The organism is Haloarchaeobius iranensis (assembly GCF_900103505.1).
Classification (GTDB): domain Archaea; phylum Halobacteriota; class Halobacteria; order Halobacteriales; family Natrialbaceae; genus Haloarchaeobius; species Haloarchaeobius iranensis.
The window spans coordinates 1-57,671 of sequence record NZ_FNIA01000019.1 but is presented as its reverse complement, the minus strand read 5'-3'; the positions used below and the strand labels follow the sequence as shown (position 1 = coordinate 57,671).

Sequence of the window (57,671 nt, the reverse complement as noted above, 5' to 3'; positions counted from 1 at the left end):
CGACCGGTTGCAGACCTACGCAGAGGAGCGGAACGTCGCCACGGACGCGGGGAACTGGCACTTCCTGCGACCCGAGTCGGCGGAGCGCGCCAGGGTGGTCGTCGAGGAGGAGTTCGGCGTCGCGTTCCGGCGGACACACCCCGACGACATGGACGGGTACATGTTCACCCACACGTCCCTGACGCTGCTCGTGAACGCCGACGGCTACGTCGAGCGCGCCTATCGCGACCAGTCCCCGGACGTGAACGCTATCCTGGCGGACCTCGAACGAGTGCGACAGGCCTGACCGGACACCGGTCCCCCGCGCTCTGGAGGGTGGCGGACTCACCAGTGGATAGAGCTTGCGGGCGATGTGCTGACAGCGGGCTGGCGGTCGTCGCGGCGGATTCTGTCTCACCCGGCTGCTTCTCGGACTGTTCGGTAGCTCCCCGACCGACATGGAATCCGAGTACCGGCGCGCGCTGTCCGGGCTGTACTGGTCGTGGAGACCGCCACCAGTGGTGCCTAATCCAAAATTTAGCGCAGTGAAAAACGGCCTGTGGTTGAGCCCGGGAGAACCGACGCCTCGTGGAAACCGATGTTCGTTTCTCGAGAGGTGAAACCGACCCACTGCATATGTTTTAGACTAGTCTAATTCTCTGATTAGATGAGAACCATTATATGTTTTCGAGTGCAACCGTCGGGTGAGTATGAACGAAACGAATGGAATCTCCTCTCTCTCCCGCCGGCAGGCGCTCGCCGCCGGCTCCGGGGCGCTGTTGAGCGGTATCGCTGGCTGTTTCGGTGGCGTGAGCGCGGACGACAGTGACGGACCGACCGCCGTGGCATCCTTCTTCAGCTTCTACGACTTCGCACGGAAGATCGCCGACGGCACGAGCATCACGGTCGAGAACCTCGTGCCTGTCGGGATGCACGGCCACGGCTGGCAACCGAACGCACAGGTGACGCGGGACATCATCGAGGCCGAGGCGTTCATCCACGTCGGCCCGGGCTTCCAGCCGTGGGCGGACCGGGCTATCCAGACGCTGGAGGACGACGACGTCGACACGCAGCTGATCAACGTCCGTGAAGGGGTCGAACTGGTCGACCTCGCCGCGAGTCTCGACCGCGAGGAGGAGGGCGTCGGCGAGCAGCAGGGGAAGGACCCCCACTTCTGGCTCGACCCCCACCGCGCGAGGACCTCCGTCGAAAACATCACCGAAGGGCTCGTCGAACTCTCCCCTGACGAGGAGTCGACACTCCGTGAGAACGCCGAGACGTACAAGTCCGAGCGACTGGCCCAGATCGACGCGGAGTACGAGGCGATCTTCGACGCGGCCGAACGGGACGTCGTCCAGCTCGCCGCACACAACGCGTTCCAGTACATCGGCGTCCGGTACGGCGTCGAGATGCGGCCACTGGTGACGAACCTGGCGGCCAGCGGCGACGTGACTCCACAGGACATGCGCCAGGCCCAGGAGACCATCCGCGAGCACGACATCCGGTACATCGCGAACGGCGTGTTCGAGGCACGACGACCGGCCGTCCAGCTGATGGAGGAGACCGACGTCGAGGCCTACTTCCCGGTGACGCCGTACGCCGGCGTCCGGGAGGAGTGGGTCGAGGAGAACTGGGGGTACGAGGACATCGCCTACAAGATCAACATGCCGACCTTCGAGGTCGTCCTCGGAACGAAGAGCCCCGGGGAAGCTGGGCCCGAGGGCTGGGCGAACGAGTGGAGGAACTTCCAATGAGTTCGCAGCCCTCAGCGACCGCCGACGAGACTGCGGTCTCGGGCGCCCGAGAACCAGTCATCGAGCTTCGCGACGTGGCGTTCGGCTACACGGCGACGCCCGTCGTCGAGGATGTCTCGCTCTCGGTTCAGAACGGCGAGTACGTCGCTGTCGTCGGCCCGAACGGCTCCGGCAAGTCGACGCTCATGCAGCTGATGCTGGGACTGCTGGAACCGGACACCGGCGCGGCCAGGCTCTTCGGCGAACCCGCCCACAGCTTCGACGACGGCGGGCGGCTCGGCTACGTCGCCCAGCACGCCAGCGCGTCCAAGGAGATGCCCATCACGGTCCGCGAAGTGGTGAAGATGGGCCGGTTCCCGCACGTGGGGTTCGGCCGACTCTCCAGCCGAGACTGGGCGATCGTGGACGATGCGCTGGATACGGTCGGGATGTCGGCCTTCGCCGGCCGTCGGATCACGCAGCTCTCGGGCGGCCAGCGCCAGCGAGCGTTCATCGCGCGCGCGCTCGCCAGCGAAGCGGAGCTCCTCGTCCTGGACGAGCCGACCGTCGGGGTCGACGTCGAATCCGTCCAGGCGTTCTACGGGCTGCTCGAGTCCCTGAACGAGCGGGGCATCACCGTGCTGCTCATCGAGCACGACCTCGGTGCGGTCACGGACAACGCCGACCGCGTCGTCTGTCTCAATCGGGAGGTGTACTTCGACGGCCCGACCGCGGAGTTCGTCGAGAGCGACGCGCTGGCCCACGCCTTCGGGACGGCTGCCAACTTCCTGGGTGGTTCGGAATGACCGGCGTACTTGCACCGGTCCTCCTCCAGTCGCAGTCGAACGAGACGCTCGACACCCTCCTCGGACCGATGTACTGGCTCCTCGAACAGTGGGCCGGGCTGCTGGGCTGGGTCGCACGGGAGGCGGGCATCGGGATGTTGAGCTACGGCTTCATGCAACGGGGCATCCTCGTCGGGCTCTGTATCGGTGTCATGGCCCCGCTCATCGGCACTTTCCTCGTGCACAGACAGCTGGCGCTCATCGGGGACGCACTCGCCCACACCGCATTCGCCGGCGTCGCCGTCGGGCTGTTCCTGAACGCGGTCATCGACCTCGGGGTGACGCCGTACCTGACGGCGGTCGTCGTGGCGATGATCGCAGCGCTGTTCATCGAACTCATCTCGGAGGTGACCGACGCCTACAACGACGTCTCGATGGCCATCGTGCTCTCGACGGGGTTCGCACTCGGGACGACGCTCATCACGATCAACGCCGGTGGCATGACCGTCAGCGTCGAACAGTACCTGTTCGGGAACCTCTCCACGGTGACCTCCCAGAGCGCCGCCATCCTCCTCGTGCTGTTCGGCATCATCGTCGGGATGGTCGCGCTGACGCGCAATCAGCTCCTCTACGTCACCTTCGACGAGACGGCAGCACGGGTGTCGGGCATCCCGGTGAACTGGTACAACCGAATCATGGTGATGCTGACCGCGCTCGTGGTCGTCGGCGCGATGCAGATCATGGGTGTCATCCTCGTCGCGGCTATGCTCGTGGTGCCCGTCGCCGGAGCGTCACAGGTCGCGCGGAGCTTCAACGAGTCCCTGCTCGTCTCCATCGTCCTCGCCGAGCTCTCCGTCCTCCTCGGCATCGCGATCTCCTACCAGATCGGCGCGACGGCGGGCGGTGTCATCGTCCTCTGTGGAGTCGGTATCTACACGGTCGCGGTCGCGTTCGGGAAGCTCAAGACGAAGTACGGGGACCAGGAGGTGCCGGAGATGGGGAGCATCGACGTCACCGACGACGACACGACCGCCACGGTGTGGACCGACGAGGCCGACGGCCGGGACGCCGCGACGGACGACTGAGCATCCGAGCCTCGGTCCGCCAGCGCTGCTGTTGGCCGGCGATACAGACCCCCGTGCTCGCCATCAGCCCCTACAGCTTCCGCAATCGCTGGAACGACACCGTACGCGACGGCCCTCGAAGACGTGCACGGGGGATGGACGAACGGGTTCTCGGCGACCACTACTGGGACGGTGGCAAGCAGGTCTCCGAGCGTAGCGACGGATGAGGCGGAATATCGGCGGTCGCCGTCCCGTTTCGCCTCGGTATCCGTATCGGGAGTACGAGCGAGGGTCCTGTCTCCTCTGGAGGGCTCTCAGTCCCCGCCCGACGCGGGCACCCACTCCTCCAGCACGTAGCCGTCGAACTGGGTCTCGGCGACCAGCTCCCACTCGTCACCGTCGAACTCGGGGAAGTGTGCGTCGCCCTCGAACTCGCCCTCGATACGACTGAGGAGCATCCGGTCGTACTCCGACAGGAACGCCTCGTAGATGGCGCTCCCCCCGAGGACGTACAGGACCGGTGCCCCCTGCTCGCTGGCGATGGATACCGCCTGACGGACGCCCCCGGCGTGCGTGACCGATGGGTCGGCGTACTCACGGTCACTCCGGCTGAGGACGAGCTGGTGTGCGCCGGGCGGGTCGTCGAACATCTCGAACGTCCTGCGCCCGATGACGACGACGTCGTCGGCGACGCGCTCCCTGTAGCGGCGGACCTCGGCCGGTAGACTCCAGGGGAGTGTCGGCCCGTCCCCGATGACACCGTTCTCGCTGACAGCCGCGACCGCGATGACGTCCATACGCTCGGTTTCTGGCTCCAAGGAGTAAGCCCCATCGCTCGCGGACGAACGGGACGGCTGATTCTCACGGCGAGGGAGTCAGCTATCGGGGTTAAGCGCACAGCCGACGTTTATGTACCTATGAACTCCACACTCCGGACCTACGGTGCTGGAATCGGCCTCCCGCTCGGCGCGGGCATCGGCGGAACTGCCGCCGTAGTGACGGGGCAGTCCGGCGAGCTCGCACTCCTCGCGGGCTACGGGGTCTCGGGCGGCCTGCTCGCCGGGGCGTTCGTCGGCCAGTTCGCCGAGAACTACAGCGGCGCGGGCGACTGGGCCAGCCGGGTCTTCGGCGTCGCCGTGCTGGTCAGCCTGCTCGTCGGCACCGCGCTCGGCCTGCTGGCCGCCTGGTCGCTCGACGCCGCGTTCGCGAACGGTGCTGCAGCCGGTGCGTCAGCAGGGGTCTCGCTCGGTGTCCTGCTCGGCGGCATCCTCCTGACCTCCGCCCGGAGCGGCGAGCGGTCGGGTCGGGAACGCCCAGACAGCGCCGAGCAGTGAGCCCCGACCGCCACGCAGGCTCGCCGAACAACAAAAACCTGACACTTTACACTACACGAGCTTTCAAGCTCTGAAACGGAGGGGCGCCGATTATAAGTCTGCCGTCAGTTGGTCGGTGTATGAATGCCATCGATGCGACGAACGTGTCGAAACACTACGGGTCGACCACGGCGCTCGACCGCGTCGACCTCACGGTCGAGGAGGGCGAGACGTTCGGCTTCCTCGGCCCGAACGGGGCCGGGAAATCGACGTTCATCAACATCCTGCTGGACTTCGCGAAACCGAGCGACGGCCAGGTAGAAATCTTCGGCACGGACTGCCAGCGCGACGGCGTCGACGCGCGCGAACGAGTCGGCGTGCTCCCGGAGGGCTACTCGGTCATCGAACGCCTAACAGGGCGACAACATATCGAGTACGCGATCCGGTCGAAGGACGCCCACGACACGAACCCGCTCGACATCCTCGACCGGGTGGGTATCCGCGACGCAGCGGGCCGCAAAGCGAGTGGCTACTCGAAGGGGATGGCACAGCGACTCGTCCTCGGGATGGCACTCGTCGGCGAGCCGGACCTCCTGCTGCTCGACGAGCCGAGCACCGGACTCGACCCCAACGGTGCGGCGGAGATGCGCCGGATACTGCGCGAGGAGAACGAGCGCGGGGCGACCATCTTCTTCTCCTCGCACATCCTAGAGCAGGTCGAGGCCGTCTGTGACCGCGTCGGAATCCTCCAGAACGGCGAACTCGTCGCCGTCGACACCATCGAGGGGCTGCGGGAGTCCATGGGTGGCGGCACGAAGTTGGTGCTCACGCTGGACGAGCTCCGCGACAGCACGCTCGCGGAGATCGAAACCATCGATGGCGTCGAGACAGTCGCCTCGGTGGGCGACTCGACCATCGAGGTGACATGTACGAACGACGCGAAGATGGACATCGTCGTGGCTCTCCACCAGGCCGGCATCGAGGTGATGAACTTCAAGACCGAGGAGGCGTCGCTCGAGGACATGTTCATCGAGTACACCGGGTCCAGAGGCCGATGAGCTGGCAACTCATCGCCCGGCAGGATGTCTCCGACACCGCGACCCAGCGGTCGACGAGAGTCCTGCTCGCGCTGGTGGCCATGGCGACGCTGCTGGCCGGATACATCTACCCGCTCACGGTCCCCGAAGAAGCAGCCACCACGACCGCGACGTTCAGCACGTACGCGGTGGGCTGGCTCACGACGCTCGTCCCCCTGGTCGGCGTCCTGCTCGGGTACGGCTCCGTCGTCAGCGAGCGCGAGTCCGGCTCGCTCCTGCTGTCGCTTTCGCTCCCAATCAGCCGTGAGGACGTCCTGCTCGGCAAGTACGTCTCACGAACGGGGCTGCTTGCAGCCACCATCGTCGGGTCGCTGGCCATCGCGGGGTGGCTCGTCGTCTACCCGTTCGGGACGCTCGACCTGCTCCCGTACCTCGGCTTCGTCGTGTTGACGGCGCTCTTCGGCGCTATCTGGACCGGCATCGGAATCGCCGTCTCGCTCCTCGTCTCCACGAAGCGCCGCGCACTCGTCCTCGGGGTGACGGTGTTCTTCCTGCTCGTCATCGTCTGGGACACCGTCGTGCAGGCCCTTTCGCTCGCCCTCGAAGAACTCGGAATCACGGACGGTGAACTGCCGGACCCGCTCCAGTTCGTGGCCGGACTGGAGCCCGGGCGACTCTTCCGGCGCATCACGGAGGGGTTCATCGACCCGAACGCGGCCGTCGACGGCGCGTGGTATCTCAGTGAGTGGATCGCGCTCGTACTGTTCGTCGTCTGGCTCGTCGGGCCACTCGGACTCGCCTATCTCCGGTTCTCGGGGGTGGACCTCTCATGACGTGGCGTGACATCGCCCACAAGGACATCAACGACGCGGGCCGCTCCAAGAGCATCTGGCTCCTCGTCGGCATCCTGCTGGCGCTCTCGCTGGGGTACGCCTACGCGCACCAGTATCTCGGGGAGGAGACGTTCGCCGGCTTCGTCAACGGACTGGCCGGCGTCATCGCGCTGGTCCTCCCGCTGCTCGCGATCATGCTCGGCTACAAGGCCGTCGTCCACGAACGGACCAGCGGAAGCCTCCTGCTCACCCTGTCGCTCCCCCACAACCGTCGCGACCTGGCCGTCGGCACGTTCGTCGGTCGAGCGGTCGTGCTGCTCGTCCCCACCCTCGTCGCCCTCGTGCTCGCCGGTGGACTCGGCGCGATACTGTACGGGACCGAGGGCGTCGCGCGGTACCCCTGGTTCCTGTTCGCGACCGCGCTGTTCGGCCTCTCCTTCGTCGGCATCGCGGTCGGGCTCTCGATGTCGACCACCCGGGACCGCTGGATCACCTTCGGCGCACTCGGAGGATACCTGCTCCTCGTCAACTTCTGGGGACTCCTCCACACGGTGACGCTGCTCATCCTGCACCGCTTCGACACCTCCGTGCTGCTGCCACAGAACCTGCCCGAGTGGTCGTACCTCTACCGGCTCCTCGAACCGGGCCAGGCGTACTACCGGCTGGTGGAGCTGGGGTTCGACGGCCAGCGCGCCAGCCTGTACCTCCGCGAGAGCGCACCGTTCTACGTCGACTGGTGGATGGCGGGCCTGCTGCTGGTGCTCTGGGCGGGCATCCCCATGCTCGTCGGGTATCGACGGTTCGTCGCGGGGGACCTGTAGGGCGCGCGACGCCCAGCCCGTGCCCCAGTACCGGTTGAATCGGTAACAACAGGTCGTCCCGTTCTGAGTACGGGTGTCGGGCCCGAACTGATATAGTCACAGCGTAACAAGGTGACGGTAATTGGCACAAATGTCAGATAGCCAGACTCCCGTGCTCGCGATACCGCCACGGGAGACAGCCGGTGTTGTCGCGGATATTCTGGCTGGTGCAGGCGCCCCCGTCGTCCGAGTCCCGAACGAGACCAGACTGGACGCGACGGCGGTCCTCGCACGGCTTCGACAAGGTGAGTTCCGCGGGCTTGTCTGTGCCCAGCCCCGTGTCCACGATATCGTCCAGACGGTCGAGACGGTCCGAATCCGGTATCCCGAGCTCCCGGTCATCGTGCTCGTCGATGGGCCGGAATCGGCGGCTACCGTTCTCGAAGCCGGAGCGACGGTGGCCGTTCGGACTGACTCCGAACCCGACCAGTGGCAGCGAATCCTGCGTCAGATGGTCGACACCGAACTCGGTGGGAGCACAGCAACGAGTAGCGAGTCCACGGAGGCTGACACGCAATCGACCATCGACGATGACGTCCAACGACTCCACGAGGTCGCGTCCGCTCTCGACGAACGGCGGACCGAGTGGTCGGTGAGCGAGCTCGCGGTCGAGGGGGCATCAGAGCTGTTCCAGTTCGATGCCTGCGTCGTCGCCGAGGCACGAAACGACGAGTTCACCCCGTTGGCCGCGACGGCGGCGGCTCCGACACCGGGGCGGTCTCGGCTCCGGCTCGACGAGGGTATCGCAGGTGAGACGTATCGGACCGGAGAGCCCGTCCTGACGGGAGACGTTGCTGAATCAGCCGTTGCCGCCGGCGGTTGCCTCCCGTACCGGTCGGTACTCTCGCTTCCACTCGGCGATATCGGGGTGTTCCAGCTGCTCTCCGAGCGCGTCGGCGCCTACGACCAGCGTGACCTCGACTTCGGTGAGCTCCTGGTCGCCCATGTCGCTCACGCCTACGGCCGAGTTCGGTACGAGCGGGAACTCACGAAGGAGCGGGACAGGGCGACGGAACTGTTCCAGAACGTCCCCGACCCGGCCGTGAGGTACGTCTTCGAGGACGGGACGCCGCGTATCGACGCTGTGAACTCCGCGTTCGTGCGACACTTCGGCTACGAGCCGTCAGTAGCAGTCGGTGAGCGCACGCTCGACCTGCTCGTCCCGACGGACCAGCGTTCGGAGGCCGTCGAACTGTACGACGCGATCATGGACGGGGAGCACACGGACAGGGAGGTCGAGCGCCGAACGACGGAGGGAACGGCTCCGTTCCTGCTCCGGAGCGTTCCTGTCTCCAGCGAGGACGGCTCCAGGATGGGCTACATCATCTACACCGACATCGGGGAACTCGTCGAGCGCGAGCAGGCCCTCGAACGACAGAACGAACAGCTGGACACGTTCGCGTCGATGGTCAGTCACGACCTCAGGAACCCGCTCTCCTCCGCGATGGGCTACCTGGAACTGGCACGCGAGAGCGGCGACGGGTCGCACCTCGACATCGTCGAGGAGGAACACGACAGGATGCTCTCCATGATAGACGACCTGCTGACGCTTGCCCGACATGGAGACAGCATCGGGTCGGTCGAGCCACTCGACCTCGAGACTGCCGCCCAAGACGCCTGGGAGACCGTCGACACCGAGGATGCTCGGCTCGGAGCCGGTGCCCTGCCGCGTGTCGAGGGTGACCCCGAACGCGTCCAGCAGGTGTTCGAGAACCTGTTCCGGAACGCCGTAGAGCACGGCGGCGGCGACGTGACGGTCACGGTCGACACGCTCGCGGACGGGAGCGGCTTCTACGTCGCCGACGACGGCCCCGGGGTTCCGGCCTCGATAGCGGATGACATCTTCGAGATGGGGATGACCACTGCAGGTGGCTCGGGTGGGACCGCGTCGGACTCGCCATCGTCCGGGAGGTCACGGAGGGACACGGCTGGACCGTCTCGCTGACCGAAAACGAGGCCGGCGGCGCACGGTTCGAGTTCGAGGTCCGCGGCGACGAAGCGCGAGGCGACCCGGTGAACGAAGCCGTGCCGACCGACGGGAGCGAGGTGAGCGACCCGTGAGCGAGCAGCCGGTCGCCGGATCGTCGACCGACGATGTCGAGCTGGTGACCGTCGAGATCGCCGACGGAACCATCCACGCGGTCGACCGGATGGACAACGCGGTGGACGTCGAGACGACCGGGTGGGACGAAATCGATCCACGGCTCGGCTTGCGAACACAGCAGGACGCGGTCGTCGGTGGACGGGTCTCCGAGCTGTCGGTACAGGCGCAGTATCCGACGCTGACTCGACTGGACGAGGCGGAGGGTGAGTCCGTAGAGCAGGTCGATATCTGTGATAGCTGCGTCTTGGACAGTGGCCAGTTCGAACTGGGTGTCGACACACCGGTCCAGACCGTCGTCAGGTTCGCCGGCCCCGCGACTGTCGAGCGGACCGAGTCCGACGACATCGTGCTCTCGTTCGACCAGCCGAGCCCCGTCTCCATCGGGTTCGCGAGCATGCTGCGGTATCCGCGCCACACGGTCACGGTCCCCCGGACGAACGAGGGACTGGCAACGGCGATGTCGCAGTTCCCAGCAGCGCTGAAGACCACCAGCCCGATGCGCTCGACCACCGACGGCCGGCAGCACCCGCCAGCCATCGAGTTCGGCGAGACGCTGGACATTCCGGACGCAGTGCGTGAACTCGTCCCAGATTCGGACTTCGTCCTCAAAATCCCGGACCGGCGAGACCTCCTCTTCCAGAGCGCACCACTGGCGTACTACCTCGGTGCGAGCGTCACTGTCCACGACGGTTCCCCGGTACTGGCGGCTACGGACGGGAGCTTCGAGTACCGGTTCGATGGACCGCCGCGGTTCCAGTACGAGGCGATGGCACTGCTCAGACGCGTCTACCTGCTCGACAACGTCCTCTGGAACGGAACGGAGGGGGACGAGTCCCTGCGCGAGCGGCACGTGATCGAAGCGCTCGGACTGGACGAGGACCGGCTTCTGGAGGCCAGTCTCCCGGAGCGTCTCCGGACCTACATGGCAGCGCCGTTCGATCGCGTCAGTTCGACGTTGCCGGAGTGGCACACCGTGAGCTACGTCGAGCCGACGTTCGAGAACGCGAAGGCGCTCCCCGGCCTCATGCGCTACCTCTCAGCCGTCTTCGACCCCGACACCTACCCGACCGGCGGGGCCGCCTCGATTCCAGCCGAGTTCCACGATACCGTGCCCGACAGGCTGCTCGAAGCGTCCTGTCACGGGAGTGCCGTGGTCTGGCTCGCCGACGCACCCAGACCGGACGCCAGGCCGTTCGTCGCCTGCCCCAGGACCTTCACGAGCGCGCCGCGGTACCTGGACCGCGACGAGGGTGCGGATGCCGTCGTGGTGGCCTGCAACGACACGTCCCGCCGGGCCGAGGCGACCGCACTGGCCGACCGGTACCGGACGTACACGCCCGACACCGTGGCGATCCACGAGCACACCGAACTGTCACGGGCGGAACTGAGCGACCTCTTCGAACGTGGGGCCGACTTCCTGCACTTCGTCGGCGACGTGACCGACGGGTTCGACTGTCGCGACGGACGACTCGCCCCGGAAGACCTCCCGGACTCGAACATCCGGCTCGTGTTTCTGGACGGTGCCCGAACCGCGGACACGACGACTGCCTGTATCGAGCGGGGGAGTATGGGCGGGTTCGCGGTCGAAGGGGACAGCCTGCTCGCCGAGGAGACCCGGGAGTGCGTCACTGGACTGCTCGTCAGGGGGTTCACTGCCGAGCAGGCGGTCAGATACGCAGTCGCGCACACGGACACCGACGCCTCGCTGGTCGCGGTGGGTGACGGGTTCCAGCAGCTCGTCAGGACCATGTCGCTGTGGTGTACGCAGATGACTGTCGAGCCCCTCGGTCCGAACCGGTTCGCACTGAACCTCTACCCCTACATCCCGGAGGCCGGTTTCATATGGCGGCCGGAACACGTCGACCGGCCACCACAGCTGTGTGCGAAGCCGTTCGAGCTCACGGTCTCGGGGCCGGAACTCACGAGACTCATCGAGACGGAGAACCTGGTCCCGATATACGACGGGCACGTCTACTGGCGTCCGGAGAGTGATTTCTTCAACCCGCTCGTCTGATAGCTCCTCCCACGCGGTTCGAGCCCGACACTGTACCGCGGTCCGAACGGTCGGGTGCTCGTTGGAGTCAGCGGCAGTCCGGCTGCAGTCTGACCGTCACGGTTTCACCGTGCTGGAACTCCAGGTCGCCGCCCTCGTCGAGGAGTCGCAGGAACACGTCCCCATCACCCGCGTCGACGACCCGTGTCCGGACCCGTCGTCCCCCTCCCTCGCTGGCGTCGGCCAGATGGCGCTCGATGCGGTCCAGCCTCGACTCGATGTCGGACAGGCTCGCGGTCGGGAGCGGCTCGGAACCGGAGTCGGTCGCCGCCGGGCGAGTGCCGCCGGCATCGGCCGAGTCCTGCGTCCCGTCCTGCGGGGGCACTGCTGTGTCGCCGTGTGCGATTCGCGTCCTGAGGTCCGAGACGTCCACCCCCTCGTCGGCCGGTGTCACTTCCTGCGGGGCGACCGGTACCGTCCCTTCGTCCGCTACGGAGACCCTGGCCGGGTTACCGCTCGCGTACTGGCGGCTCCGAAGCTCACGGGCGACGTGCTCGTTCACCCACGGCGGTGCGACCCAGGTGCCGTCCTCGTACAACGTGTACTCGTCGGGGTCGGTCGTCGCCCAGACGAAGCTGTCGTAGCGGTCCTTGTACCGCGAGAGCCCCTCGCCAGTTTGGTGGGTGACGACGACCTGCTTCGGGGCCATCGTCTCGACCAGTTCGTCGACCGTCGCCTCGGCCGGGTGGTTGCTGTATCGGAACCGCTCGACGGTGCAACGAGCGGACTCGAGGGGTCTGACGCTGCCGCTGGTGAGCTGGACGAGCGTCGCACCGGGGTCGTCCTCGACGACCTGGAAGAGGCGGGCCGCACTGCCCTCGACGGGCACCTCGGGGCCGGCGACGGTGACGGCCCCCGGCTCGACCAGCGTTGCTGGGTCCTGGAACGTCGGGACCGTCGTGACGGCCTCGTGGGCGAGCCCGAGGGTCTCGTACAGCTTCGCCGCGTGGCCGACCAGGGTGACAGGTGGCACGTCGACGGGTTCGCCGAGCCCGGCGAGCAGGGCGGCGAGGTGGACACCCGAGAGGCCGCTAGCGGTGACCAGCACGGACGACCCGGCTCGGCTCCGGGCGACGATCCGCTCGATTGCGTCGGTCAGCGTGGCTTCGAAGCCGTCGTTCGTGGCTCCAGTCAGGACGACTGCATCTGGAGAGAGCGACGACGGCAGACCAGGAAATCCCGCGACGGACCGACGCGTCCAGTCGCCGGTGGTCAACAGCGTCCGCGTCTGGGACGAGTCTTCGAACCGCAGGAGGAACCCGGCTGCGCCTGGGGCGTGCCCTGCGGGGACCGGACGGAGGTCGAGCGAGCCCATCACGGTCGTCCAGTCGGAAACCGGCGTGAGCGCGTCGAGGACGGCATCCACGTTCGAGACGTCGAAGTTCGTCCGCGCCTCGCCGAGCACCTCGCCGAGCATCGCCGCCGTCGGCTCGGCGGCGTAGACCGGTGCGCCGTCACGGAGGTTCTCGCCCAGCGTGGCGTAGTGGTCCAGGTGCGCGTGGGTGAGGAGGACCGCCGTCAGGTACTCGTCTTCGTCGAGGAGGTCGTCCACGTCGACACCCTCCCCCGCGTCGACGAGGACGCAGGCGGTCTGGTCGGTGACGCCACCGTGGAGCCGGAGCAGGACCGACTCGGCACCCCTGTGGGGGGTGGCGTGCTGGAAGCTCAGTTCCATTCGAGTGGAAGCGCCTACGGCCTCCAAGATTAAAATCCTGTCCGAACCGGGGTTAAAATATACACAATGGGAATCACCAATCAGAAATACATTGCCTGTCCGAGATGTCTGCTGACATCGGCGCGCCCGGAGAGAGCTGCGAGACGGGGGCCGAGGCGACCCGGTGGGATGCCGTCGACCCTCGTCGACTACGTCGGGACGACAACTAAGTGACGGGACACGGAAACGTGCGATAACGACATGGTCCCCGACCTCCCCTCCCTCAGTAGACGACGGCTTCTCGGCAGTGTCGCCGGGCTGGCGACGCTCGGCGCGGGCACTACCGCCGCTGTGGGCGTGACCGAGCCGACAGCGTTGCCCGATAGGCTCACCGACGCCGCGACGAGACACTACCCGACACCGCCCGAGGTGACCGCCCACTGGCGACCGACGGTGACCGAGGACCACGCCGGGTTCGCGGTCGAACTGCTCGCACGAACCGTCGAGCAGTCCGAACCACGCTGGGAGCGCCTCGACCGAGACAGGCCATTCACCGGGGCAGGGGGCTGGCTCGAAGACGCCCGTCAGGACCTCCGCTCGGGGAAGACACACGACGCCCTCTGGAAGGCGACCTACGGCCTCCAGTTCGCCGGCGAGTACCTCGGGGAGGCCCGCTGGGCGCTCGGGGAGGTGACGCTGGACGAGCTGGCCGAGCGAGGGGAGGCGTTGCGGGACCGGGTCGACGCCGTTGTCGCCACCCTCGACCCGTATCGCGTCTCAGACCCGGCGACCGACCTCGCGTGGTACCTGCAGATCGAGCAGGAAGCCCTGCGGGCCGACCAGCGGACCGAGTGGTGGGCGGCGGACGAGGACGGCTCCGCCGACGAACGGAACCCGGACGACGTCGAGGCGACCGGCGTCGGTGAGGCGACAGCGAAACTGCTCCAGGCCGAGGTCAACGTCGAGAGCGCGGAACGGTTCCAGCGGCACCTCGCGGACCGCCTCGGGAGCGACGCCCGGCCGCACGCTGGGGCGTTGCAGTCGGCCAGGGCCGAGTTCCAGCTCGCGCTCTCGGAGGTTCCGTCCGAGGACGAGGTCCTTGCCCGGTTCGGCCTCGGCGACGGTGAACAGACCGGTCCGTACGCCCTCTCCCACCGTCGGCTCGCTGACTGGTGTTTCCCGACCGCGGCCCCGGCTCCGTGGACCACGGCCGTCGACGAGGAGCTACGTGTCGCGACCGTGGTCGCCCTCTCGCAGGGTGTCGCCCGCGTGCGTGCCCACCGCTTCGCCGTCGACGAACTCGTCGTGGACGAGGGCGATTCCGGGTTCGACTCGGGGCACGTGCTCGCGGAGAAGCGTCGGGCGCGGTCGGTGTATCGGTCGGTCGTCGGCGCCGACCCGCCCCCGCTGCTGACGCGCCAGGCGGGGCGGGCCGTCGAGGATCTCCAGGTGGCGACCGTCGACGAGGACGCGGGGTCGGACTGGGAGATCTGGCGGGCGCGACTGCAGGCGTACCTGTACGCGCTGGTCGGACGCGCCAAGCTTCGGGAGTACCCGGCAGTCTACCGGACGGTCGTCGAACGGGAGTGACGCGCCGCCGAATCGAGGGCGAGCAATACCCTCAGTCGGTTCCCTCTGCAGCACCGGTCGCACGCGAGGCCGCGGTGCCGGCGTCCAGCCCGACCGCCCGGGCCCAGAGCACGAGCAGACTCGGGAGGACGAACACGCTCGCGACGAACGAGAGCAGCAGTGCGAGCCCGACCATCAGCCCCATCTGCCTGAGGCCCGGGAACGTGGCGAGCGAGAGCGTCGCGAACGCGCCGACGGTCGTCCCGGTGCTCCCGAGCAGCGCACCACCGGTGCCGACGACGGTCGTCTCCAGCGCCTGGAAGGGGTCGGCGACCGCCCCGAACTCCTGTGCGAACCGCTCGGTGACGTGGATGCTGTAGTCGACGCCGAGTCCGATGGCGAGGCTTATCATCAGTGCGGTGAACATCGTCAGCGGGACCGAGAGCAGCCACATCCCCGCGAGAACCCAGGTCACGACGAGTGCGACCGGGAGCACGGTCACCACACCGAGCGACGCCCGACCCTCGGTCAGCCGGTAGATGCCGGCAAGCAGCGCCACGATGGCGACCAGAGAGACCACGAGCGTCGCGAAGATGTTGCTCGTCAGGCGGTCGCCCTGCACCTCCCTGATGACGCTGTCACCGGTGGCCGTCGCCGAGAGGTCGGCGGCCTCGTCGATTGGTTCCGCACCCCCGTACATCGTCGCGGCGACGTCCCTGTCGTCGGACGACTGGCGCATCGGGACCACCACGCGGACCGAGCGGTAGCCGTCCTGGTCGCGTTCGACGACGGTAGACGCCTGATCGGGGGCCGACCCGAAGAGGGCATCGTACACACGCTCGAGATGCCGGTCGGGGACACCGTCGCCGTTCGTGTCGGCCGCGCGGTAGACCGACGCGAACGAGTCGTCACGGGCGGCCACACGGTCCATCACTGTCAGCGGCGTACGGATCGGCACCGAGCCGTCGGCGCGTCGGTAGGCTGCCTCCGAGTCGGAGAGACGGGCCGTGGCGGTGTCGATGCGTTCCAGGGTCTCCGGGTCGGTCACCTCACCCTCGACGAGAATCTGGGCCGGCGAGTAGTCCGCTCCGGTGGCCCGATAGTTGCTCCGGACGTAGCTGTTGCGCTCGAGGAAGGGGTACTCCTCGATGCCGACGGGGTCGGGGAGGTCCTGTTTCCAGTCGGCCGGCTCGTCCGGGTAGGTTCCCAACTCGCGGTCCAGTTCCGTCGAGGCGTACGCGCCACTGGCCCCCGCGACGACCGCGACGAGCACCACGCCGACGGCGCTGATGCGGGCCGCCGTGACACCGGCCGTCAGGAACCGCGTGAGCCGCCCGCCGGCGGCCCCGATCGGCGGGATGTTCCGGTCACCGAGGAGCCGGTCGAGCAGCGCGTCGAGTTCGACCTTCAACGCCGGAACGATGGTGACGAAGACGATCAGGGCGGCGACCACCCCGAGCGCCGTCGCGAGCGTCAACTGGCGGATTGACCCGAGGGAGTTCGTCAGGTTCGCGAGGAAGCCGATTGCGGTCGTGAGCGTCACCAGCGCGAGCGCCACGCCGACGCCACGGAGGCCGCGTCTCATCGACGACCGGACCCCGAGGTCGGGGGATGCCGCCCGCTCCTCGCGGTACCGCATGAAGACGTGGATGCCGTAGTCGATGCTCAGCCCGATCAGGAGGATGGGAGCGACGATACCAGCCGAGCCGAAGGGCACGCCAAGCCACCCGATGAGTCCGAACATCCAGACGAGGGTGAGCAGGACCCCGGTCATGCCCACCAGGAGGTCGGGGAGGTCCCGGTAGGCGAACGCCAGGGTGAGGAGGATGAGCAGGAGCGCGAGCGGGCCGATGAGCTCGAGGTTGTCGACGACGGTGCGTTTGCCGAAGTCCTCGGTCGCGGGCCCGGTCAGCATGAAGTACTCGCGGTCCCCGCCGTCCGACTCGCTCAGGGCCGCGCGGTGGAGGACGGCCTCGGGCTCGGTACCTGCGTCGGACCGCGCGTCCGCGGCGAAGTGGACGACGACTCTGGTCGACTCGGCGCTGGCGGTCCGTGGCTCGTAGGACGCAGGCATCAGCGACAGGCCATCGCTGTCCGAGGCGAGCGTGGCGCGGACCGCGGACCGGACCTCGGTCGCGTCGGCGGACCGAAGCGCTGTCAGCCGTCGTTCGGCGCTCGCGGACGGGTCGCCGGCGAGACGCGCCCCCACGAGTCCGGCGACGCTGGTCGTCCCCCGACCGTCGGCCAGGGACCGCGCCACGGAGGCGTTGCTGGCGATGCGCTGCTCGTACTCCAACACGTCCACGAGCGCGCCCTTGGAGAGGACGTTCCCGTCGGTGTCTCGGACGTAGACGCTGACGGTCTCCACGTCCGAGTCACCGGTGTCGTACTGTTCGCTGATGTAGTCGAGTTTCTCCTGAGCAGGGGCGTCGCTGGCGAGCTGTTGGTCGGGCGGTGCCTCGATCATCGTCGCGCCGGCCCCCGCCACGACCGTCAGCAGTAGCATCACTGCGATGGTGATGCGGCTGTGGTCCGTGACGAAGCCGACGACGAACTGGAGCGGGTTCCGTCGCACGGGTGTTCAGGGGAGCGGTTGCGCCGCCGACAGGACAGCGGCGAGCGGTTCGGTGGCGGTAAACCGGCCGTCGCAGGTCGCGCCACTGTTGGCAGCCGACACGGCTCCGTGGTGGGCGACGCTCATCGCTCCGGTTCGGCGGTGGCGCGTCGCGGCCGACACTCGATACTGGTGACCATCCCGAGGAGACCGGTTCGAGCGTTCTCGACCTGAAGCCCGGCTTCCTCGACGACGGCCAGTGGCTCCTGGGTCCAGCGACAGCCGGCCTTCTCGTAGTGGGCGTCCGCCCGCCACCGCTGGTAGCGGGCGAGCGGGCCGAAGTCGCTCAGGCCGTGCTCGACGAGCAGGATTCGACCGTCGGGTTCGCAGACCCGCTCCATCTCCCGGAGCGCCGCCACGGGGTCGGGAAACGTACAGGTCGAGAGGGCCGACACGACCGTGTCGAAGCTGTCGTCGTCGAACGAGAGCGACGCCGCGTCCATCCGCTGGAGGTCGCCGTCGACCGGCAGGCCCGCCAGCGTCTCGCGCGCTTTCGAGAGCATCTCGGGACTGATGTCGACCGCGACGAGGTCGACGTGCTCCGGCAGGTACCTGAAGTTCGTCCCGGTGCCGCAGGCGACATCGAGGACCCGTCCCTCGGCATCGGCGAACTGACGCCTGCGGTAGCGGCCGGTGACCGCCCGGCCGACGACGGCGAACCGTTCGAAGGCGTCGGCGTACTCGGCGTACGCAGCCTGGATCTCACGCAGGGACATCGGTCTCTCAGTGTCGGACGTGGTGTGCTTCGTGTCGGTGCCGGGGGTCGAGCTGTGCTCGCGCTCTCGGTCGGTGGACCGGCTGGGTATCGACTCGCTCATGGTCGAGAACAGTGAGCCGACCACCCTTAACAATTATCGAACTATTGATATATTACCAGAGCCGTTTCAAAACGCCAGTTGAGTACACGAGCTCCCAGCAGGACCGGTACGAGGGATATTCGAAGCTCCGGCGGGGGTATTTCAGTCCTGCGTAAACGGAGCTTTTGAAAGATGGATTACCGTTTCGAGCCGAATCCGGTCATCTGCGTCGCACGCGTTCGGTCCCGGTGACGGTGGCCTCCTCGTCGACCGTACACCGCAGCAGGTCCCCCCCGATGGTGAACTCCACCTGGTACTCCGGGGGCTCCGTCGACACCCGCTCGGATGTCCACTTCCCCGCCGTGAGGTACTCGTGGAACTCCCAGAGTCCCATCGAGGTCACGTCGATACCGTGGTCCCAGTGGAACGAGACCGAGGCTGGATGGTACGCGATGCCGTACGTGAGCAGTGCGTTGTAGAACCGGAGGCACTCGCTGCAGTGGTCGAATACGAAGAAGGGGTCAGCCTCGAACGGCAGCATGGACTCGAAACTGCGTATCTCCGTCGACAGACTGCCGGTACACTCCGGACAGGTCCCCCGGCGGACGAGTCCGTAGTCCGTCGCCTGTTTCCGCTTGACCGACCGTATCAGGCCCTCCTCGTCGTGCGTCCGGACCTGGGTGGGGGTGACCTGGTAGTTCGACACCGCCTGACCGCACTCGGTGCACGTGACCAGGAGGAACTGGTGGTGGAGGCGGGCCTCGAGCGACTCGGCCTCGCAGAACGGGCAGGTGCCCGCCGTCCCGATGGGCTCGAAGGACGCGGGTCGCTCGTAGTTCCGAGCGAGGACGAACCGGGTCAGCCGTTCACCGACGTGCGTGAAGGAGTAGCCGTCCTCGCTCTTCCTGAGGAACACGCCGTCCAGTTCGCCGAGGTGGTACGAGAGTTTCGACGTGTTGTCGACGGCGACGCGTTCGTAGATCTCGGAGAACGACAACTGGACGGGGCCTTCCGGAAACTCCTCGTACTCCTCCTGGGCCTCCGCGACGGCACAGAGGATGTCGAGTCGTGTCTCGTCCGACAGCAGACGGAACACTGTCGGCGCCCTGCGGTCCGCGCTCATCGGAAACGACTACCGCATCTCGGCCCTTGAAACTGCAGGATTCCCACAGCTCGCTCTACTGCCACCGGGTACAGCGCTGTCGGGCCGTATCGAAGTAGCTTTCCGCTCGATAGACCACGACTGTGATATGAACGAAGCAGTCTCGCTCGTCGACGAGACCGTGAAGAACCTCCGCGGGGCGGGGTTCGGGGCCGTTCGGGAGTTCGTCTCGCGGTCCTACCTGCGGTACGCCCGCACCCTCGACGCTGACGACATGTTCGCCGAGGAGTGGGACATGCTGGTCGTCCTCGACGCCTGTCGGGCGGACCTCTGGGCCGAGACGGCGGGCGACTTCGGCTATCCGACGGAGGAGACGCGCGTCTCTCCAGGGGGTACCTCGACGGAGTGGCTCGACGCGACGTTCGGCCCGCGTAGCCCGGACGAGCTCGGAGACGTGGGCTACGTCACCGCGAACCCGTACAGCGCGTCGCACATCGACCACGACGCGTTCGCGTTCGTGGAGGAGGTCTGGCGAGACGGCTGGGACGACGACGTCGGGACCACACCACCGCGGCAGGTGACCGCGGCGGCGGTCCGGGCAGCGCGGACCCACGACGCGGACCGCCTGGTCGTCCACTACATGCAGCCCCACTTCCCCTCCCTGGCGGACGACCGCGACGACGGCATCGCGCTCGACGACTTCGGCGACGAGTCGCTCTCGGTCTGGGAGGACCTCCGCTTCGGCAACCGGACCGTCGACGAGGTGTGGGACGCGTACCGCAAGAACCTCGAGCTCGTCCTCGAGGACGTCGACCTGCTCCGGTCGAACGTCGACGCCGGCCGGACCGTCGTCACGGCCGACCACGGCAACGCGGTCGGCGAGAAGGGCCTCTACGGCCACGCCGCAGGTATCGCCCTGCCCGAGCTCAGGACGGTCCCGTGGGCGGTCACGACGGCGACCGACGAGGGCGAGTACGACCCCGTGGCGGCGGGCGACCTGGTCGACGCGGACGAGTCGGTCGACGCGGACGTCGAGAGTCGACTCGAACAGCTCGGCTATCGCTGAGGCGGTCAGACCGACTTCGTCCTGACCTTCAGGATGCCGATAGCGGCCGCGCCGACTGAGGTCGTGAAGAAGAAGCCGCCGACGCGGGAGATCGCGACCGCGGCGGTGATGGTCGGCGCGAGGACGGACGTCGTCGCGACGAGCAGCGTTATCTGGAGTGTCTCGACACCGCCGAGACCGCCCGGCGTCGGGAGCGCACCGGCGAACGCCCCGAGCGTGACGACGAACAGCGGGATGTACGGCGGGATGACGATTCCGAGCGCCCAGAACGCGAACCAGAGCCCGGCCGCCTGGAGCGCCCAGCCGGCCGCAGACAGCACGAGGGCGATGACGAGTCGCCGGCGGTCGGTCGCGATGCGTTCGATGCTGACGAAGAACTCCTTGACGGTCCGTTCGACGGCTGCACGCCCCGGCATCGAGAACTTGGGAACCACGCGGTCGAGGAACCGCAGCGGCGGAACGACGACGCCGACGAGCCGACGTTCCAGTGCGTCCCGGTTCCGCCACGCGAGCGCACCGAGTACGGGGAGCGTCACCGTGAGTACGACCAGTCCGACCGCCAGATACTGGATGCGCTGGATGAGGACGGCCTGGACCGCGTAGTAGCCCAGCCCGACGAGGGCGAACAGCAGCGACGGGACCACGTTGATGGTGTCGAAGCTGGTCATCGCCGCCAGTGCGCGCTCGAACTCGGCGTCGCTCGTCTCGGTGACGAGCCACGCCGCGATGGGCTCACCGCCGGCCTGGCCGAACGGTGAGATGTGGTTCGCGAACGCCGCGCCGGCGTGGACGAGCACCGCGTCGACCACGGATACCTCGACCCCCACCGCAGCGAGGATGACCTGCAGGGACACCCCCCAGACACAGAGCCAGGCGAAGATGGCCAGCGGGACCATCACGACCCGAACCGGGTTCGCGCGGCTGATCGCGTCGAGTATCTCGCCGGTGCCGACGAGGGACGCCAGTCCGAGCAGCACGGCAGCCGCGATGGCGAACCCGACGAGCGTCGCGGCGGCGTTGCGAACGTTCACACCGTACCTTGGCCACAAGATTGGCTTCAAGCCTCCGGAACTGGACGCCGGCCCCAGTCGTGCGCACCGGGACCGACTCGACCGGGAGAAGAACTGGTGAATCGCCTCGGGGTCAAGCCCCGGGGCATTCGCCTCGACCGCCTGTAAAAAGCAGTCCGGGGGCGTGCCAACGGTTGCGGCCACTGGCCACTGATGACCCGCCGACTGCCGCCCGAGTTTCCGAACCGGGGCCGACCGAATCGGACCCCGGTCGTCAGCGCCGCTCGATGAGGGCCTCGTCGGGGTCGCCGATGCGGACCGCCTCGACGCCGGCGTTGTACTCGACTGCCTCGGTCAGTTTCCCGGCCTTCTCCGCGTAGACGGTGAACAGTTCGTCCTCGGCCTCGACCGCGTCGCCCTCCCGACAGTGGAGCCGGATACCCGCCCCGGCGTCCCGCGGTGCGCCGGCGCGGCGTGCCACCTGGCTGATGGTCCGGTTCTGGATGCTCAGCACGATGCCGTCCCGGCCAGCAGTGACGACGTGGCGACGCTCGCCGGGCCTCAGGTCGTCGCGGGCTACGTCCGGGTCACCGCCCTGGGCCGCGACGATCTCGCGGAACTTCTCGAGGGCAGCACCGGAGTCGAGGAGCTCCGTCGCATCGGCGTCCACGTCACACAGGTCGAACAGGATGTCCGCCAACCTGACGCTCTTCAGTCTGAGCTCGAGCGGTCCGCCACCGTCGAGGACCGCGAGCACGTCCCTGGCCTCCAGAATCGGCCCGATACCCTCGCCGATCGGTTGGCCACCGCGGGTGATGGTGCACGCGATGTCGATGTCGAGGTGTTCGGCGACGAGCCGGAAGTCCTCGGCGAGGTCGCGGGCCGCGACGAGGCTCGTCACCTTCGCGTGCTCGCCGTACGGGATGTCGATGAGCACCCGGTTCGAGCCGGCGCTCTTCTTCTTCGAGAGGACGGAGGCGATGACCTGTCCCGGTGGGTCGACCGACAGCGGGTTCTCGGCCCGGATTATCTTGTCGTCCACGGGCGAGAGCTCCACGCCCCCACCCCACACCAGACAGCCGCCGGTCTCCTCGACCACCTCGCGCACCTCGTCGGTCGTGAACTCCACGTCGCAGAACACCGCCATGGTGTCGGCGGTGCCAGCGGGCGAGGTGATGGCCCGTGAGGAGGTCTTGGGGATGGTGACGCCAGCAGCGGCGACGATGGGCACGATGATGGGCGTCACGCGGTTGCCGGCCACGCCGCCGATGGAGTGCTTGTCGGCGACGACGGACTCCGACCAGTCCAGGCGCTCTCCGATATCGGTCATCGCCTGCGTCAGGTGGCGCGTCTCCTCGTGTGAGAGCCCGTTCGCGTGGAGCGCCGCGACGTAGGCCCCGAGCTCGACGTCGGTGAGCCGGTTCCGGTCGATGTCCCGGACGAGCTGTTGGAGGTCCGACTGCTCCAGCTCGTGGTCCTCGAGCTTGGTCCGGATGTGGGCGACCGAACGTGGTTTCGGGGCGAGTGAGACCGTAACCGGGCCGGTGACGTGTCCGAGTCGGCTGGTCACGGCCAGCACCCCTTCCTCGACGAGTTCGGTCGTCGTCTCCACCACGCCGGTGTACGTCCGCTCCGCTTGCTCGATGCGGAGTCTGTCGAGCGGGTGCGCGCCGAGTTCCTCGGCGTCGGCCGTGTGGAGGATGACCGTCGGCGTCGGCGTCGCGATATCGATCTCGCGGGCTGTGAGGTCCATAGGGCACCCAGAGGCGACGCGATAATGAAATCAGGGGACAGCCGCCCGATGTGAGTCCGCTCGGCCGTCCAGGCGGGGCCACCTCGTGGTACACGTCGAGCAACGTCTCCCCCGGGTCGGTCGGCTCGACCGTCGAGACGGGCGACGATGCCGAAGCCCGACTCGGGAAGTACGAGACTGACACGGTTGTTACCGCGTACGTCCTCCCCGAGGAGCCGGGGCGGGCATACCTCGAGCCGAAGCGGACGGGCGCCCCGCTGCCGCTGATGGGTATGGGTGGCCTGTTCACGGTCGTCGGCCTCGGGTCGCTCCTCCGGTCGTCGCTGGGCGGGTGAGGCGAACGGCGACTGCTGCTTGGCAAACCGTTTTCCGACGGACTCCCCGAAGGCGGGCATGGATCTCTCGATAGTCGACCTCTCCCCGGTCCCCGACGGCGGAACAGCCGGGGAAGCCTACGCGAACACCGTCCAGGCAGCGAAGCAGGCGGAGCGACTCGGGTACGAGCGGTTCTGGGTCGCGGAACACCACGGCATGGCCGAACGCCTCGCCGGGACCACTCCCGAGGTGCTGCTCGGGCACCTCGCCGCCGAGACCGACGCGATTCGGCTCGGCTCCGGTGCGGTCCTCCTGAACCACTACAGCCCGTTCAAGGTCGCGGAGGTGTTCGGCGCGCTCGACGGGCTCGCACCCGGACGCATCGACGCCGGGCTGGGCCGGGCCAACGGCTCGCCGGCGAGCGACCAGGCCCTCGGGACCGACCGCTACGTGGAGGACCCGGACGCCGACCACCGCGAACGCGTCGAGGCCGTGCTGAACCACCTCTTCGACGACTTCCCGGACGAACACGAGTACGCCGACCTGTCGATCCCCCGGTCCGGTTGGGGGCCTGCCGAGCCGTGGCTGCTCGGCTCCAGCCCCTCCAGCGCCGAGCTCGCGGCCGAGCTCGGGCTCCCGTACTGCTTCGCCGGGTTCATCCGGCCGCAGTGGGCCGCACACTCCTTCGAGACCTACCACGAGGAGTTCCAGCCGTCCCGGCTCGCCGGCGGCGTGGACGAGCCCGCCGGGATGGTCGCGGTCAACGCCGTCTGCGCCGAGACCGACGAGGAGGCGGCCCGCCTGCGCGCCGTCGCCGAGGCGTCGCACCAGCGACTTCGCCGCGGCGAGCTCGGGACGACGCCGTCCGTCGAGGAGGCAATCGACGAGCTCGGTGGCGTTCCGGACCCGGCCCCCGAGACACTCGACGACGGCGAGTGGCCCCGCGCCATCTCCGGCAGTCCGGAGACCATGGCGGGGCTCCTCGACCAGCTCGCGGACCGGGTCGGCGTCGACGAGGTCATGATTCAGCACGTCGTGGCCGACCACGACGACGGGCTGCGGTCGCACGAGCTCCTCGCGGACGCGGTCGGACTGGACCCCCGCTGAGGCAGCCGCCACCGGAACTTCTTTCGTCGGCGCGTACCACCGCAACCGCGTGAACGAGGAGGCCGACGACGACCCGAGCGAGGACGGCGTTCCCGTGCCGGGCATGACGCGTCGCCGCGTCGTCGGCACGCTGTTCCTCGTCATCTTCCTCGACCTGCTCGGCTTCGGTATCCTCATCCCGGTCATCCCGCTTTACGCGAAGTTCTTCGGGGCGAACGAGTTCGTCGGGAGCCTGCTCATCGCGACGTACTCGCTGTTCCAGTTCGCCGGCGCACCCATCCTCGGCCGTCTCTCCGACGAACGCGGACGGCGGCCCGTCCTGCTCCTGTCGCTCACCGGGAGCGTGCTGGCGTGGACGCTGTTCGGGCTGGCGGGGGAGCTCGGCAGCGTCATCGGAGCCGCCAACGGGCTCGTCGTGCTGTTCTTCGCACGGGCGCTGGCCGGGGCGATGGGCGGCAACATCGCCACGGCGAACGCCTACATGGCGGACATCACGTCGCCAGAGGACCGGGCGAAGGGCCTCGGTATCCTCGGCGCAGCGTTCGGACTGGGGTTCGTCTTCGGCCCCGCCATCGCCGGCCTGGTATCGAGTCCCGCCGCGCTCTCGCTGTTCGAGTCGGTGCTCCCCGCGGCGGTCCCCGTCAGCGAGTTCACGATGCCGTCGTTCACCGCCGCCGCGCTGACCGCCGGGAACCTCGTCCTCGCGTTCTTCGTCCTGCCGGAGCCGAATCGACGGGAACGCACCACGGTGGGGAACGAGTCCCGCCTCAGACAGCTGTACGACGCGGTGCGCTCGCCCGATATCGGCTCGCTCGTCGTGGCCTTCTTCCTGGCCTCGTTCGCGTTCTCGGCGTTCGAGAGCCAGTTCATCTTCCTCACGAGCGACAGACTCGGCTACGGGACCGCCGAGAACGCGGTACTGCTGACGTACATCGGGGTGCTCATCGCCATCGTGCAGGGCGGGCTCATCGGGCCGCTCACGGACCGCTTCGGCGAGTACCGGCTCGCCCTCGTCGGCGCTGGCATCCAGGTCGTGACGCTCGCACTGGTCCCGTTCTCGCTGTCGTGGTCGTTCGTGCCCGCCCTCGGGCCGGTCGAGTCAGGGGCCGTCGCACTTGCCCTCGTCTCGACACCGCTCGCGTTCGGCAACGCCCTCACGAACGTCTCCCTGAACGCGCTGGTGTCGCTCAACGCCGACGCCGACGAGCAGGGCGGGGCGTTCGGGCTCACCCAGTCCGCGAGCAGCCTCGCCCGGACGTTCGGTCCGGCCGCCGCCGGCCTGCTCTACGTCGCCATCGCGTACTGGTCGCCGTTCGTCGTCGCCGGCCTGCTGTTCGTGCCCATCCTGGTGCTGCTCGGACTGGTCGCCCGGGGGAGTATCGAATCGACGGCCGACGCCTAGAGCAACGGTGTGGCATCAGCCCAGAGGGCCTCGAACTCGCGCTCGAACGCGGCCACCACCTCGGGAGCGTTGACCCCGACGACGCCCAGCCGGTCGCCGGAGTCGCGTGGACTGGGGAGGTCGACCGTGGTCAGCTCCCCGTCGACGACGTCGAACGACACCGGAACCGTGGGATGCGCCCGGATCTCGACGCTGCCCGGTGCGGATTCGACGAGGTCCGGGAACGTCTCCGGGAGGCTGTCCACCACGCTGTCCGCGAGCACGATCGAGACGGAGAGCCCGTCTGCGGCCCCGTCGAGGAACGCCGCGACCTCGGTCTCGAACGTCCCCCACGACGCGTGCTGGTACGGCGGGCCGAGTGTCGCCAGGACGGACTCGGTCGCGGTCCGGACGTGCTCCCGCATCGCCGTCTGCATCTCCTCGCTGCCGAGCGACCCGAGCCAGACGCTCGCGTCCGCGGGGGCAGTCGGGAGCAGGTTCGACCGGACGGCGCGGGCGACACCCCGGTACCGCTCCCACTCGTCGGCGAGTTCGCGGGTCCGTTCGGCGAGGAGCCTGTCGACAGCGACCGCCGGCTCGACGGCCCGGTACCGGGTCGGCTCCGTCGCCTGTGTCCCGACCAGTCCGCGCGACGCCAGCCCGTTGAGCACGTCGTAGATCCGGCCACGGGGCACGTCGCTGGCGGTCGAGAGGTCGGCTGCCGTCGTCGCACCGGTCACGAGCAGCGTGCGGTAGGCCTGCTCCTCGTAGCTCGACAGCCCGAGTTCTCCGAGCTCCGTCATCGGTCCCAGCTTCTCGGGTGACCGACAAAAGTGATGCGAGCCCCGACGACTCCGACCCTTGAAAACTGACTGCAAGTGGCATCGGATTCGGCAACGGTCATACGACCGCCGCGGGGAACGACGACCATGCATCCCTACGCGTTGCTCGCCGCCGCTATCGTCTCGGAACTGGTCGGGACGACCGCACTCAAACTGTCCGACGGGTTCTCGAAGCCGCTGCCCAGTCTTGCCGTCGTCGTGGGGTACGGCGTCGCCTTCTATCTGGTGTCGCTGACGCTCGAGGAACTGCCCATCGGCGTCGTCTACGGCACCTGGGCCGCGCTCGGCATCGTCGGCGTGGCTGGCATCGGGGTCGTGCTGTTCGACGAACCCGTCGACCTGGCCGGGGCGCTCGGCATCCTGTGCATTCTCGTCGGTGTGTACGCTGTCAACGTCGTCTCGGAGATGGCGGCACACTGAGTCGGGTTCCCGAGCGGGCGTCACTCGGGGAGGACGGACAGTCCGTCGCTCGCGCCGGTCTCGCCAGAATCACTTAAATAGCCTCGCATACGCCGCGATGCCCCCTCGGATGTGGAGACGGAAGCGGTCCGTATGTGCCAGCAGGTCGAGTACGCGGGCCAGAGCGGCAGCGGAGCTCGCCAAACCAGCGAGAGCGAGGTCGGAGCGCGATGACGCTCGCGACAGTCCCCCGGTACGACGAGTCGAGCGTGGGCACCGTCGGCGAGCGTGCAGTCGTCCTCGGCGGGAGCGTCGCCGGACTCTGTGCTGCACGCGTGTTGCGAGACGCGTTCGAGTCGGTGGTCGTGCTCGACCGGGACCCCCTACCGGCGGACCCGGTCGCCAGAGACGGCGCGCCCCAGACGCGACATCCCCACGTCCTGCTGGAGGGCGGTCGTGCCACGCTGGAGGACCTGTTCCCGGGATTCTCCGAGACACTCCTCGAAGCGGGCGGGCTGCTGGTCGACGCGAGCAGGCAGCTCCGGGAGTTCAACGGCGGTGACTACATCGCCGACGCTCCGGGTCGGCTGCCGACCTACTGCGCGAGTCGTCCACTCCTCGAGGCGGTGCTCCGCCAGCGTACCCGAGGGCTGGAGTGCGTCGACCTGCGGGGAGAGCACCGGTTCACCGGCTACGAGACGGATGCGACTGGCCAGACGGTCACCGGCGTGACCGGACGGGACGGCGAGGGCGAGCCGTTCACGCTCGCGGCCGACCTGGTCGTCGATGCGACCGGACGGACGAGTCGCACGCCGTCGTGGTTGGCCGAGACCGGCTTCCAGAGACCGGCGACCGACGAGGTGACAATCGAGGTCGCCTACAGCACCATCCGCGTCGAACGACCGCCGGACGACAGACGGCTGTTCCTCGTCGCCCCGACCGCACCACGGACCCGTGGCGGTGCCCTCATCCCGGCCGAGGACGGCCAGTGGGAGGTCATCCTGCAGGGCGTCCACGGCGACGACCCACCGACCGACCCCGAGCCGCTCCAGCGGTTCGCGGACAGCCTCCCGGCGGACGAGTTCGGTGCCACCCTCGCGGCCCACGAGTGGCGGACGGCGCAGGCCGAACGGTACCCGTATCCCGCGAGTCGCCGCCACCGGTACGAGGCCCTCGACCGCTTCCCGGCTGGACTCGTCGTGACGGGCGACGCACTCGCGAGCTTCAACCCCATCTACGGGCAGGGGATGTCCGTGGCGGCGCTCGAGGCGCTGGGCCTGCACCACGCGCTGGCCGACGGCGGACTCGACGAGCTCGGGCCACGGTTCTTCGACCGTGCTGCCGCCATCGTCGACGGCGTCTGGCGGGTCGTCGTCGGGAGCGACTTCGCCTTCGCCGAGACGAGCGGGCCGGAGCCTACCGGTGCCGGGGTCACGAACTGGTATATGGACCGCTTCGTCAGGAGAGCTCACGACGACCCGTTCCTGAGCGAGGTGTACGCACGGGTCACGAGACTGGAGGCGTCTCCCACGGCTCTGTTCCGTCCGAAGGTCCTCTGGCGTGTCTTCCGACCGTTCGGCGGCGGAAGCGAGGACGACCGACCGGAGACGCCCGGCTCGGAGGGTGACCGCGCTGTCTGACTCGCGACGCTGGCGCGGCAGTGGTCAGGCGTGGGCGGTGTAGCCGGCGTCCTCGACCGCCGCGACGAGTGCCGACATCTCGGCGTCACCCTCGACGCTCACACGTTCCGATTCCCGGTCGGCGTCGGCCTCAGTCACGCCCGCTACGTCGCGGAGCGCCTCCTCGACGGTCTGCTCGCAGTGGCCACAGCTCATCCCCTCGACGCTGATGGTCGTCGTCATGGCCGAAGGGAGGCGCTCCGGACATATTTCGGTTGTCGATTCAGTCCGTGGCTGGACCCGGCCGCACGGACGGAGGCCGTCGACGGTCGGCGGACGCCAGGCTGTCCGGCGTACTGGAGAGAACAGAGCGGACAGCGAAGTCGGGTCGCGGAGTCGCCTCAGTCGCCAGCCGTCCCCGTCGCCTCGGCACCATCGGGACGGATCCGCGAGAGCCGCATCGCGTTCGCCGTCACCGCCGTCGTCATGCCGGCGTCCCCGGCGAGGACCGCCAGCCAGATCGGGACCAGGCTGAACGGGACACCCACGGCCAGGAGCGCCTTCACGAGCAGGCTCGCCCAGATGTTCTGCCTGATGACGCCGTTGGCGTCGTTCGCGAGCTCGTAGAGGTACGGGAGCTTCGAGAGGTCGTCGCTCATCAGCGCGATGTCCGCCGTCTCGAGCGCGGTGTCCGTCCCCGCGGCACCCATCGCGACGCCCACCGTCGCCGTCGCGAGGGCTGGCGCGTCGTTGACGCCGTCGCCGACCATCGCGACGCCGTCGTACTCGTCGTTCAGCGCCTCGATAGCAGCCACCTTCTCGTCGGGCAACAGCCCGGCGCGGAACTCGTCCACGCCGACCTGTTCGGCGATGGCTCGGGCCGTCCGCTCGTTGTCCCCGGTGAGCATGATGGTGTGCTGTACGCCGAGTTCCCGCAGCCGGGTCACGGTCCGAGCTGCGTCCGGGCGGACCTCGTCCGCGACCGCGATGACGCCCTCCAGTTCGTCCTCGGTGCCGACCAGCACGACGGTCTTCCCCTCCGACTGGAGCGCCGGGACGGTGTCGTGCAGCAGGTCGAGGCAGTTGTTGCGGTCGCAGATGGTCTGTGCGGTCTGGGTGACGACCCCGCCGTCCGTGGTGGCGTGGACGTGCGAGAGGTCGAAGCCGAGGTCCTCGAACAGGCCGGGCTTGCCGGCGTAGTGCGGCCGGCCGTCGAGGGCAGCCCGGACTCCCTTCCCGGTGATGCTCTCGAAGTCGTCGACGTCGCGTTCGGCGACCCCGACGGTGGCGGCCTGTTCGACGATGGCCTCGCCGATGGGATGCTCGCTGCGAGCCTCCAGCCCGCGGGCACACCTGAGCACCTCCTCTTCGGTGTTGCCGTTCAGGGGGACGACGTCGGTCACCGTCAGCTCGCCCCTGGTCAGCGTACCGGTCTTGTCGAGGGCGACAGCCTCGACTGCGCCCATCGCCTCGAGGTGATTGCCGCCCTTGATGAGCACGCCGTTCTTCGCGGCGCTCGTGATGCCCGAGACCACGGAGACCGGCGTGGAGATGACGAACGCACACGGACAGGCCAGCACGAGCAGGGTCAGCCCGTAGACCACCGCGGTGGACCAGGTCGTGCCGAGCACGGACGGGCTCCCGAGAGTGACGACCACCGCGAACGCGACCACGACCGGGGTGTAGTATCCGGCGAACCGTTCGACGAACTGCTCGCGCTCGGTCTTGTTCGACTGTGCGTCCTCGACCATCTCGACGATGCGCGACAGCGTGTTGTCGCCGGCCTCGGAGGTGACCTCCACCTCGAGGTAGCCGCCCTCGTTGATGGTGCCCGCGTAGACGTCGTCGCCGTCGGTCTTGTCCACCGGCACGCTCTCGCCCGTGATGGGTGCCTGGTTGACCGCGCTCTGTCCGTCGACGACGACGCCGTCCATCGGTATCTTCTCCCCGGGCCGGACGACGACGATGTCGCCGACTCCCACCGCGTCCACGGGCACCGTCTCCTCGTCGCCGTCCCGCTTGACCGTCGCCTCGTCGGGCGAGAGGTCCATCAGTTCCTCGAGCGAGTTCCGGGCGCGGTCCATCGAGTACCGTTCGAGGAGCTCGGCGACGCTGAAGAGGAAGGCGAGGGTGGCGGCCTCGAAGTAGAGCGCCTCGCCGAAGGCGACGCTGGCGACGAGCGCACCGAGGATAGCGACCGACATCAGGAAGTCGATGTCGAGGCTCCGGTTCCGGGCGGAGTAGTAGCCGTTCCGGAGGATCTCCTGGCCGCCGGTCGCGATGGCGACGAGGAAGAGGACGTCGGCGACGAACAGCTCGCTCCCGAGGACGCTCGTCACCGACGCGTTCTGGCTGTGGAGCAGGAACTCGAGGAGCAGCCCCACCGACAGGAAGCCGCCGCTGGCCCAGGTCTTCAGCGCGCGAGGGCTCGTCCAGATGCTGTCGCCCGACTCTGCTCCGGTGGCGGTGCCGTCGGTCTCCGTCACCTCGTAGCCGGCGCTCTCGATGGCCCCGACGATATCTGCCTCGGAGAGGTGCCTGTCGTCGTAGCCGACCGTCACCGTACCGGTCGTGGGCTGCGGGTCGATGGAGCTCACGCCGTCGAAGCTGCCAACTGCGTTCTCGACCTTGCCAGCACAGGACGGACAGTCCATATCCGGGACGGTGAGCGAGAGCGTGGCCGCCTTGCCGCGGTCGATGCTGTAGCCGGCCTTCTCGATGCGGTCGGCGACCGCCTCGGGGGAGGTCATGGACGCATCGTAGGTGACGGTCAGCGTCCCCGTCGTCTCCTGTGCGTCGATAGCGGCGATGCCGTCGAGTGTGCGCACGCTGTTCTCGACCTTGCCCGCGCAGGACGGACAGTCCATGTCGGGCACCGAGAACTGCGTCACGCTACCGTCTGCCGCTGCGTTCGACCCCGTAGCGGACGAACCGCCGGTGTCCGCGTCCGGCGGACAGCCGCAGTCGGGGTCGTCGGGCTGGGATACGTCACACGCATCCTGGGTATCCCGGTCGGGGGAGGTCATTAGCTGGGCCTAAGCGACCGGGAGTTATTAAACCAGCTACTACTAAGCGGGGGTTCGATGTGCTCAAAGTATTAACCACGCGTAGCCAGTTTAATAGCCTGGGCGCGAGTCCGAGAGCCAGGTCGGTCGCTCAGTGCGGACCGTCCCGTCGGCGGTCTTCGGTTCTCGGGACGGTGCATTCTCCCGGATTCCACCCTCCCGACCACCGCGTTCCGCTCCCGTTCGGGGCGCGTTCTGCGGACGGCGCCTTCGATTCGAAATTTCAGCGGGCGTTTCCCAACGGTATCGAAAGGACAAACCGATTGAAGGAGTAGCCCGTAGGACTAGCCATGAGCACGCATCGAAGCCACATCGACATCCAGGGGATGAGCTGTGCGAACTGCTCACAGACCATCGCCGAGCGCCTGGACGGGCTGGAGGGTGTCTCGGAGGCGAACATCAACTACGCTACTGACGAGGGCACCGTCGAGTACGACCCGGACCAGGTGACACTCGACGAGATATTCGAGGCCATCGGCGACGCCGGCTACAGCCCCGTCACCGAGTCTGTGACCATCGCCATCACGGACATGTCCTGTGCGAACTGCTCCGAGACGGTGCAGGACGCGCTTGAGTCGCTCCCGGGCGTCGTCCGCGCCGACGTGAACTACGCGACGGACGAGGCGCAGGTCACGTTCAATCCGGCGGAGTCGTCGCTCGATACCTTCTACGAGGCGATCGAGAACGCCGGATACGAACCCGTCAGAGCGGAGTCGGAAGGGACGGAGGGGAGCGCCGACGGCGACGGCAGCGACGAGAGCGCCCGCGACGCCGCACGTAACGCCGAGATACGCAAACAGCGCCGGCTGACGCTGTTCGGGGCGTTGCTGTCCGCACCGATGCTGTTCTTCCTCGCCGACAAGTTCCTGCTCGGCGGTGCGTTGGTCCCGGAGACCGTCTTCGGGGTGCGGCTCGGCTGGGTGGAGTTCGCCCTCGCGACGCCCGTCCAGGCTCTGCTCGGGTGGCCGTTCTACCGGAACTCGTACAACGCGCTCGTCAACAACCGTCGGGCCAACATGGACGTGCTCATCGCCCTCGGGTCGAGCACGGCCTACGTCTACTCGGTGGCCGTCCTGTTCGAGCTCGTCGCCGGCAGCATATACTTCGACACCGCCGCACTCATCCTGGTGTTCATCACGCTCGGGAACTACCTGGAGGCGCGCTCGAAGGGCCAGGCCGGCGAAGCGTTACGCAAGCTGCTCGAGATGGAGGCCGAGACGGCGACCGTCGTCGACGAGGACGGCACCGAACGCGAGGTCCCGCTCGAGGAGGTCTCGGTCGGCGACCGGATGAAGGTCCGCCCCGGCGAGAAGATACCGACGGACGGCGTCGTCGTCGACGGCCAGAGCGCGGTCGACGAGTCGATGGTCACCGGCGAGAGCGTCCCCGTCGAGAAGCGCGAGGGTGACGAGGTCGTCGGCTCGACCATCAACGAGAACGGACTCCTCGTCGTCGAGGCCACGAAGGTCGGCAGCGACACCGCCCTCCAGCAGATCGTCCAGACCGTCAAGGAGGCGCAGTCCCGCCAGCCCGACATCCAGAACCTCGCGGACCGCATCTCGGCGTACTTCGTGCCGGCGGTCATCGTGAACGCCCTGTTCTGGGGCGTCGTCTGGTTCCTGTTCCCCGAGGCGCTGGCGGGCTTCGTCGACGCGCTCCCGCTCTGGGGGCTCGTCGCGGGCGGCCCCGGCGTCGCCGGCGGTGGCGTCTCGGTGTTCGAGTTCGCCATCGTCGTGTTCGCATCTGCCGTGCTCATCGCCTGTCCCTGCGCACTCGGGCTGGCGACGCCGGCAGCGACGATGGTCGGCACCACCATCGGCGCGCAGAACGGCGTGCTGTTCAAGGGCGGTGACGTGCTCGAACGCGCGAAGGACGTCGACACCGTGGTCTTCGACAAGACGGGCACACTGACGAAGGGCGAGATGGAACTGACCGACGTGGTCGCCTTCGAGGATGGCGAGGCCGTCACCGGGGGCGAGACCGCCGCCGACGGTGGCGAACTCGCCGCCGAGGCCCGGCGAACCGAGGCGGACGTGCTCAGGCTCGCTGCGACGGCCGAGAGCGGCAGCGAACACCCGCTCGCCCAGGCCATCGTCGAGGGCGCTCGCGAGCGCGGCATCGACGTCGGCAGTCCCGAGGGCTTCGAGAACGTCCCCGGACACGGTGTGACGGCGACGGTCGGGGGAGACGAGGTGTTCGTCGGGAACCGCAAGCTGCTCCGCGACAACGGTATCGACCCCGATTCTGCAGCCGAGACGATGGAGCGTCTCGAGTCCGAGGGGAAGACCGCGATGCTCGTGGGGCGTCGGCCCGCGGACGGAAGCGACGGTGAACTCCTGGGTGTCGTCGCCGACGCGGACACCGTCAAGGAGAGCGCGAGGGACGCCGTGAGCGCGCTGCAGGAGCGTGGCGTCGACGTGATGATGATCACGGGCGACAACGAGCGCACCGCCCGGGCCGTCGCCGAGCAGGTCGGTATCGACCCCGAGAACGTCCGTGCCGAGGTCCTGCCCGAGGACAAGTCGGACGCGGTCGAGTCCATCCAGTCGGAGGGCCGGAAGGCGATGATGGTCGGGGACGGCGTGAACGACGCGCCCGCCCTCGCCGTCGCGTACGTCGGCACCGCCATCGGCTCCGGCACCGACGTCGCCATCGAGGCCGCCGACGTGACGCTGATGCGCGACGACCCGCTCGACGTGGTGAAGGCCATCCGCATCTCCGACGCGACGCTCGCGAAGATCAAGCAGAACCTCGTCTGGGCGCTCGGCTACAACACGGCGATGATCCCGCTGGCGTCACTCGGCCTGCTCCAGCCCGTGCTGGCGGCCGCCGCGATGGCGTTCTCCAGCGTCTCGGTGCTCACGAACAGCCTGCTGTTCCGCCGGTACGACCCGGACCACGACTACAGTCTGCTCGGCCGAGGGCGCTGAGCGAGGGTTCCGAATCCAAAGTTTCCCTCTGCAGGACCCCGTCGTTCGAAACTCCAACTCGTTCCCTCCGGCCCCCTCGAAAGCACAACCGCATTGAACGATGTCCACGTAGCTAGAACCGTGGAGACGGTCCACGGAGCAACACCAATGTCACAGCACACCATCGACGGCTCACTCGTCACGCTAGTCCTCGTCTTCCTCGGAGCCCTGCTCGTGCTCCCCCTGCTCTTCATGGGGTTCGGGATGATGGGTTACGGCAGTATGATGGGTGTCGGGGAACACGGAATGTGGAACGGTGGGACTGCACCCGGCTGGGCCGTGCTGGTGGGCGTCCTGATGCAGCTCGGGTTCCTCGCCGCCCTCGTCGCCGGCATCTACCTGCTGTACCGGTTCCTCACTCGCCACGACACCGGGGCGGACCGTGCAGTCGAGGAACTCAGGATGGCCTACGCCCGTGGTGACCTCACCGACGAGGAGTACCAGCAGCGTCGCGAGGCACTGGAGGAGGAATCGAATAGTTAGTGCGGGTGACCGGACGGTTCGCGGTCGGCTTCAGCAGATCTCGAACCCGACCCGTGGCTCCCCGTCGGAGATAGCGACGTTCACGTCGCCGAAGCAGGCGTTGGTCTGGACCGCGCGCGAATCCTGTTCCGAGCCAACCTCGGCGACAACCTGATACTGGACGATGCGCTCCGGCTCCAGCTGTTCCAGATTGTAGACCACGTCTTCGAAGCCAGGTTCGAGGTCGCGGGTCAGGCTGTGGTCCTGCTGTCCGTCCCTGCGGATGCGGAGGGTCAGGGTGTGGGTGGTCGAGTCGTTGTTCTCGACGCGGATCGGATGGTCGGGGTCGAAGGTCTGCTCGTCGGAGAGCGGCCCGTCCGTCTGTGTGTCGGTCTGGCCGTGAGTCGTGTCCACGATGTCGTCGTCTGTCGATGCGTGCGTGGTGGTCGGTGCGCTCGTGGAGTCGGTCGGCGTCGGTGTCGACTCGTCATCGTCGTCCCCACCGAGGGGACCCAGACAGCCTGCGAGGATCGCGACGGCGAGGGTGGAGGTAGTCGAAGCGAGGAACCTGCGGCGGTTCATCGTTTGCGTTGGTCGTGTCCATCGTGAAGTGTTTTCTGGAGCGCCAGCCGGGATTTCAGGGCCAGAGACCACGTGAATCGTGGGCCTCGGCGACGCGGGAGAGCGCGACGATGTACGCGGCGTCCCGCCAGGTCACGTCCCGGTCGTCGAAGGTGTTCCGGACCTCGGTCCAGGCCGCCTGCATCTCGGCCTCGAGCTCCTCGTGGACGCGCTCCAGGGACCACGCACGGCGGTTGATGTCCTGCAGCCACTCGAAGTAGCTCACGGTCACCCCGCCGGCGTTGGCGAGGATATCGGGTACCACGGGGATGTCGCGTTCCGTGAGGATATCGTCGGCGACGGTGGTGGTTGGACCGTTCGCCCCCTCCACGACGATGTCGGCACTGACATCGCGGGCGTTCTCGGCGGTCAGGACGTTGCCGACCGCGGCGGGGATGAGCACGTCGACGTCCAGTTCGAGCAGCTCCTCGTTGCTGACAGTCTGCGGTGCCTCGTGCTCCATCACGGCTTCGGGTTCCGTCGCGTGGGACGGGATGGCTGCGGTGTCGAGGCCGTCGGGGTCGTAGATGCCCCCGTTGACGTCGCTCACGGCCACGACCGTAGCGCCCCACTCGTCGAGCAGCCGGGCCGCGTTGGCGCCGACGCTCCCGTAGCCCTGGATGGCGACGGACGTGCCGGCGACGTCCCTGTCGTAGTACTCGACGACTTCCCGGGTGACGATTGCCACGCTCCGTCCGGGCGCGCCGTCGCGCCCCTCGCTCCCGCCGATGACTGGCGGTTTGCCCGTCACGACTCCCGGCGTCGTCTCGCCCTGCTGCATCGAGTAGGCGTCCATCAACCACGCCATCGTCTTCGGGTCCGTTCCCATGTCCGGTGCGGGAATGTCGACCGTCGGCCCGATGACGTCGCGTATCTCCTGTGCGAACCGTCGGGTGAGCCGCTCCTTCTCGTCGCTGCTGAGTTCCTTCGGGTTGACCGCGATACCGCCCTTCGCCCCGCCGAACGGGAGGTCCATCACGGCACACTTCCAGGTCATCCACATGCCGAGGCCGACGCACTCGTCGCGGGTCACCTCCGGGTGGTAGCGGAGTCCACCCTTGTACGGCCCTCGGACGCTGTCGTGCTGTGCACGGTAGCCCGTGTAGACCTCGACGGTCCCGTCGTCGCGTTCGATCGGGACCGTGACCTCGTGGACCTTCTTCGGGTACCGGAGGCGTTCGACGATGTTCGGGTCGATGTCCACCAGCTCGGCGGCGTGCTCGAGCTGTCGTCGGGCGGTTTCGACCGCCGACTCGGGTTCGACGGCTCCTGTGCTCGACTCCTCTGTCGGCCCGCTCGTTTGGGAGGACATTGTCACTCGATGGGCGTCCGTCGATTACGCATCGCGCCGGCACAGTCGGGACACGAAGCGGGTGGGTTGCTCGCGACGATGATGGTTCCACAGTCGAAGCACTCGTACGGGCTCTCCTCGTCGGGGTTGACGTCTACATCTCTCATTGAAGTCACGAGCGCCAGCGGGAACACCGGGGCACTCGGATAAGGGGTAATAGGTGTATAAGGGAATATCCGACTGTTGGAGATGACACACTGCTTTCCGCAGATGGTGTACTATCTAACCCCGCTCCTCGTCGGTGGTCGCGCCCCATCCTCGAACAGCACCCCGAAGAGTTTCTGCTGGACGGTTCGGACGTGACGGTAGAACGCCGTCGAAGAGATGCCGAGCGTCTCCGCGACCGCTTCCCCACTGCTGTCCCGCGGTGATTCGAAGTAGCCACTGAAGTACGCCGTCTGGACGACCTCCAGCTGTCTGTCGGTCACCGTCGCGAGGAACGACGAGTAGAGGTCGTGCTCGTCCACGTTGTCCAGCGTCTGCCTGGACCGGAGCTCGACGCCGGTGAACGTCGCCTCGACGAGCTGTGTCACCGTCCGGACGTCGATGCCGTTGGGCACGTCGATCACCACGGTCGTCGAGTCCGGTGTCGTGGTGGCCTCGCGGAAGACCGCGCCGTGGTCGGCGAGCTCGAAGGCCAGGAACGGCTCTGTCAGGTGGAGTCTGACGACCCCGCTCGTACCGTCCGTGCTGACCGTCCGTACGCCCTCGATGGCGACCAGGTCCGTGGCAGCCTGAACGACATCCTCGACGGGTGCGCCCTCGAATCTCGCGAAGACGAAGCTCCCCTCGGTGGTCTGTTGCACGCCACCCTGATAGGAGACCGTGCAGTCGGCGGCGCGCGCGAGCCGTGACAGCACGAACGCGTCGTCGTCGATGGCGAACTCGACGCGCGTCATCGACGTCGAGAGCAGTGCGTTCTTGCGTTCGAGCGCACTCAACGCCGACGCGATCGTCCCACCGAGCTCTTCCAGGACCGTCCGCGCGGTGTCGTCGAACGCCTCCCTGGAATCCGCGTAGACGGTCAGCACCCCGTGCGTCAGGTCGTTGTACGCCAGCGGGATGCTCAGCACCGAGAGGTAGTCCCGGGCGAGCGCGTCGGTCCGCCAGGGCTCGTCCCGCAGCCCGGCCGCGACGTTGCTCACCGTCGTCGGTTCGCCCCTCGCTGCGGTCCTGCCCACGGGCTCGTCACCATCCCCGTCGATGGTGAAGGTGCGGCTGTCGAGATAGCCCTGTTCGGCACCGTCCCAGGCTCGGGGCGTGACGGTGTTCGTCGCCCGGTCCACCGACCCGACCCAGGCGAACGCGAACCGGTCGTCGTTGGTGAGTAGCTCGCAGACAGTGTGGTCGACCGACTCCCGCGTCTCGGCCTGCACGAGCGCCTGGTCGATCTCGCGGATGGTCTCGTTGATCCGGTTCAACGCGGTGAGCTGTTCGTTCTGCCGCTGGAGCGTCCGGTCCTGGTCGCGGAGCCGCGACTCCCGGGTGACTCGGTCGAGAGCGGCCTCCGCTGTCGCGGCGAGCAGGTCCGCAAGCTCCCGGGTCACGTCGTCGAAGGCATCGACCCTGTCCGACCCGACGAAGAAGACTCCGTGGTCCCCGAGCGGGATGTAGGCCGCGCTGCGGAGGTCCGTCGCCTCGTTCCTGAGCCGGGGTGAGCGATGCACGTCGTCGAAGAACACCGCCTCGTCCTGGACGAAGCTGTAACTCGGGAGTGCATCCTCGCTCAGTGGTATCCCCGGGAGCGGGCCGTGGAGTTCCGAGAGCGCCGGCGAGTACGCGCTCGGCCGGAGTTCGTTGCTATCGGCGTCGAAGAGGAAGACGGCACTCGCCTCGAGGTCGACGACGCCCGGGGTGTCCTCGACGACGTGCTGGGCGATCTCCTGGTGCGTGCCCGCGTAGAGGAAGTCGCGGGCCGTCTCCTGCAGGGTCGCGAGCGCCTCCTCGCGCTGCTTGCGTTTCGTGATGTCACGACAGCTGTAGAGGATCGTTCCCTCCTGGATGGACACCTCGCGGACGTTCACGAGCAGCGTGTGCTCGTTCCCGGCCTTGTCGGAGGCCGTGCACTCGATGTTCTTCAGGACCCCCTGCTCTGCGAGCTCCTCCCGGTCGAACAGGTCGGGACCGAGCAGTTCATCGATGGGGACCCGCTCGCGAAGCTCCGCCGCCGTGTACCCGAAGATGAAGTGGACGTTGGGACAGACGTAGGTGTACTCGCCGTCCTCGTCGGTCATCAGGACGGTGTCGGTCATGTTGTTGAGGGTGACCCGGTGGAGTTCCTCGGAGCGGCGGAGGTCGCGTTCGAGTTCGACGCGGTCGGTCACCTCGACGCCCTCGACCACGACCGAGACGAGTTCCCCGCGCTCGTTCGACACCGGTCTGACCGAGAGGTCGACCACGGTGGTGTGGTCGGTCAACGAGGACGGGGCGACGACGGCGTTCGCGAAGGAGCCATCGAGCGCCGTCTCGACGAGTTTGCGGACGTCCGGATTCGATTCGTCGTCCCCGGACCACCAGGGAAGTGTCCAGAACGGTTCGCCGACGAGTTCGTCGGCCGAGACGTCGACGAGGTCGCGGGCGGTCTCGTTCAGTCGAACGAGCCGGCCGTCAGGCGAGAGCACCCAGGTCGCGGTGCGTTCGTCGCCGAACATCGCATCGAACTGTCGGGCGCGCTCCCGCTGGGTCCGCTCCCGCCGGGCCCGCCTGACAGCGCGGTCCGTCCGGTCGAGCAGTTCCGCCACGGCAGCCGTGTGGTCGTCGCCGACGGCGACGTAGTCGCTCGCACCGGCCCCGATTGCCTCGCTCGCAGTCGACTCGTCCCCGGCCGCAGTTGCCACGACGACGGGGAGCGTCCGTGTCTCGGCACGGACCGACCGGAGCAGCTCGACGGCGGTGCCCCCGTGGAGGAACTGTTCGACGACCAGGCAGTCGACACCCGCCGACTCGACGAAATCGAGTGCCGCTTCGGCTGTCGTTTCGCGGCGCACCGTGGCCTCGGTCCGGTCGTGGAGCGCGTTCTCGAATCGGTCGACCCAGTCGGTGTCACCGACGAGCAGGAGCGTGGTCTCGTCGAGCAGGGTGTCGGCGACCGTCACGGTCGGTCACCCGTGTTCCGCGGTCGCCGGGGGCGAGTCGAACGGACCGCACGGGAACGGGCGGTAGTCTCGGACATCGTGGGTCGGAACAACGGGAGCTAGCGTTTAGGGGTTTACTATTGAACCCCCGTGCCGGTCGAGGCCAACGGGGAGGGGCCTGACGGGCGGTGACGACCGTCACCCCCGCCAGCTCGTGCCGAGATAGGCGAGCGAGAAGACGACCGCAAGGACGGCGACCGGAACCTCGTACGGCTGGCGGTGGAAGGTGAGCAGTGCTGCCGCGACCACCAGCGCCCCAGCGAGCACCGCGTAGCCGATCCTGGCGTCGGTCCCAGCCGCACCGTCGACCGGCTCCGTGCGGACCACCAGTTCGCCCCGTTCGAGCCGGTGCATCGTCCTGTCGACCCTGTACGGCGTTCTCGCCAGGGCGGGGAGCGACCGCCGCAGGTCCGTCCAGGTGTCCTCGAGGAGTGCCTGGAACTCCGTCTCGATGAGTCCCTGTTCGACGAGGAACGAGCGGATGACTGCGAGGAAGTCGAACTCGGGGTCGAGTTGCCGGCAGACGCCCTCCCCGACCGTGCCGACGCGGATGAGCAACATCACGTCGGGCGGAATCCGGAACGGGAAGTCCTGCAGCATCGTGGTCAACTCGGTGACGATGGCTCGCCAGGTGACCTCGCGCCGGCCTTCGAGGTTCTCGATGACGAGCTCGAGGACGCGGCCGACCTCCGCGCGGTCGACCCCGACCTCCAGCACGTCCAGTGCGATGAGCGCGTCGACGAGTCCATCGACGTCCCGACGGACCAGGGCCCGGTACAACGAGACGATGTCCTCCTGTACCGTCGGAGCGAGACGCTCGCTCATCCCGAAGTCGAAGATGAGGAGCCGCCCCTCGTCGGTGACGGCCAGGTTTCCCGGATGCGGGTCTGCGTGGAACACGCCGTGGACGAGCCCCATGCGCAGGTATATCTTCGCGACCCGTTCCGCCATCTCGTGCGGCCCAACGTCGAGCCCGTCGAAGGCGTCGTCGTCGGAGATCTTCCGACCGGTCCGGTACTCCATCGCGAGCAGTCGTTCCGAGGAGAGCTCGTGGTACGCCGCCGGCACGACGACGTCGTCGTTCCCTTCAAGGTTGTCGCGGACCTCCGCCATGATGCTCCGCTCCCGGTCAAAGTCGAGTTCGTCGGCGATGATCTCCTCGAAGTCCTCGGCCGCGTTCTCCAGCGAGTACTGCTGTCGCTCGTCCGCGAAGAGGCTGACCAGCGGGACGAGACCCTTGACGACCCGCAGGTCACGGTCGATCTGCGCCTTCACGTCTGGGCGTCTGACCTTCAGGGCGATTCGTTCGCCACGATACCGGACGGTGTAGACGAACGCGAGCGACCCGCCGGCGACGGGCTCGAGCGTTTCCAGGTCGAGTTCGTCGCCCAGCTCCGCCTCGACGACGTGCCGGGGGTCACCGCCGGCGTCCTCGGGAATCTCGTCCTGGAGTGTCCCGAACTCGTCGGCGTAGACGGGCGGGACGATATCCGGGCGTGTCGAGAGCACCTGCCCGACCTTGACGAACGCGGGGCCGAGCTGGAGCATCGTGTCGCGGATTCGCTCGGCGCGCGCTCGGTGGACGCTCTCCTCGAGGCGCCGGGGCCCCCCGAAGAGGAGGAACCGTCGCCTGTCGCGCAGGAACGCCAGCGCGAACGGCAGAAACCGGAACAGCACGACGAGATATCGGCGGTAGAACCCGGTCATCGCTGGCGGCTCGGCTGGAGAATCGCGAGCATCTGTTGCATACTGCTCCGTTCAGCCGAGTTCCATAAATAGCTGGGTGGCTGCGCGCTGACCTGCGCGGAACGCGGACACCAGCCGGCGACTCGTGACGGCGGTGTCAGCTCACGGAAGGCGAAGTAGACAGGGTACGAAACCACCCGACTCTAGTCGGTCATTTCCGGGGAGGGCTCCGTGGTTCGACCGTAAGAGAGATATGTCGGGTCCGGATAGATTTGCACGTCAATGGATAGCGAGAGCAATATTACGCGACGACGCGCCCTCGTCGCCGGCGGGGCGACCGTGGTTTTCGGCGGCGGCGTCGCCTATCTCGCGTCACGTTCGGAGTCGTCGAGCGAGGCGTACACTCCGTCGACCTACCAGTCGCTCGGGGGCACGACGGGCTACGGAGTCGAACTCGCCGATAGACCGGTCGTCGGCGAACGCGATGCCCCCGTGGACATGTACTACTGGACGGACTACCTCTGTCCGTTCTGCAAGGAGTTCGAGACGCAAACGCTACCGAAGATCGGTCGGAACTACATCGAGTCCGGCGAGGTCCGCCTGGTGTTCCTCTCGTACCCGAACATCGGCCAGTACTCGATGCCCTCCGCCCACTGGGACCGGTGCGTCTGGCGACTGAACGCCGAGAGCGAGCCGTCGACGTACTGGCACTGGCACGGTGAAGCGTTCGAGGCACAGTCGGGCGGTGGCCACGACTGGGCCGACGAGGAGACCTTCGCGTCGATCACCGAGCGAACGGCGGGCATCACCGTCCCCGCGGTCGAGGAGTGTCGCCAGGAGAACTCGGACGCGATACAGTCCGGCATCGAGGTGGACGTGAGTCTCGCCAGGAACTCGGGGGTCCAGGGGACGCCCGGGTTCGTGCTCTACAACCGGGATGCCGACGCCGCCGGAAAGATCGTCGGAGCACACCCCTACGAGAACTTCGTGGACGCACTCGACAGGGTGTTAGAAGCGTGAGTGCAGCCGACGGCACCGGCCAGCGCCACCTTCGCTCCCTCCGGGAGGCCCTGGCCTATCCCCTCACGTCCGACCGGCGGCTGCTGCTCGCCGGTGGTGCCACCGGACTGACCTACCTCGTGCTCGTCCTGAGCACGTTCCCGCAGTTCTCGTTGCAGCTCGTCTCGCGAGACCCCACGGATATCGGCTACGCCGTCTCGACGCTCACCCGGGAGGTGTACCTCACCACGGGCTGGATAGGGCTCGCCCTCGTCGTGCTGTACGCGCTCCTGACCGGCGTCGCGTTGACCCACACTGCCGCGCTGTATCGGCAGACACGGGCGAGCGGCGCAACGTCGCTGGCGACGGTGCTACCGGGTGTCCTCGCTGCGGGCTGTGCGAGTTGCGGGGCCGGCGTCCTGGGGATGCTCGGGTTCGTGGGGGCGATGGCGGCGCTCCCGTTCCAGGGGAACCTCCTCCGAGCCGCTGGAATCCTGCTGCTCGTGGGCTTCCTCGCCCGGACCGGCGACCCCAGAACCTGCAACGTTGGCGAGATATCGTGAACGTGGCCGGTGAGCGACACGACGTGCTGCTGTCCATCGCGGTCGGGCTGGGCGTGCTCCTGGTGTTCGGGACGGTGACGGGCCTGGTCCCGAACCCGCTCTACGTCCGGATGGTCGCCAGGACGCCGGCAGACTACCTCTTCCTGTTCGCCACGTCGGCGTTCGCGGCGACGTTCGTCTACCAGCGCCTGCTGGCGGCGGAGCCAGTCGGTGACGGTGTCGCCGTCGGCGGCGTCGTCACCGGCGTCCTGGCGTTCGGGTGTCCGATCTGCAACGCCCTCCTGCTCGCGCTGTTCAGCAGCTCCGCGCTGATGACGTACTTCGACCCGCTCCGTCCGCTGCTGGGCGTCGCGAGCATGGTCCTCTTCGTCGGTCTCCTCTACTACCAGCGCGTCAACTGTCGGCGGTGTTGAGACCACACACCGATTCCCCCGCCACGGGAACCAGCACACCACTCATGAGAGTCGCTGTCGTCGTTCTACACATGTACTCGAACATCCTCGTGCCGACGGACGGGAGCGAGCACGCCGAACGTGGCGTGGAACACGGTACCGACCTCGCGGCGGAGCACGACGCCACACTGCACGTGCTGTTCGTCGTCGACGAGAAGGTGTACGGTTCGACGCCCGCGCTGAGCAGCTACGAGGCGGCACTCGAGCAGCTGGCCGAGGACGCCGAGGACCTCATCGGCGACATCGTGGAGGAGGCAATCGAGCACGACATCGAGACGACGGCCGCGGTCCGGCGGGGGGTCCCGCACGAGGAGATTCTCGCGTACACGGCGGAGAACGAGGTGGACGCCATCGTGATGGGCAAGCGTGGCGCCGCCGGAGAGCCGGACGAGGGTGCCCACCACCTCGGCTCCGTCACCGACCGGGTGCTTCGCGGGACCGACGTTCCGGTCACGCCGGTCTGAGCGGTGACCGCAGTCCGCCTCACCCTAAACGGGGGGGACAGCGGGAACCGTCCACTGCCGGCGGCGTCCAATCGAAGGCCCGAGTAGAGCAACGGGCACCCACCAGAACAACCGAGCGGATGTGCGACCTGCCCGGTAATCATGGCTCTCTGACGGGTCGGCCGTTCGGCGTGTCTCTTCGGCGGAATATCTACTACAGTCGAGACAAAACATCGTCTCACGAAGGTCCATGGACGGTGAGCCCACGCCACTCCCACAGTTCGCGGAAGAGGCACTCGCTGTGCTCAGGGAGTCGGTAGACGACTCCGCCGGACTCAGCGAGCAGGCCGCACTCCGGACGCTCGAATCCGAGGGGTTCACCACGGCCGATGCCGACGCAGCGCTCGAGATCCTCGAGTTGCGCGGTTACATATACCGGGTCGACAGCGAGGTCCACATCACGGACTGAACGGCTCGAGCCGGAGAATCAGCCCCGCTCGGCGCGTGACCACCGGGTCCCTCGTCGGACACCCCGCCGACTGGGTCCGCGTAAGCGTATGCAACCGGGATGGTGTCCGTTCTCAGGTACGGTCCCACCAGCCGAGTCAGTGTACCGTCCGGCTGCATCCAGTTTCCGGCGGTATCTCTGGGAGGGCCCTGCACAAACACATAATAAAACAAATATTCACAAGCTCATGCTTGAAGAGTTACTATATCCGTGCGCCCTCTTCAAGTACTTCGAGTCGGGAACGGAACACCTCGTACCCTCACGTCGCCCGCGACCGGGGTCCAGTTGCTCGGGGGATCTTCGACGGGGGACACGGGCCACCACCCTCTCACCCTGGAATTCGAACTGTAGCGGGCGGTCGGTGAAACCGGGGGACAGCCGCACAGTCGTCCGTCACAGTTAGCCCGATTCACTGCTCCCGGGGTTTCAGACTCCTCGACCGTAGCGTCCGGGTGGTTGCTTTGTCGGAGGGCCGGGGGACGGTTCGCGCCCACAGGTCGCGTACAACGGAAAAGCATATCTGACCGTACTACCATTCGAGTATACAGAACTGGTATCTTATACATTGTCGTCGTGCGAACGCTACACCTGTCGCTGTGCTTCGGCGGGTCCGCCAGGGTGCACGCCCCCCGTGCAAAAGAATATACATCCGTTGATTCAACGGATTCACATGCCGGACCTACTCGATGGTCGAACCGCTGTCGTGACTGGTGCTGCCAGTGGGAACGGTCGAGCGATCGCCACTCGGTTGGCGGAGTACGGTGCAGACGTCGTCGTGGCCGACGTCCGGCGGGACCCCAGGGAGGGTGGCGTCCCGACCCACGAGCACATCAACGAGACGACAGCGGCCGCGGCCGTCTTCGTCGAGTGCGACGTCACCGACTGGGACGACACCTGCGACGCGATTGGACGCACGGACCGGTTCGGTGGACTCGATATCATGGTCAACAACGCGGGCGTCCTCGAGAGCGGGCCGATCACCGGGCTCTCGGAGGAGCAGTTCGACCGGGTGATGGACATCAACGTCAAGGGCACGTTCTTCGGCTCGAAAGCGGCGGCGGCGGCCCTCAAGGACGGTGATGGCGGCTCCATCATCAACATCTCGAGCATGGCGGGCATCGTCGGCGGGAGCGACAACAGCATCTACTGCGCGTCGAAGGGAGCAATCCGGCTCCTGACCTACTCGTTGGCGGCAGAACTTGGCCCGCACGGAATCCGGGTGAACGCGATTCACCCGGGCCCGGTAGACACCAAGATGATAGCCGACGACATCGACATCATCGGCAGCGACCGGGCCGACGAGTATCGGCAGTCGATTCCGCTGCAGAGGTTCGGTACGCCCGAGGACGTCGGGAACGCTGCGGTCTATCTCGCCAGCGACCTCTCGGAGTTCGTCACCGGGTCCTCGCTGGTCGTCGACGGTGGCATCTCCAACACCGGCGGTGTGAACTGAGGGAGGAGCCGTCTACGTCTGTCGGCCGAGCTCGTGGCCGTGATAGATTGCGTCGGCGATACGGCGGGGAGACACGCAGTCGCCGATGGCGTGGACCTCCTCGATCTCCGTCTCCGAGGTGAGCGCCTCCTCGTTCGCCTTCAGTTCACGATACAGGCCGTCGTTCGATTTCCGCATGGTCGTGAACACGACGTAGTCCGCATCGAACATCGTCGCCTCGTCGGAGTACACGTTCGTCGCGGTGACGGTCCCCTCGCCCACCTGCGTGAGCGTGTGATCGGGGACGAAGTCGACGCCAGCCGAGTAGAGGTCCGAGTAGATCGTCTTGCGCTCGAACGTATGGAGCGCCTCCTGGAACGCGCTCGTCCGGGGCGTCACGAAGGTGAGGTCGTTGTCCTCGGCGAGCGTCTGCGCGACGCCGGCGCTGACGTTGTACCCCTCCTCGTCGAAGATGACGACCCGCTCGTCGGAGAGGTCGGCGTCCACTGCCTCCTTCGGGGTGAGGACGTGGTCCTGGTCCCAGCCCGGAACCGGCTGATGGGTCCCCGACGTGACTCCCTTCTCGGACCAGTGGCCACCGGTCGCGATGACGACGACCTCCGCCCCGTAGGTGCGAACGTCGTCGTACTCCATCTCCGCACGGCTGCCCGTGTGGACCGCCACGTCGAGTCTGTCGAGTTCGGTCTCGCGCCAGTCGCGCACTCGTTTCCACTCGCTCAGACCGGGGAGGCTCCCCTCGAAATTGACGCGGCCACCGAGCTCCCGCTCCTTCTCGTTCAGGTGGACGATGTGGCCACGCTCGGCAGCGACGCGAGCGAACTCGGTCCCCGCGGGACCGCCGCCGACGACGAGAATCCCCTTCGGCTCGTCGACCTGTTCGTACGCCTCCGGTCCCCAGCGTTGCTCCTCGCCGACGGTCGGGTTCTGGGTACAGATGAGCGGGATGCCCTGCCGCGACTGCGAGACACAGATGTTGCAGCCGATGCACTCGCGTATCTGGTCGACCCGGCCCTCCCTGGCCTTCTTGGGCCAGTGCGGGTCGGCGATGGACTGTCTCGCCATCCCGACCATGTCGAGGGAACCGCTCTCGAGAAGCCGCTCGGCGTCGCGCGGGTCGGTGATTCTGCCCGTCCCACCGACCGGGACGTCGAGAACCTCGGTGGCCTCCTCGATGAACTCGATCTGGTAGTTCTTCGAGTGCCGCCGGCTCGGCCCGATCATGTCGTCGATGGACTGCTTGACGCCGATGTCGAGGTCCCAGAAGTCGAGGTCGTCGCCGACTCGTTCGACGATCTCCAGCCCTTCACCGTCGGCCGTCAGTCCGCCCTCGACGCGCTCGTCGATGGTGAAACGTGCACCGAAGGCCATCTCGTCGCCGATCGCGTCGTCCACGCTGTCGATGACCTCCTCGAAGAAGCGCATCCGGTTCTCCAGCGAGCCGCCGTACTCGTCGTCGCGGTCGTTGTAGAACGGCGAGAGGAACTGGGAGATGAGGTAGCCGTGCGCCGCGTGGAGTTCGACACCGTCGTAGCCTGCCCGGCGGGCGCGGTCGGCCGCGGTGCCGAACGCCTCGACGATCTCCCTGATGTCCTCGTGTTCCATCTCCTTCGGCGTGTAGTAGTTGCCACTCGGTGTCTGTGACGACGAGAGCGGCGGGTGGCGGCTCCCGTAGTTCGACGCGGTGAGTCCACCGTGCCACAGTTCGACGAACAGTTTCGAGCCGTGGTCGTGCACCGCCTCGACCATCTCCCGCTGGGGTTCTATCGTCTCGTCGGTGTGGAGGAACCCGGGGTCGACGGGCGTGACGTCCGTCGATTCGTGTATCTGGCTGTACTCCTGGATGATGAGGCCGAACCCGCCCTTTGCCTTCTCGGCGCGGAACGCCGTCTGCTGGTCACCGAGGCCGTAGGCGTTGCCATGGGGGGGCTGGTACACCCGGTTCGGGATCTCCACTGGACCGAGTTCGAGCGGCTCGAACAGGGCGTCGTAGCTATTCGTCATCTGTGCTCACCTGACTTGGGGGGAGTGCCTTCGTCCTGTGTTGGTTCATGTTGGTTTCCTCCGATTGCACTGGAGTCCTGGTCGTGGATTCGTATCGGGCAGGGGTTGGTTCCCTCAGGCGAACCCCTGCACGCCGATGTAGCGGTCGATGATTTCGTCGTTCTCCGCGAGCTCCTCGCTCGACCCCTGCCAGACTATCTGGCCCTCGTCGAGCACCAGCACTCTGTCCGCGACCTCGAGCGCGAGGTCGATGTCGTGCTCGATTATCATCACCGCGAGGTCCTGTTCGGACGTGAGCCGGTCGAGCAGCGAGGACACCTTCTCGACGAACTGCACGGCGAGCCCCTGGACCGGCTCGTCGAGCAGGAGCAGGTCCGGGTCGGCCGCCAACGCCTGGGCGATGGCGACCATCTGCTGCTGGCCGCCGGAGAGGTCGGCGGCCCGCGAGCGCTCGTACTCGCGGAGGTCCGGGAACAGTTCGTACAGGTACTCGAAGTCGGGTTCGACGTCCCGTTCGAGCGTCGGGAGTCGGATGTTCTCGCGCACCGTCAGGTGGGGGAACACCTTCTCGTCGGCAGTGACGAAGGAGACACCCTTCCGGCCGATCTTGTGGGGTTCCTGCCCGTTGATAACCTCGTCCTTGTACGTTATCGTCCCGCGGCGCGGTTCGAGCAGACCGGTGACGAGCTTGTACGTCGTCGTCTTCCCGGTGCCGTTCCGGCCCAGATACGCGACGACCTCGTCGGTGTCGACGTCGAACGTGATGCCGTCGAGCACGTGATGGTCGCCGTAGTAGGCGTGGACGTCGTCGAGCTGGAGGAGCGGGTGGTCGCTCATCACGAGGTCACCCCCCGCAGATAGGCCTCCTGTACCTCCGGATTCGAGAGCGTCTCCTCCGGTGGCCCGGAGTCGAGCACCTGGCCGTTGTGCATGACCACCAGTCGGTCCGACATGTCTCGCACGACGTCGAGCTTGTGCTCGATGAGAACGACGGCGTACTCGTCGGCGAGGTCGCCGACGACGTCGAAGACGAGCTCCTTCTTGTCGACGGCGAGCCCCGCTGTCGGCTCGTCGAGCAACAGGACGTCCGGTTCCGGCGCGAGGGCGATGGCTATCTCGAGCAGGCGCTTGTACCCCTGCGAGAGGTTCTCGGCGGCGGTGGTCCGGTCCTCTTCGAAGCCGACGAGGTCCAGTATCTCCGTCGTGCGCCGATTGATCTCCTGGTCCGAGAGGGCGTCCGCGAAGACGTTCGCGTACGGGACGTCACTCACGGCCTGGACAGCGAGGCGGACGTTCTCGAACGCCGGCAGCTCGTCGAAGAGGTTCGTGATCTGGTACGTGCGGGAGAGGCCGTGATGGACCCGGCTCTCGGGACCCTTGGCCGTCACGTCGGTCCCGTTCAGCTCCATGCGTCCGGCCGTCGGTGACAGTGTTCCCGCGAGCAGGTTGAACGTCGTCGTCTTGCCGGCACCGTTCGGTCCGATGACGCTCGTGAACTCGTCGTGGATATCGATCGTCAGGTCGTCGACCGCCGTGACGGCCGCGAACTCTTTCCTGAGGTCGGTACAGCGGACAATTGGGTCGTCGGTCATCTCTCGTCACCTCCATCGCTCTTGACGGTCGGCTCCTCCGTCTCTGCGCTCCCGCTCACGCGGGTCAGGACGTCGTCGATGGACCGGACCCTCGAGAAGCCCAGCCCACCGGCGATACCGCTCCGGAACCGAAGCACGGTCAGCATGAACAACAGCCCGAGCAGGAGCGGCCACCGCTCGGGGAGCCGTGCGACGAGCGCCGGCGCACCCTCGGGGATGAAGTCGACCAGGTACGTCGACAGTGCGTACTGGGTCCCGATGACGAACACCGAGCCGATGATGGGCCCGACGAGGGTGCCCATGCCCCCGATGAGTATCATGAACAGCCCGTCACCGGTGGTGGTCCAGTACAGCGTACTTCCCGGCGCGACCTGCGTGAAGTACGCCGCGTAGAGCACTCCGGAGACGGCCGCCAGTCCCCCGGAGACGGAGAACGCCGCGAGCTTGAACGTGCGGACGCTGTAGCCGACCGCCCGGGCCCGCTCCTCGTTCTCCCGGATCGCCTGCAGGACGTGGCCGAACGGCGACCTGACCAGGTACCGCGTGAACAGGTACGTGACGACCACGGTTGCGAGTGCCAGGTAGTAGTACCCCATCGGTTCGAACGGGTTGAACTCGTACCCGAACACGACCGGCGGGTCGATGATGATACCGGTGTCCCCGCCCACGTAGTTCCAGCTCTGGAAGAGCGTGTAGAACACCTGGGCGACACCGAGCGTAATCATCGCGAAGTAGACGCCCGACCGTCGGAAGGCGATGGCACCGACGACCAGGGCGAACAGGCCGGTCCCGATCACCGCTGCTGGTGCGGCAGCGATGAACGGCACGCTGAACTTCTTCATCAGGACCGCAGTCATGTACGCACCCGACCCCAGGAACACCGTGTGGCCGAAACTCACGTACCCGGTGTAGCCGACGAGCAGGTTGAAGCTCATCGCGAACACCGCGAATATCATCATCTCTATCGCGATGCTCGTGAGGAACGGCAGCCCCCCGATAGCGTTCGCTACGAGGGGGAAGACCGCGACGAGAGCGAGCAGGGCCGCTCCGATGTACGGCGTCTTCACCGACTCGAACAGCTCGTTCGACCGTTCGATGTAGCTCATACCTCCACCTCCGCTTCGCCGAGGAGGCCCTGCGGCCGCAGCAGGAGGACGGCAATCATCACGAGGAAGATGACCGTCCCAGCGGGTACGGGGGCGTACACCGCGGCGAACTGCCAGATGACGCCGATGAGCAGCCCGGCGATGACCGAGCCCCAGAACGAGCCGAGGCCACCGACGATGACCACGATGAACGCCGGGAGGATTATCGAGGCTCCGACGCTCGGCTCGATGGCTCGGTAGATGTAGACGACGCCACCGAGGGCAGCGATGAACGCCCCGAGCCCGAACACGGCCGTGAACGCGCGTTCCACGTTCAGGCCGAGAGTCGCCGTTCTGTCGGTGTTGTACACCCCCGCCCGGACGATGAGCCCGAACCTGGTTCGGGAGAGGAACAGGGCCGTCCCGGCGACGACCGCGACGCCGAGCAGGATGGTGAACACGCGGTAGTACGGCAGGCTGATGCCCATGAACACGACCGCCCCGTCGAACACCGCCGGACGGGGCGGGACACCGGGGGGTGCCGCTCCCCAGATGTACTTGACCGCCTCCTCGATGACCACCGCCAGTCCGAACGTCAACAGCAGCTGGTAGATGGGCTCGGTCTCGTACAGCGGCTTGTACACCGTCCGCTCGAGTCCGGCACCGATGGCGGCCACGGCCAGTGGCGCGACGACGAGTGCGAGCGCGAAGCCCGTCATGCCCCCACCCGTGAGCTTCATCACCGCCAGCCCGATGTAGCCGCCGAGCATGAACAACGCGCCGTGGGCGAAGTTGAGCACGCCCATCAGGCCGAACACGAGCGAGAGACCGAGCGCTACCAGTACGAGGATCATCCCGTACGAAACGCCGTTGACGAACGTGGTTGCGAGGTCGCCGAGACCCACGGACAGCGGCGTCATCGCGCTCACAGCTCGATGCCCGAACACCCGGTCTCGCCGCAGGGGCGGATGCTCGACTCTGCCTCGAAGGTGTCGTCCAGGACCGGTTCAACATCCATCGAGCCGCCGGACGTCTCCTCGAAGTGACCGAGGTACATCGGGAACTCCGCCTGGTGGTCGCATTCGCGGATGGTGTAGGCACCGTCGCCGCGGGCGGTCTTCTCGATGGTCATCCCGTGCCACTGCTCGATGAGCGGGTCCGCGTCGTTGGAGCCGGCGGACTGCATCCCCTGACCGATGGCGTAGCCCGCTGCGTGGGCACCCGCCGTGAAGATGGACGGCACGGCGTTCCACTGGCTGGAGTACTGCTCGATGATCCAGTCGTTCGTCGAGTTGTCCGGGAACGGCCAGAAGTACTTCGGGATACCGCTGAACCCGGTTGCAGCCGTCCCGACCTGCTGCATCCACGGGACGGTCGTCACGCCGGTCGCGGTGACCTCGAAGTCCGTACCGAAGTCGGCCAGGTCCCGGCTGAACCGGATGCCGTCGGTCCCGGTGAGTGCCACGACGATCGAGTCCGCACCGCTCTCCTCCGCGTTCTGCAGATACGGCGTGTAGTTGGACGTGCCGGGTGAGACGAAGGACTCACCGGCGGCACTCCCACCGTTCTCCTCGATGACGGACTTCCACTGGGCGACGGAGTCGTGTCCCCACGAGTAGTCGGCCCCGACGAAGTAGAAGCTCGAACCGAGGTTCTCGGCGGCGTACTGCCCACCCGCCAGCGCGTCCTGGTACGTCGTCTGGGAGGTCCGGAACGTGTACTTGTTGCAGTTCTCGCCCGTCAGCGACGTCGCGGCCGCGGTGTCGACGAACATCGGTGTGCTCGCGTCCGTCGCGACGTCCTGCACGGCGGCCGCGACCGAGGACGAGACGCTTCCCTGCAGGATGTCGACCTCGTCGCTCTGGACCAGCTTCCGTGCCTTCTGTCGACCCGTGTCCGCTGCGAGCCCCGAGTCCTCGGCGAGGATTTCGACGGTGATACCGCTTCCTTCGACGGTGTTCGAGTCGGCGAGGCCCTCGGTGTCCGCGTCGAGTGACTGGGCCAGCCCGAGCTTTATCCCGCGGATGACAGAGTTCCCGAGGTGCGCGTAGGGCCCGGACGTATCGGTCACGACCCCGATCGAGAGACTGTCCGCGCCGCCACCGCCACCACCGAGACAACCAGCCAATCCAGTCAGTCCTGCGACGCCGGTTGCTGACGCTGCTTTGAGTAAACGCCGTCTGTCAATCTCAACCATACCTGCACTGTTCTATTCATTCATTATAAATTCTTGGTCGTCCAACCTGACACGTCGAACGGACGTGTTTCTGGACGAACCGTCGGTTATTACTCTCGGAGACGTGTGCGCCGCGGCCGGATCGGGCGAGCACCGGGACTGCCTCGGTAGAAACACCTAACTTGGGCACCCCGAAATTCGGCTGGCATGCAGAGTACGAACCCGGCAACCGAGCGACCGGTCCGTGAGTACGAGTCACACTCGGACGGCGACATCGACGAGGCCCTCGAACGCGCGACCACTGCATTCGAGGACTGGCGCGCTCGCCCTATCGAGGAACGGCAGACCAAACTCGGCGACGTGGCGACCGTCCTCCGTGAGAACGCCGAGGAGTACGCCCGGCTCATCACGACCGAGATGGGCAAACCGATAGCGGAGGCCAGGAGCGAGGTCGAGAAGTGCGCCTGGGTCTGTGAGTACTACGCGGAACACGCCGCCGCGCACCTCTCCGACGAACGTCTCGCGACCATCCCCGAGGCGGACACGAAGGTGGTCTACGAACCGCTCGGAGCCGTCCTCGCGGTGATGCCCTGGAACTACCCCTTCTGGCAGGTGTTCCGGTTCGCCGCGCCGACACTCACGGCCGGGAACGTCGGGCTCCTCAAACACGCGTCGAACGTCCCGGGATGTGCCCTCGCCATCGAGGAGATCTTCGCGGAGGCCGGCTATCCCGAGGGCGTGTTCACGACGCTGCTCGTCGGTTCGAGTGACGTCGAACGGGTGCTCGCCGACGACCGAGTCAAGGCTGCCACGCTCACCGGCAGCGAGTACGCTGGACGCAAGGTCGCGGAGACGGCCGGCTACCACCTCAAGAAGACCGTCCTCGAACTCGGCGGCAGTGGCCCGTTCCTCGTCCTGGACGACGCCGACCTGGACACCGCAGTCGAGACCGCCGTCACCGCGCGCTACATGAACACCGGTCAGTCGTGTATCGCGGCCAAGCGCTTCATCGTCGTCGATGACGCCTACGACGAGTTCGTCGACCGGTTCACGGCGGCCGTCGCGGAGCTCACCGTCGGCGACCCAGCCGCCGAGGAGACCGACATCGGTCCGCTGGCGAAAGGCAAGTTCGTCGACGAGTTGCACGAACAGGTCGAAGGGAGCATCGAGGCCGGTGCGTCGCTCGAACTGGGCGGTGAGCGGCTCGACCGGACCGGACACTACTACGCTCCGACCGTCCTCGCCGACGTGCCCCGGAGCGCCCCAGCCGCCTGTGAGGAGACGTTCGGGCCCGTTGCGGCGGTTTTCGGCGTCGACGACGAACGGGAGGCCGTCGACCTCGCCAACGACTCACGGTTCGGCCTCGGTGCGAGCGTCTGGACCGAGGACCGTGACCGGGGCGAACAGGTCGGTCGCCAACTCGAGACCGGCTCCGTCTTCGTCAACGAGCTCGTGAAGTCGGACCCCCGTGTTCCGTTCGGCGGCATCAAGGCCTCCGGCTACGGCCGGGAGCTCTCGAAGCAGGGCATCCGCGAGTTCGTCAACCGGAAGACGCTCTGGGTCCAGTAGGGGTCCCCCGACGGCTCCCGCCACGCACTCCCACCGATAGAACCAAGGCGACCGCACTGGAAGCTGCTGTCACTACCGGACCACCGTTCGAGTCGTCCGACAGGCCACGGTCCAGCCAGCGGTGCACCGTGCCGCGGGCTGTCGCGCGGACCCGGCGGGATGTCCGGAGCGGAGCCCATCGATATGACGACAGTAAGCCACCAGATCGTACAGACGCTGGAAGATCTCGACGTAGAGTACCTCTTCGGCTACCCCGGCGGCCGGGCCATCGAACTACTCGAAGCACTCGTCGACTCGGATATCGAGGTCGTGCGGCCACGCGACGAACGCGAGGCGAGCGTGATGGCCGAGATGTACGGCCGCTACCACCAGGACCCCGGCGTGTTCACCGGGCAGGGGCCGTGGGTCGGAAGCATCGGTGCAATCGGGCAGATGGAGGCCCGTCTCGGCTCCTCGCCGATGGTCGCCATCACGGAGGCCAGCGAGCGCGGCGACTACTCCACGCTCGCGCCGTACCAGCAGGCCCGCGGCGACTACGGTGGGTTCTCGCTCCCGAAGATCCTCGACGGGATCACCAAGGAGTGGTGGTTCCCACGGACGCCGAACGAGACGCTCCGGAGCCTCCAGCTCTCGTTCAAGCACGCCACCGCCGGTCGCCCCGGTCCGACCGCGGTCATCCTCGACGGTGACGCCGTCACCAGCGAGGTCCCCGAGGACGAGACCCCGCCAGTCTGGTCGCCCGAACGACAGACCAGGAACTGGCAGTCCGCGCCGACGGATTCCGACGTTCGGGCGGCAGCAGACGCCCTCTCGAGCGCCGAGCGACCGGTCATCGTCGCCGGGAACGGTGTCCATTCCTCCCAGTGCTACGACGAGCTGCAGGCCGTCGCCGACGCCTACGACGCTGTCGTCGTCACCTCGTACCTCGGGAAGTCGACGATTCCGGAGACCCACGAGCGTGCCGCGGGCGTCATCGGCTCGTTCGGCCACGAGGGCGCGAACCAGGTCGTCAGCGAGGCCGACACGCTGCTCGTCGTCGGCTGCCGGATGAACCCGATGGACACGAACTGGCAGGCCGCGTCGTTCATCCGCCCCGACGAGCAGACCATCATCCACGCGGACATCGACACGCGCAACGCCGGGTGGGTGTACCCCGCCGACGTCGGCCTCATCGGCGACGCCGGGAAGAGCCTCGCCTCGCTCGCCGTCGAATCCGGTGGCGGGACCGACTGGGCGCTCGGCCGTGCTGCCGAGGCACGCGAGGACTTCTCGGTGCCCGAGTGCGAGTCCGACGACACGCCCATCATGCCCCAGCGTGCGGTCGCCGCCATCGACGATATCGTCGACGAGGACACGATCGTCACTGCGGACTCCGGCAACAACCGCTTCTGGCTGCTCAACTACCTCCAGACGCCCGCCGTCCGGACGTACTTCGGCAGCGGTGGCGTCGGCGGCATGGGCTGGGCCGGTCCGGCCGGCGTCTCTGCCGCCATCACGACCGACAAGGACGTGGTCGCAGTCGCCGGTGACGGTGGCTTCACCATGACGATGACCTGTGTCGAGACCGCCGTCGAGTACGGCGTCGCGCCGACGTTCGTCGTCCTCAACGACACGAGCCTCGGGATGGTCCGGCAGATGGACGACTCCATCCCCGGCGTCGAGTTCCACGACACCGACTTCACGGCTGTCGTCTCCGGCTTCGGTGCGGACGCGATGCGGGTCGACGACCCCGCAGACCTGGATGCCAGACTCGCAGAGGCGAAGGCGGCGGACGTCCCGACGGTCGTCGACGTGCGTATCGACCGCGAACCGGACATGGTCGAGCACCTCCAGTCGTCGTTCTACGCCGAGGTCGGCGGGCTCCACGAGTAACCGTCACGAGCCGCTGGCAACACAACGCTTTTTGCGACCGTGCGTCTCGGTAGAAGAGATGCCAGAAAGCAATACCGTACTCGTTACCGGTGGCACCGGCTTCATCGGTTCGTACGTCGCGAAGGACCTGGTCGACCACGGCCACGACGTGGTGGCCTACGACCTCTCGACGGACCCGCGCATCCTGGAGAAGCTCGACATCGCCGAGGACGTCGAGATCCGCCGGGGCGACGTGAGCGACCCGACCGACGTGGTCAACGCCGTCGCCGAGACCGACACGACCCACATCGTCCACCTCGCCGCACTGTTGACGAACACGGCCGAGTCGAACCCCCGTGCCGCCATGCAGGTGAACATCGAGGGCACGAACAACATCTTCGAGGCCGCGCGCACGCTCGACGACCAGGTCGAGCGCGTCGCCTGGGCCTCCTCCGCCGCGGTGTACGCCCCGCCCGCGAACTACGACGACGGCAGTGACTGGTGGGTGACCGAGGACGACCTGGTCTATCCGGACACGCTGTACGGCGCGACCAAGGAGTACAACGAGCACCAGGCCCGGGTGTACAACGAGGAGTTCGGCGTCGACCACGTCGCCATCCGCCCCACAGTGGCGTACGGTCCGTACCGCGAGACCGGCGGGAGCGCGTTCCTCGCGAACATCATCGAGAAGCCCGCGGTCGG

General features: G+C 67.4%; 48 protein-coding genes and 1 pseudogene (1 of these 49 running past the window's edge). 28 read left to right on the top strand and 21 right to left on the bottom strand.

All coding sequences use genetic code 11. From position 1 onward, the window contains the following. The 4 genes from BLT27_RS14715 to BLT27_RS14700 form a co-directional block, all read left to right on the top strand. Positions 1-286 carry the 3' portion of an SCO family protein gene (locus BLT27_RS14715; protein WP_089735220.1) on the top strand. It extends 389 nt beyond the left edge of the window, so only the last 286 of its 675 coding nucleotides appear in the window; the start codon falls outside the window, past its left edge; the stop codon is at positions 284-286. Between the two features lie 403 nt (positions 287-689). Further along, entirely contained in the window at positions 690-1,733 is a 1,044-nt protein-coding gene (locus tag BLT27_RS14710) for a metal ABC transporter substrate-binding protein (protein ID WP_089735218.1), read from the top strand. Then, on the top strand, positions 1,730-2,518 hold the full coding sequence (locus BLT27_RS14705) for a metal ABC transporter ATP-binding protein (protein WP_089735216.1): 789 nt from the start codon (positions 1,730-1,732) through the stop codon (positions 2,516-2,518). Before BLT27_RS14710 ends, BLT27_RS14705 begins: the two co-directional genes overlap by 4 nt. Further along, positions 2,515-3,582 carry a metal ABC transporter permease gene (locus tag BLT27_RS14700; protein WP_089735214.1) on the top strand — a complete coding sequence of 356 codons (1,068 nt, stop codon included), beginning with the start codon at positions 2,515-2,517 and terminating at the stop codon, positions 3,580-3,582. Before BLT27_RS14705 ends, BLT27_RS14700 begins: the two co-directional genes overlap by 4 nt. Before the next feature lie 293 nt (positions 3,583-3,875). Here BLT27_RS14700 and BLT27_RS14695 read toward each other — a convergent pair whose 3' ends face one another. Continuing rightward, positions 3,876-4,358, bottom strand: a complete 483-nt coding sequence (locus BLT27_RS14695) for a dihydrofolate reductase (RefSeq protein WP_089735212.1) — start codon at positions 4,356-4,358, stop codon at positions 3,876-3,878. Positions 4,359-4,478: 120 nt separating this feature from the next. Between BLT27_RS14695 and BLT27_RS14690 the strand changes: the two genes are divergently transcribed. The 6 genes from BLT27_RS14690 (at position 4,479) to BLT27_RS14665 (ending at position 11,722) form a co-directional block, all read left to right on the top strand. Next, positions 4,479-4,895, top strand: a complete 417-nt coding sequence (locus BLT27_RS14690) for a hypothetical protein (RefSeq protein WP_089735210.1) — start codon at positions 4,479-4,481, stop codon at positions 4,893-4,895. Between the two features lie 119 nt (positions 4,896-5,014). Beyond that, positions 5,015-5,932 (top strand): ABC transporter ATP-binding protein, encoded by a 918-nt coding sequence (locus BLT27_RS14685; RefSeq protein WP_089735207.1) that lies wholly within the window; start codon positions 5,015-5,017, stop codon positions 5,930-5,932. Further along, on the top strand, positions 5,929-6,744 hold the full coding sequence (locus tag BLT27_RS14680; protein WP_089735205.1) for an ABC transporter permease: 816 nt from the start codon (positions 5,929-5,931) through the stop codon (positions 6,742-6,744). Before BLT27_RS14685 ends, BLT27_RS14680 begins: the two co-directional genes overlap by 4 nt. Beyond that, on the top strand, positions 6,741-7,565 hold the full coding sequence (locus BLT27_RS14675; protein WP_089735203.1) for an ABC transporter permease: 825 nt from the start codon (positions 6,741-6,743) through the stop codon (positions 7,563-7,565). Before BLT27_RS14680 ends, BLT27_RS14675 begins: the two co-directional genes overlap by 4 nt. A 130-nt stretch (positions 7,566-7,695) precedes the next feature. Next, a complete protein-coding gene (locus BLT27_RS14670) occupies positions 7,696-9,549 on the top strand; it encodes a sensor histidine kinase (protein ID WP_089735201.1) in 1,854 nt (617 codons plus the stop codon). A gap of 112 nt (positions 9,550-9,661) precedes the next feature. Then, positions 9,662-11,722 carry a hypothetical protein gene (locus BLT27_RS14665; RefSeq protein WP_089735199.1) on the top strand — a complete coding sequence of 687 codons (2,061 nt, stop codon included), beginning with the start codon at positions 9,662-9,664 and terminating at the stop codon, positions 11,720-11,722. A 67-nt stretch (positions 11,723-11,789) separates the two neighbouring features. Here the strand turns inward: BLT27_RS14665 and BLT27_RS14660 are convergent, their stop codons facing one another. Further along, positions 11,790-13,436, bottom strand: coding sequence for an MBL fold metallo-hydrolase (locus BLT27_RS14660; protein WP_089735197.1), 1,647 nt, complete (start codon positions 13,434-13,436; stop codon positions 11,790-11,792). A gap of 240 nt (positions 13,437-13,676) precedes the next feature. Between BLT27_RS14660 and BLT27_RS14655 the strand changes: the two genes are divergently transcribed. Beyond that, the gene (locus tag BLT27_RS14655; protein WP_089735195.1) at positions 13,677-15,005 is read left to right on the top strand and encodes a hypothetical protein; all 1,329 of its coding nucleotides are present in this window, start codon (positions 13,677-13,679) and stop codon (positions 15,003-15,005) included. Between the two features lie 31 nt (positions 15,006-15,036). Here the strand turns inward: BLT27_RS14655 and BLT27_RS14650 are convergent, their stop codons facing one another. The 3 genes from BLT27_RS14650 to BLT27_RS14640 all read right to left on the bottom strand — a co-directional run bounded on the left by BLT27_RS14650 (position 15,037) and on the right by BLT27_RS14640 (position 19,518). Continuing rightward, complete coding sequence (locus tag BLT27_RS14650; RefSeq protein ID WP_089735193.1) at positions 15,037-17,559, bottom strand: efflux RND transporter permease subunit; 2,523 nt, start codon at positions 17,557-17,559, stop codon at positions 15,037-15,039. 122 nt (positions 17,560-17,681) lie between these two features. Then, on the bottom strand, positions 17,682-18,416 hold the full coding sequence (locus BLT27_RS14645) for a class I SAM-dependent methyltransferase (RefSeq protein ID WP_245707781.1): 735 nt from the start codon (positions 18,414-18,416) through the stop codon (positions 17,682-17,684). Between the two features lie 199 nt (positions 18,417-18,615). Beyond that, a complete protein-coding gene (locus BLT27_RS14640) occupies positions 18,616-19,518 on the bottom strand; it encodes an ArsR/SmtB family transcription factor (RefSeq protein WP_089735191.1) in 903 nt (300 codons plus the stop codon). Between the two features lie 127 nt (positions 19,519-19,645). On the opposite strand from BLT27_RS14640, the gene BLT27_RS14635 reads away from it, so the two are divergent. Continuing rightward, the gene (locus BLT27_RS14635; RefSeq protein ID WP_089735189.1) at positions 19,646-20,563 is read left to right on the top strand and encodes a hypothetical protein; all 918 of its coding nucleotides are present in this window, start codon (positions 19,646-19,648) and stop codon (positions 20,561-20,563) included. Positions 20,564-20,568: 5 nt separating this feature from the next. On the opposite strand, the gene BLT27_RS14630 is transcribed toward BLT27_RS14635, so the two are convergent. Together BLT27_RS14630 and BLT27_RS14625 are read right to left on the bottom strand one after the other, a co-directional pair. Beyond that, positions 20,569-21,594, bottom strand: a complete 1,026-nt coding sequence (locus tag BLT27_RS14630; protein WP_089735187.1) for a flippase-like domain-containing protein — start codon at positions 21,592-21,594, stop codon at positions 20,569-20,571. Positions 21,595-21,847: 253 nt separating this feature from the next. Beyond that, positions 21,848-23,326: an AMP phosphorylase gene (locus BLT27_RS14625; RefSeq protein ID WP_089735185.1), complete on the bottom strand. Its 1,479-nt coding sequence runs from the start codon at positions 23,324-23,326 to the stop codon at positions 21,848-21,850. A 50-nt stretch (positions 23,327-23,376) separates the two neighbouring features. Between BLT27_RS14625 and BLT27_RS14620 the strand changes: the two genes are divergently transcribed. The 3 genes from BLT27_RS14620 to BLT27_RS14610 are packed head-to-tail and all read left to right on the top strand — an operon-like array spanning position 23,377 to position 26,150. Next, on the top strand, positions 23,377-23,661 hold the full coding sequence (locus BLT27_RS14620) for a hypothetical protein (RefSeq protein WP_089735183.1): 285 nt from the start codon (positions 23,377-23,379) through the stop codon (positions 23,659-23,661). Between the two features lie 58 nt (positions 23,662-23,719). Further along, complete coding sequence (locus BLT27_RS14615) at positions 23,720-24,748, top strand: LLM class flavin-dependent oxidoreductase (RefSeq protein ID WP_089735181.1); 1,029 nt, start codon at positions 23,720-23,722, stop codon at positions 24,746-24,748. 49 nt (positions 24,749-24,797) lie between these two features. Beyond that, positions 24,798-26,150 (top strand): MFS transporter, encoded by a 1,353-nt coding sequence (locus BLT27_RS14610; RefSeq protein WP_245707779.1) that lies wholly within the window; start codon positions 24,798-24,800, stop codon positions 26,148-26,150. Here the strand turns inward: BLT27_RS14610 and BLT27_RS14605 are convergent. After that, entirely contained in the window at positions 26,147-26,932 is a 786-nt protein-coding gene (locus BLT27_RS14605) for a TrmB family transcriptional regulator (RefSeq protein ID WP_089735178.1), read from the bottom strand. The two genes, BLT27_RS14610 and BLT27_RS14605, sit on opposite strands and share 4 nt — an antisense overlap. Positions 26,933-27,058: 126 nt before the next feature. On the opposite strand from BLT27_RS14605, the gene BLT27_RS14600 reads away from it, so the two are divergent. Both BLT27_RS14600 and BLT27_RS14595 read left to right on the top strand, forming a co-directional pair. Beyond that, positions 27,059-27,391 (top strand): DMT family transporter, encoded by a 333-nt coding sequence (locus tag BLT27_RS14600; RefSeq protein ID WP_089735176.1) that lies wholly within the window; start codon positions 27,059-27,061, stop codon positions 27,389-27,391. Positions 27,392-27,600: 209 nt separating this feature from the next. After that, positions 27,601-29,010 carry an FAD-dependent oxidoreductase gene (locus BLT27_RS14595; protein ID WP_089735174.1) on the top strand — a complete coding sequence of 470 codons (1,410 nt, stop codon included), beginning with the start codon at positions 27,601-27,603 and terminating at the stop codon, positions 29,008-29,010. 24 nt (positions 29,011-29,034) lie between these two features. Here the strand turns inward: BLT27_RS14595 and BLT27_RS14590 are convergent, their stop codons facing one another. Continuing rightward, positions 29,035-29,232 (bottom strand): heavy-metal-associated domain-containing protein, encoded by a 198-nt coding sequence (locus tag BLT27_RS14590; RefSeq protein ID WP_089735171.1) that lies wholly within the window; start codon positions 29,230-29,232, stop codon positions 29,035-29,037. Between the two features lie 158 nt (positions 29,233-29,390). Further along, entirely contained in the window at positions 29,391-32,015 is a 2,625-nt protein-coding gene (locus tag BLT27_RS14585; protein WP_089735169.1) for a heavy metal translocating P-type ATPase, read from the bottom strand. Positions 32,016-32,344: 329 nt separating this feature from the next. Here BLT27_RS14585 and BLT27_RS14580 point away from each other — a divergent pair, with 329 nt between their 5' ends. Together BLT27_RS14580 and BLT27_RS14575 are read left to right on the top strand one after the other, a co-directional pair. After that, positions 32,345-34,984, top strand: coding sequence for a heavy metal translocating P-type ATPase (locus BLT27_RS14580; protein ID WP_089735166.1), 2,640 nt, complete (start codon positions 32,345-32,347; stop codon positions 34,982-34,984). Between the two features lie 147 nt (positions 34,985-35,131). Next, positions 35,132-35,506, top strand: a complete 375-nt coding sequence (locus BLT27_RS14575; RefSeq protein WP_089735164.1) for an SHOCT domain-containing protein — start codon at positions 35,132-35,134, stop codon at positions 35,504-35,506. Between the two features lie 30 nt (positions 35,507-35,536). On the opposite strand, the gene BLT27_RS14570 is transcribed toward BLT27_RS14575, so the two are convergent. The 5 genes from BLT27_RS14570 to BLT27_RS14555 form a co-directional block, all read right to left on the bottom strand. After that, positions 35,537-36,067 carry a hypothetical protein gene (locus BLT27_RS14570; protein ID WP_089735162.1) on the bottom strand — a complete coding sequence of 177 codons (531 nt, stop codon included), beginning with the start codon at positions 36,065-36,067 and terminating at the stop codon, positions 35,537-35,539. Positions 36,068-36,122: 55 nt separating this feature from the next. Next, on the bottom strand, positions 36,123-37,418 hold the full coding sequence (gdhB, locus tag BLT27_RS14565; RefSeq protein ID WP_089735160.1) for a glutamate dehydrogenase GdhB: 1,296 nt from the start codon (positions 37,416-37,418) through the stop codon (positions 36,123-36,125). A 2-nt stretch (positions 37,419-37,420) separates the two neighbouring features. Next, on the bottom strand, positions 37,421-37,564 hold the full coding sequence (locus BLT27_RS19260; RefSeq protein WP_139172351.1) for a rubrerythrin-like domain-containing protein: 144 nt from the start codon (positions 37,562-37,564) through the stop codon (positions 37,421-37,423). A gap of 111 nt (positions 37,565-37,675) precedes the next feature. Next, the gene (locus BLT27_RS14560; RefSeq protein WP_217639160.1) at positions 37,676-40,552 is read right to left on the bottom strand and encodes a bacterio-opsin activator domain-containing protein; all 2,877 of its coding nucleotides are present in this window, start codon (positions 40,550-40,552) and stop codon (positions 37,676-37,678) included. Between the two features lie 177 nt (positions 40,553-40,729). Then, the gene (locus BLT27_RS14555; protein WP_089735158.1) at positions 40,730-42,298 is read right to left on the bottom strand and encodes an ABC1 kinase family protein; all 1,569 of its coding nucleotides are present in this window, start codon (positions 42,296-42,298) and stop codon (positions 40,730-40,732) included. Between the two features lie 261 nt (positions 42,299-42,559). Here BLT27_RS14555 and BLT27_RS14550 point away from each other — a divergent pair, with 261 nt between their 5' ends. From BLT27_RS14550 to BLT27_RS14525, 6 genes are all read left to right on the top strand, one after another. Continuing rightward, positions 42,560-43,297, top strand: a complete 738-nt coding sequence (locus BLT27_RS14550) for a DsbA family protein (protein WP_089735155.1) — start codon at positions 42,560-42,562, stop codon at positions 43,295-43,297. Beyond that, a complete protein-coding gene (locus BLT27_RS14545; RefSeq protein WP_089735153.1) occupies positions 43,294-43,839 on the top strand; it encodes a hypothetical protein in 546 nt (181 codons plus the stop codon). Before BLT27_RS14550 ends, BLT27_RS14545 begins: the two co-directional genes overlap by 4 nt. After that, the gene (locus BLT27_RS14540) at positions 43,836-44,252 is read left to right on the top strand and encodes a hypothetical protein (protein WP_245707777.1); all 417 of its coding nucleotides are present in this window, start codon (positions 43,836-43,838) and stop codon (positions 44,250-44,252) included. Before BLT27_RS14545 ends, BLT27_RS14540 begins: the two co-directional genes overlap by 4 nt. A gap of 71 nt (positions 44,253-44,323) precedes the next feature. Beyond that, entirely contained in the window at positions 44,324-44,755 is a 432-nt protein-coding gene (locus tag BLT27_RS14535; protein ID WP_245707775.1) for a universal stress protein, read from the top strand. A 229-nt stretch (positions 44,756-44,984) separates the two neighbouring features. Beyond that, entirely contained in the window at positions 44,985-45,203 is a 219-nt protein-coding gene (locus BLT27_RS14530; RefSeq protein WP_089735150.1) for a hypothetical protein, read from the top strand. A gap of 709 nt (positions 45,204-45,912) precedes the next feature. Then, entirely contained in the window at positions 45,913-46,695 is a 783-nt protein-coding gene (locus BLT27_RS14525; RefSeq protein WP_089735147.1) for an SDR family oxidoreductase, read from the top strand. 12 nt (positions 46,696-46,707) lie between these two features. Here BLT27_RS14525 and BLT27_RS14520 read toward each other — a convergent pair whose 3' ends face one another. The 6 genes from BLT27_RS14520 to BLT27_RS14495 form a co-directional block, all read right to left on the bottom strand. Next, the gene (locus BLT27_RS14520) at positions 46,708-48,696 is read right to left on the bottom strand and encodes an oxidoreductase (RefSeq protein WP_089735145.1); all 1,989 of its coding nucleotides are present in this window, start codon (positions 48,694-48,696) and stop codon (positions 46,708-46,710) included. A gap of 114 nt (positions 48,697-48,810) precedes the next feature. Beyond that, a complete protein-coding gene (locus BLT27_RS14515; protein WP_089735143.1) occupies positions 48,811-49,533 on the bottom strand; it encodes an ABC transporter ATP-binding protein in 723 nt (240 codons plus the stop codon). Further along, positions 49,533-50,288 (bottom strand): ABC transporter ATP-binding protein, encoded by a 756-nt coding sequence (locus tag BLT27_RS14510; protein ID WP_089735141.1) that lies wholly within the window; start codon positions 50,286-50,288, stop codon positions 49,533-49,535. The genes BLT27_RS14515 and BLT27_RS14510 overlap by 1 nt, the downstream gene beginning before the upstream one ends. Then, a complete protein-coding gene (locus BLT27_RS14505) occupies positions 50,285-51,394 on the bottom strand; it encodes a branched-chain amino acid ABC transporter permease (RefSeq protein WP_089735139.1) in 1,110 nt (369 codons plus the stop codon). The genes BLT27_RS14510 and BLT27_RS14505 overlap by 4 nt, the downstream gene beginning before the upstream one ends. Further along, complete coding sequence (locus BLT27_RS14500; protein ID WP_089735138.1) at positions 51,391-52,293, bottom strand: branched-chain amino acid ABC transporter permease; 903 nt, start codon at positions 52,291-52,293, stop codon at positions 51,391-51,393. The genes BLT27_RS14505 and BLT27_RS14500 overlap by 4 nt, the downstream gene beginning before the upstream one ends. A 5-nt stretch (positions 52,294-52,298) precedes the next feature. Continuing rightward, positions 52,299-53,570 carry a substrate-binding domain-containing protein gene (locus BLT27_RS14495; protein ID WP_089735136.1) on the bottom strand — a complete coding sequence of 424 codons (1,272 nt, stop codon included), beginning with the start codon at positions 53,568-53,570 and terminating at the stop codon, positions 52,299-52,301. A gap of 174 nt (positions 53,571-53,744) precedes the next feature. Here BLT27_RS14495 and BLT27_RS14490 point away from each other — a divergent pair. The 3 genes and pseudogenes from BLT27_RS14490 to BLT27_RS14480 form a co-directional block, all read left to right on the top strand. Continuing rightward, positions 53,745-55,118, top strand: a pseudogene (locus BLT27_RS14490) (NAD-dependent succinate-semialdehyde dehydrogenase); the annotation flags it as partial. Between the two features lie 183 nt (positions 55,119-55,301). After that, positions 55,302-56,990, top strand: coding sequence for a thiamine pyrophosphate-binding protein (locus BLT27_RS14485; protein WP_089735132.1), 1,689 nt, complete (start codon positions 55,302-55,304; stop codon positions 56,988-56,990). Positions 56,991-57,048: 58 nt separating this feature from the next. Next, the coding region (locus tag BLT27_RS14480; protein WP_139172350.1) for an NAD-dependent epimerase/dehydratase family protein at positions 57,049-57,671 on the top strand (623 nt) is incomplete at its 3' end.

Excerpts from the sequence above, each read along its gene's own strand:
- BLT27_RS14670 (WP_089735201.1), top strand. The coding sequence starts at position 7,696 with ATGTCAGATAGCCAGACTCCCGTGCTCGCGATACCGCCACGGGAGACA.
- BLT27_RS14525 (WP_089735147.1), top strand. The coding sequence starts at position 45,913 with ATGCCGGACCTACTCGATGGTCGAACCGCTGTCGTGACTGGTGCTGCC.
- BLT27_RS14625 (WP_089735185.1), bottom strand. The coding sequence starts at position 23,326 with ATGGACCTCACAGCCCGCGAGATCGATATCGCGACGCCGACGCCGACG.
- BLT27_RS14535 (WP_245707775.1), top strand. The coding sequence starts at position 44,324 with ATGTACTCGAACATCCTCGTGCCGACGGACGGGAGCGAGCACGCCGAA.
- BLT27_RS14505 (WP_089735139.1), bottom strand. The coding sequence starts at position 51,394 with ATGAGCTACATCGAACGGTCGAACGAGCTGTTCGAGTCGGTGAAGACG.
- BLT27_RS14485 (WP_089735132.1), top strand. The coding sequence starts at position 55,302 with ATGACGACAGTAAGCCACCAGATCGTACAGACGCTGGAAGATCTCGAC.
- BLT27_RS14605 (WP_089735178.1), bottom strand. The coding sequence starts at position 26,932 with ATGACGGAGCTCGGAGAACTCGGGCTGTCGAGCTACGAGGAGCAGGCC.
- BLT27_RS14705 (WP_089735216.1), top strand. The coding sequence starts at position 1,730 with ATGAGTTCGCAGCCCTCAGCGACCGCCGACGAGACTGCGGTCTCGGGC.
- BLT27_RS14680 (WP_089735205.1), top strand. The coding sequence starts at position 5,929 with ATGAGCTGGCAACTCATCGCCCGGCAGGATGTCTCCGACACCGCGACC.
- BLT27_RS14635 (WP_089735189.1), top strand. The coding sequence starts at position 19,646 with ATGAACGAAGCAGTCTCGCTCGTCGACGAGACCGTGAAGAACCTCCGC.
- BLT27_RS14615 (WP_089735181.1), top strand. The coding sequence starts at position 23,720 with ATGGATCTCTCGATAGTCGACCTCTCCCCGGTCCCCGACGGCGGAACA.
- BLT27_RS14570 (WP_089735162.1), bottom strand. The coding sequence starts at position 36,067 with ATGAACCGCCGCAGGTTCCTCGCTTCGACTACCTCCACCCTCGCCGTC.
- BLT27_RS14640 (WP_089735191.1), bottom strand. The coding sequence starts at position 19,518 with ATGAGCGCGGACCGCAGGGCGCCGACAGTGTTCCGTCTGCTGTCGGAC.
- BLT27_RS14710 (WP_089735218.1), top strand. The coding sequence starts at position 690 with ATGAACGAAACGAATGGAATCTCCTCTCTCTCCCGCCGGCAGGCGCTC.
- BLT27_RS14700 (WP_089735214.1), top strand. The coding sequence starts at position 2,515 with ATGACCGGCGTACTTGCACCGGTCCTCCTCCAGTCGCAGTCGAACGAG.
- BLT27_RS14595 (WP_089735174.1), top strand. The coding sequence starts at position 27,601 with ATGACGCTCGCGACAGTCCCCCGGTACGACGAGTCGAGCGTGGGCACC.
- BLT27_RS14510 (WP_089735141.1), bottom strand. The coding sequence starts at position 50,288 with ATGACCGACGACCCAATTGTCCGCTGTACCGACCTCAGGAAAGAGTTC.
- gdhB (WP_089735160.1), bottom strand. The coding sequence starts at position 37,418 with ATGTCCTCCCAAACGAGCGGGCCGACAGAGGAGTCGAGCACAGGAGCC.
- BLT27_RS14660 (WP_089735197.1), bottom strand. The coding sequence starts at position 13,436 with ATGGAACTGAGCTTCCAGCACGCCACCCCCCACAGGGGTGCCGAGTCG.
- BLT27_RS14695 (WP_089735212.1), bottom strand. The coding sequence starts at position 4,358 with ATGGACGTCATCGCGGTCGCGGCTGTCAGCGAGAACGGTGTCATCGGG.
- BLT27_RS14685 (WP_089735207.1), top strand. The coding sequence starts at position 5,015 with ATGAATGCCATCGATGCGACGAACGTGTCGAAACACTACGGGTCGACC.
- BLT27_RS14530 (WP_089735150.1), top strand. The coding sequence starts at position 44,985 with ATGGACGGTGAGCCCACGCCACTCCCACAGTTCGCGGAAGAGGCACTC.
- BLT27_RS19260 (WP_139172351.1), bottom strand. The coding sequence starts at position 37,564 with ATGAGAGATGTAGACGTCAACCCCGACGAGGAGAGCCCGTACGAGTGC.
- BLT27_RS14690 (WP_089735210.1), top strand. The coding sequence starts at position 4,479 with ATGAACTCCACACTCCGGACCTACGGTGCTGGAATCGGCCTCCCGCTC.
- BLT27_RS14515 (WP_089735143.1), bottom strand. The coding sequence starts at position 49,533 with ATGAGCGACCACCCGCTCCTCCAGCTCGACGACGTCCACGCCTACTAC.
- BLT27_RS14550 (WP_089735155.1), top strand. The coding sequence starts at position 42,560 with ATGGATAGCGAGAGCAATATTACGCGACGACGCGCCCTCGTCGCCGGC.
- BLT27_RS14675 (WP_089735203.1), top strand. The coding sequence starts at position 6,741 with ATGACGTGGCGTGACATCGCCCACAAGGACATCAACGACGCGGGCCGC.
- BLT27_RS14520 (WP_089735145.1), bottom strand. The coding sequence starts at position 48,696 with ATGACGAATAGCTACGACGCCCTGTTCGAGCCGCTCGAACTCGGTCCA.
- BLT27_RS14645 (WP_245707781.1), bottom strand. The coding sequence starts at position 18,416 with ATGAGCGAGTCGATACCCAGCCGGTCCACCGACCGAGAGCGCGAGCAC.
- BLT27_RS14555 (WP_089735158.1), bottom strand. The coding sequence starts at position 42,298 with ATGACCGGGTTCTACCGCCGATATCTCGTCGTGCTGTTCCGGTTTCTG.
- BLT27_RS14495 (WP_089735136.1), bottom strand. The coding sequence starts at position 53,570 with ATGGTTGAGATTGACAGACGGCGTTTACTCAAAGCAGCGTCAGCAACC.
- BLT27_RS14580 (WP_089735166.1), top strand. The coding sequence starts at position 32,345 with ATGAGCACGCATCGAAGCCACATCGACATCCAGGGGATGAGCTGTGCG.
- BLT27_RS14585 (WP_089735169.1), bottom strand. The coding sequence starts at position 32,015 with ATGACCTCCCCCGACCGGGATACCCAGGATGCGTGTGACGTATCCCAG.
- BLT27_RS14590 (WP_089735171.1), bottom strand. The coding sequence starts at position 29,232 with ATGACGACGACCATCAGCGTCGAGGGGATGAGCTGTGGCCACTGCGAG.
- BLT27_RS14500 (WP_089735138.1), bottom strand. The coding sequence starts at position 52,293 with ATGACGCCGCTGTCCGTGGGTCTCGGCGACCTCGCAACCACGTTCGTC.
- BLT27_RS14655 (WP_089735195.1), top strand. The coding sequence starts at position 13,677 with ATGGTCCCCGACCTCCCCTCCCTCAGTAGACGACGGCTTCTCGGCAGT.
- BLT27_RS14575 (WP_089735164.1), top strand. The coding sequence starts at position 35,132 with ATGTCACAGCACACCATCGACGGCTCACTCGTCACGCTAGTCCTCGTC.
- BLT27_RS14600 (WP_089735176.1), top strand. The coding sequence starts at position 27,059 with ATGCATCCCTACGCGTTGCTCGCCGCCGCTATCGTCTCGGAACTGGTC.